The organism is Floricoccus tropicus (assembly GCF_001832905.1).
In the GTDB taxonomy this organism is placed as follows: Bacteria; Bacillota; Bacilli; order Lactobacillales; family Streptococcaceae; genus Floricoccus; species Floricoccus tropicus.
Genome location: NZ_MKIR01000024.1, coordinates 173,015 through 230,685, shown reverse-complemented (window position 1 = coordinate 230,685; position 57,671 = coordinate 173,015). Strand labels below are relative to the sequence as shown.

49 protein-coding genes (2 of these 49 running past the window's edge) are annotated in these 57,671 nt (G+C 34.2%); 4 read left to right on the top strand and 45 right to left on the bottom strand.

The window, feature by feature from the left end:
- From BG261_RS09110 to tgt, 8 genes are all read right to left on the bottom strand, one after another.
- Positions 1-3,939, bottom strand: the 5' portion of a protein-coding gene (locus BG261_RS09110) for a PolC-type DNA polymerase III (RefSeq protein ID WP_070793010.1). 462 nt of this gene lie to the left of the window's left edge; the window shows 3,939 of its 4,401 coding nt (coding positions 1-3,939); its start codon is at positions 3,937-3,939; its stop codon lies off the left edge, out of view.
- A gap of 75 nt (positions 3,940-4,014) precedes the next feature.
- Positions 4,015-5,868: a proline--tRNA ligase gene (locus BG261_RS09105; protein ID WP_075201863.1), complete on the bottom strand. Its 1,854-nt coding sequence runs from the start codon at positions 5,866-5,868 to the stop codon at positions 4,015-4,017.
- A gap of 26 nt (positions 5,869-5,894) precedes the next feature.
- A complete protein-coding gene (gene rseP / locus BG261_RS09100; protein ID WP_070793009.1) occupies positions 5,895-7,148 on the bottom strand; it encodes an RIP metalloprotease RseP in 1,254 nt (417 codons plus the stop codon).
- A gap of 27 nt (positions 7,149-7,175) precedes the next feature.
- A complete protein-coding gene (gene dxr / locus BG261_RS09095; protein ID WP_070793008.1) occupies positions 7,176-8,330 on the bottom strand; it encodes a 1-deoxy-D-xylulose-5-phosphate reductoisomerase in 1,155 nt (384 codons plus the stop codon).
- Between the two features lie 30 nt (positions 8,331-8,360).
- Positions 8,361-9,155, bottom strand: coding sequence for a phosphatidate cytidylyltransferase (locus BG261_RS09090; RefSeq protein WP_070793007.1), 795 nt, complete (start codon positions 9,153-9,155; stop codon positions 8,361-8,363).
- Entirely contained in the window at positions 9,155-9,904 is a 750-nt protein-coding gene (gene uppS / locus BG261_RS09085; RefSeq protein WP_070793006.1) for an undecaprenyl pyrophosphate synthase, read from the bottom strand. The genes BG261_RS09090 and uppS overlap by 1 nt, the downstream gene beginning before the upstream one ends.
- A 130-nt stretch (positions 9,905-10,034) precedes the next feature.
- Positions 10,035-10,472 carry a preprotein translocase subunit YajC gene (locus tag BG261_RS09080; RefSeq protein WP_070793005.1) on the bottom strand — a complete coding sequence of 146 codons (438 nt, stop codon included), beginning with the start codon at positions 10,470-10,472 and terminating at the stop codon, positions 10,035-10,037.
- 77 nt (positions 10,473-10,549) lie between these two features.
- Entirely contained in the window at positions 10,550-11,695 is a 1,146-nt protein-coding gene (tgt, locus tag BG261_RS09075; protein ID WP_070793004.1) for a tRNA guanosine(34) transglycosylase Tgt, read from the bottom strand.
- A 266-nt stretch (positions 11,696-11,961) separates the two neighbouring features.
- On the opposite strand from tgt, the gene rbsU reads away from it, so the two are divergent.
- Positions 11,962-12,846, top strand: coding sequence for a ribose/proton symporter RbsU (gene rbsU, locus BG261_RS09070; protein WP_070793003.1), 885 nt, complete (start codon positions 11,962-11,964; stop codon positions 12,844-12,846).
- Between the two features lie 72 nt (positions 12,847-12,918).
- On the opposite strand, the gene rpoC is transcribed toward rbsU, so the two are convergent.
- From rpoC to BG261_RS09055, 3 genes are all read right to left on the bottom strand, one after another.
- A complete protein-coding gene (gene rpoC / locus BG261_RS09065) occupies positions 12,919-16,533 on the bottom strand; it encodes a DNA-directed RNA polymerase subunit beta' (RefSeq protein ID WP_070793002.1) in 3,615 nt (1,204 codons plus the stop codon).
- Positions 16,534-16,634: 101 nt separating this feature from the next.
- On the bottom strand, positions 16,635-20,231 hold the full coding sequence (rpoB, locus tag BG261_RS09060; protein ID WP_070793001.1) for a DNA-directed RNA polymerase subunit beta: 3,597 nt from the start codon (positions 20,229-20,231) through the stop codon (positions 16,635-16,637).
- 371 nt (positions 20,232-20,602) lie between these two features.
- A complete protein-coding gene (locus BG261_RS09055; protein ID WP_070793000.1) occupies positions 20,603-21,577 on the bottom strand; it encodes a TDT family transporter in 975 nt (324 codons plus the stop codon).
- Positions 21,578-21,686: 109 nt separating this feature from the next.
- On the opposite strand from BG261_RS09055, the gene BG261_RS09050 reads away from it, so the two are divergent.
- The gene (locus tag BG261_RS09050; RefSeq protein ID WP_070792999.1) at positions 21,687-22,499 is read left to right on the top strand and encodes a LysR family transcriptional regulator; all 813 of its coding nucleotides are present in this window, start codon (positions 21,687-21,689) and stop codon (positions 22,497-22,499) included.
- 141 nt (positions 22,500-22,640) lie between these two features.
- Here the strand turns inward: BG261_RS09050 and pepO are convergent, their stop codons facing one another.
- The 5 genes from pepO to nrdD all read right to left on the bottom strand — a co-directional run bounded on the left by pepO (position 22,641) and on the right by nrdD (position 28,138).
- The gene (gene pepO, locus BG261_RS09045) at positions 22,641-24,521 is read right to left on the bottom strand and encodes an endopeptidase PepO (RefSeq protein WP_070792998.1); all 1,881 of its coding nucleotides are present in this window, start codon (positions 24,519-24,521) and stop codon (positions 22,641-22,643) included.
- A gap of 72 nt (positions 24,522-24,593) precedes the next feature.
- Positions 24,594-25,022 (bottom strand): NUDIX domain-containing protein, encoded by a 429-nt coding sequence (locus BG261_RS09040; RefSeq protein WP_158007198.1) that lies wholly within the window; start codon positions 25,020-25,022, stop codon positions 24,594-24,596.
- A gap of 71 nt (positions 25,023-25,093) precedes the next feature.
- Positions 25,094-25,693, bottom strand: coding sequence for an anaerobic ribonucleoside-triphosphate reductase activating protein (gene nrdG, locus BG261_RS09035; protein WP_070792996.1), 600 nt, complete (start codon positions 25,691-25,693; stop codon positions 25,094-25,096).
- Complete coding sequence (locus BG261_RS11550) at positions 25,674-25,835, bottom strand: hypothetical protein (protein ID WP_099098652.1); 162 nt, start codon at positions 25,833-25,835, stop codon at positions 25,674-25,676. The genes nrdG and BG261_RS11550 overlap by 20 nt, the downstream gene beginning before the upstream one ends.
- A 59-nt stretch (positions 25,836-25,894) precedes the next feature.
- The gene (gene nrdD, locus BG261_RS09030) at positions 25,895-28,138 is read right to left on the bottom strand and encodes an anaerobic ribonucleoside-triphosphate reductase (RefSeq protein ID WP_070792995.1); all 2,244 of its coding nucleotides are present in this window, start codon (positions 28,136-28,138) and stop codon (positions 25,895-25,897) included.
- A gap of 201 nt (positions 28,139-28,339) precedes the next feature.
- On the opposite strand from nrdD, the gene BG261_RS09025 reads away from it, so the two are divergent.
- Complete coding sequence (locus BG261_RS09025) at positions 28,340-29,419, top strand: M42 family metallopeptidase (protein WP_070792994.1); 1,080 nt, start codon at positions 28,340-28,342, stop codon at positions 29,417-29,419.
- 36 nt (positions 29,420-29,455) lie between these two features.
- Here BG261_RS09025 and BG261_RS09020 read toward each other — a convergent pair whose 3' ends face one another.
- From BG261_RS09020 to BG261_RS08940, 17 genes are all read right to left on the bottom strand, one after another.
- Positions 29,456-31,213 carry a hypothetical protein gene (locus BG261_RS09020; RefSeq protein WP_070792993.1) on the bottom strand — a complete coding sequence of 586 codons (1,758 nt, stop codon included), beginning with the start codon at positions 31,211-31,213 and terminating at the stop codon, positions 29,456-29,458.
- A 146-nt stretch (positions 31,214-31,359) separates the two neighbouring features.
- Positions 31,360-32,148 carry an SH3 domain-containing protein gene (locus BG261_RS11185; RefSeq protein ID WP_070792992.1) on the bottom strand — a complete coding sequence of 263 codons (789 nt, stop codon included), beginning with the start codon at positions 32,146-32,148 and terminating at the stop codon, positions 31,360-31,362.
- A gap of 234 nt (positions 32,149-32,382) precedes the next feature.
- Entirely contained in the window at positions 32,383-33,375 is a 993-nt protein-coding gene (gene galE / locus BG261_RS09010; RefSeq protein WP_070792991.1) for a UDP-glucose 4-epimerase GalE, read from the bottom strand.
- A gap of 116 nt (positions 33,376-33,491) precedes the next feature.
- On the bottom strand, positions 33,492-34,064 hold the full coding sequence (locus tag BG261_RS09005; RefSeq protein WP_414653953.1) for a VanZ family protein: 573 nt from the start codon (positions 34,062-34,064) through the stop codon (positions 33,492-33,494).
- Between the two features lie 110 nt (positions 34,065-34,174).
- Entirely contained in the window at positions 34,175-35,341 is a 1,167-nt protein-coding gene (locus BG261_RS09000) for a nucleotide sugar dehydrogenase (protein ID WP_070792989.1), read from the bottom strand.
- A 2-nt stretch (positions 35,342-35,343) separates the two neighbouring features.
- Positions 35,344-36,741 carry a lipopolysaccharide biosynthesis protein gene (locus BG261_RS08995; RefSeq protein ID WP_233278923.1) on the bottom strand — a complete coding sequence of 466 codons (1,398 nt, stop codon included), beginning with the start codon at positions 36,739-36,741 and terminating at the stop codon, positions 35,344-35,346.
- A gap of 26 nt (positions 36,742-36,767) precedes the next feature.
- A complete protein-coding gene (locus BG261_RS08990; protein WP_070792987.1) occupies positions 36,768-37,880 on the bottom strand; it encodes a polysaccharide pyruvyl transferase family protein in 1,113 nt (370 codons plus the stop codon).
- The gene (locus BG261_RS08985; protein ID WP_070792986.1) at positions 37,880-38,623 is read right to left on the bottom strand and encodes a glycosyltransferase family 32 protein; all 744 of its coding nucleotides are present in this window, start codon (positions 38,621-38,623) and stop codon (positions 37,880-37,882) included. Before BG261_RS08985 ends, BG261_RS08990 begins: the two co-directional genes overlap by 1 nt.
- Complete coding sequence (locus BG261_RS08980) at positions 38,613-39,638, bottom strand: hypothetical protein (RefSeq protein ID WP_143603386.1); 1,026 nt, start codon at positions 39,636-39,638, stop codon at positions 38,613-38,615. The genes BG261_RS08985 and BG261_RS08980 overlap by 11 nt, the downstream gene beginning before the upstream one ends.
- Before the next feature lie 308 nt (positions 39,639-39,946).
- Positions 39,947-41,116 carry a glycosyltransferase gene (locus BG261_RS08975; protein WP_158007197.1) on the bottom strand — a complete coding sequence of 390 codons (1,170 nt, stop codon included), beginning with the start codon at positions 41,114-41,116 and terminating at the stop codon, positions 39,947-39,949.
- A gap of 70 nt (positions 41,117-41,186) precedes the next feature.
- Positions 41,187-41,993: a glycosyltransferase family 2 protein gene (locus BG261_RS08970; RefSeq protein ID WP_206598621.1), complete on the bottom strand. Its 807-nt coding sequence runs from the start codon at positions 41,991-41,993 to the stop codon at positions 41,187-41,189.
- Position 41,994: 1 nt separating this feature from the next.
- Positions 41,995-42,687: a sugar transferase gene (locus BG261_RS08965; RefSeq protein WP_070792983.1), complete on the bottom strand. Its 693-nt coding sequence runs from the start codon at positions 42,685-42,687 to the stop codon at positions 41,995-41,997.
- An 18-nt stretch (positions 42,688-42,705) separates the two neighbouring features.
- Positions 42,706-43,485: a tyrosine-protein phosphatase gene (locus BG261_RS08960; RefSeq protein ID WP_070792982.1), complete on the bottom strand. Its 780-nt coding sequence runs from the start codon at positions 43,483-43,485 to the stop codon at positions 42,706-42,708.
- Positions 43,486-43,503: 18 nt separating this feature from the next.
- Positions 43,504-44,205: a CpsD/CapB family tyrosine-protein kinase gene (locus BG261_RS08955; protein WP_070792981.1), complete on the bottom strand. Its 702-nt coding sequence runs from the start codon at positions 44,203-44,205 to the stop codon at positions 43,504-43,506.
- A gap of 10 nt (positions 44,206-44,215) precedes the next feature.
- Entirely contained in the window at positions 44,216-45,040 is an 825-nt protein-coding gene (locus tag BG261_RS08950; RefSeq protein WP_070792980.1) for a YveK family protein, read from the bottom strand.
- Between the two features lie 18 nt (positions 45,041-45,058).
- Positions 45,059-45,973: an LCP family glycopolymer transferase gene (locus BG261_RS08945; protein ID WP_070792979.1), complete on the bottom strand. Its 915-nt coding sequence runs from the start codon at positions 45,971-45,973 to the stop codon at positions 45,059-45,061.
- A 27-nt stretch (positions 45,974-46,000) separates the two neighbouring features.
- On the bottom strand, positions 46,001-47,107 hold the full coding sequence (locus tag BG261_RS08940) for a RodZ family helix-turn-helix domain-containing protein (RefSeq protein ID WP_070792978.1): 1,107 nt from the start codon (positions 47,105-47,107) through the stop codon (positions 46,001-46,003).
- Between the two features lie 301 nt (positions 47,108-47,408).
- Between BG261_RS08940 and mscL the strand changes: the two genes are divergently transcribed.
- A complete protein-coding gene (mscL, locus tag BG261_RS08935) occupies positions 47,409-47,789 on the top strand; it encodes a large conductance mechanosensitive channel protein MscL (RefSeq protein WP_070793131.1) in 381 nt (126 codons plus the stop codon).
- A gap of 41 nt (positions 47,790-47,830) precedes the next feature.
- On the opposite strand, the gene BG261_RS08930 is transcribed toward mscL, so the two are convergent.
- From BG261_RS08930 to BG261_RS08875, 12 genes are all read right to left on the bottom strand, one after another.
- Positions 47,831-48,247, bottom strand: a complete 417-nt coding sequence (locus BG261_RS08930) for a hypothetical protein (RefSeq protein ID WP_070792977.1) — start codon at positions 48,245-48,247, stop codon at positions 47,831-47,833.
- 11 nt (positions 48,248-48,258) lie between these two features.
- The gene (gene mnmM / locus BG261_RS08925) at positions 48,259-48,801 is read right to left on the bottom strand and encodes a tRNA 5-(aminomethyl)-2-thiouridylate-methyltransferase MnmM (protein WP_070792976.1); all 543 of its coding nucleotides are present in this window, start codon (positions 48,799-48,801) and stop codon (positions 48,259-48,261) included.
- Between the two features lie 7 nt (positions 48,802-48,808).
- On the bottom strand, positions 48,809-49,732 hold the full coding sequence (gene mnmL, locus BG261_RS08920; protein WP_070792975.1) for a tRNA modification radical SAM protein MnmL/YtqA: 924 nt from the start codon (positions 49,730-49,732) through the stop codon (positions 48,809-48,811).
- Complete coding sequence (locus tag BG261_RS08915) at positions 49,729-50,328, bottom strand: phosphatase PAP2 family protein (RefSeq protein ID WP_158007196.1); 600 nt, start codon at positions 50,326-50,328, stop codon at positions 49,729-49,731. The genes mnmL and BG261_RS08915 overlap by 4 nt, the downstream gene beginning before the upstream one ends.
- Before the next feature lie 197 nt (positions 50,329-50,525).
- The gene (gene purR, locus BG261_RS08910) at positions 50,526-51,341 is read right to left on the bottom strand and encodes a pur operon repressor (protein ID WP_083318318.1); all 816 of its coding nucleotides are present in this window, start codon (positions 51,339-51,341) and stop codon (positions 50,526-50,528) included.
- Positions 51,342-51,448: 107 nt separating this feature from the next.
- A complete protein-coding gene (gene fusA / locus BG261_RS08905; protein ID WP_070788611.1) occupies positions 51,449-53,575 on the bottom strand; it encodes an elongation factor G in 2,127 nt (708 codons plus the stop codon).
- Between the two features lie 228 nt (positions 53,576-53,803).
- The gene (gene rpsG / locus BG261_RS08900; protein WP_070792972.1) at positions 53,804-54,274 is read right to left on the bottom strand and encodes a 30S ribosomal protein S7; all 471 of its coding nucleotides are present in this window, start codon (positions 54,272-54,274) and stop codon (positions 53,804-53,806) included.
- 145 nt (positions 54,275-54,419) lie between these two features.
- On the bottom strand, positions 54,420-54,833 hold the full coding sequence (gene rpsL / locus BG261_RS08895; RefSeq protein ID WP_070788613.1) for a 30S ribosomal protein S12: 414 nt from the start codon (positions 54,831-54,833) through the stop codon (positions 54,420-54,422).
- 393 nt (positions 54,834-55,226) lie between these two features.
- Positions 55,227-55,886, bottom strand: coding sequence for a CBS domain-containing protein (locus BG261_RS08890; RefSeq protein ID WP_070792971.1), 660 nt, complete (start codon positions 55,884-55,886; stop codon positions 55,227-55,229).
- Between the two features lie 92 nt (positions 55,887-55,978).
- Complete coding sequence (locus BG261_RS08885) at positions 55,979-56,683, bottom strand: ABC transporter ATP-binding protein (protein ID WP_070792970.1); 705 nt, start codon at positions 56,681-56,683, stop codon at positions 55,979-55,981.
- Positions 56,683-57,447, bottom strand: coding sequence for an ABC transporter ATP-binding protein (locus BG261_RS08880; protein ID WP_070792969.1), 765 nt, complete (start codon positions 57,445-57,447; stop codon positions 56,683-56,685). The genes BG261_RS08885 and BG261_RS08880 overlap by 1 nt, the downstream gene beginning before the upstream one ends.
- Positions 57,448-57,671, bottom strand: the final stretch of a protein-coding gene (locus BG261_RS08875; protein WP_070792968.1) for a branched-chain amino acid ABC transporter permease. 730 nt of this gene lie beyond the right edge of the window; 224 of the gene's 954 nt are visible here — the last part of the coding sequence; the start codon falls outside the window, past its right edge; its stop codon occupies positions 57,448-57,450.

Here is a 57,671-nt window from a genome sequence, read left to right as displayed (position 1 = left end):
ATAATATATTGGATAATGCACTTTGAAGTAGGCAACACGTAAAGCCATCAATACATAAGCTGCTGCATGGGCCTTGGGGAACATATATTTGATTTTGCTACAAGAATCAATATACCATTCAGGCACATTATTTTCCCTCATAGCTGCTAGGTATTTATCACGCTCTGCTTCATCCATTTTGTTCCATGCACCCTTACGCACGCGTTCCATGATATTGAAAGCCATACCTTCTTCAAGACCTGCGTGAATTAGATATACCATGATATCATCACGACAACCGATAACTTCGCTAAGATTAGCAACATTTGATTTGATTAATTCTTGAGCATTTCCAAGCCATACATCTGTCCCATGAGACAACCCTGAAATCTGTAGTAACTCCGCAAATGTTTTTGGTTTAGTTTCCTCTAACATCCCTCGAACAAAGGCTGTACCAAATTCTGGTACTCCAAATGTTCCGGTTTTTGAAAATATCTGCTCAGGTGTAACACCCAAAACCTCTGGACCTGAGAAAATCTTCATAACTTCTGGATCATCAGCAGGAATATCTTTTGGATCGATACCTGATAAGTCTTGTAACATCCTAATCATGGTTGGATCATCATGTCCAAGTATATCTAGTTTTAGGATATTATCATGGATGGCATGGAAGTCGAAATGGGTAGTTTGCCATTCAGCATTCAAATCATCAGCAGGGAATTGAACTGGACTAAAATCATAAACATCCATGTAATTTGGTATAACGATGATACCTCCTGGGTGTTGTCCAGTTGTACGTTTCACACCTGTACTTCCTTTTGAAAGTCTATCTACTTCAGCTGCGCGGTAGTATTTACCATAATCTCGCTCATACCCTTTAACAAACCCATAGGCTGTCTTATCAGCAACTGTACCGATAGTTCCTGCACGGAAGGCATAATCTTTACCAAAAATATCTCTTACGTCTAAATGGGCGTTTGGTTGATCTTCTCCTGAGAAGTTCAAATCAATATCGGGTACCTTATCTCCATAGAAACCAAGGAAGGTTTCAAAGGGAATATCTTGTCCGTCTTTATTCAAACGTGTTCCACATTCAGGACACTCTTCTTCTGGCATATCATAACCTGACCCATATGTACCATCATCATAGAATTTAGAATATTGACAGTTTGGACAAACATAATGGGGGGCTAAAGGATTAACTTCAGTTATTCCAATCATTGTCGCAACAAAACTAGAACCAACTGATCCACGACTACCAACTAGATATCCACGTTCATTAGAACGAAGTACTAGCTTTTGTGAAATCAAGTAGATTACGGCAAATCCATTACCAATAATACTATTAAGTTCCTTTTCAATACGCAAGTCTACCAAATCTGGTAGTGGATTTCCGTATATTTCATGAGCTTTTTCATAAGTAAGACGAGCAACTTCTTCTTCAGTTCCTTCGATATAAGGAGTATATAAATCTTCGCGGACCGGAGTAATGTCTTCAAATGTATCTGCAAGCTTTTGAGTATTATCAATTACAATCTCACGTGCTTTAGCTTCTCCCAGGAAGGCGAAAGCATCTAGCATCTCACTTGTTGTTCTGAAATGAGCCTCTGGAAGAGGGGCTGGCATTGCCTTTTCTCCACGACCAATCGGACGATTTATCATAGCCCCTGCTCCGAGTGAGCGGACTATAATCTCACGATAAAGTGCATCTGTTTCATCCAAATAATGAACATTTCCTGTTGCTAGGACTGGTTTACCGAGAGTCTCACCAATTTTAATAAGTTGCTCTAAAATATTTTGAAGCTCTATCTCATCTTTAATCATTTCCTTTGCAATTAAAGGACGATAAAGAGCTGGAGGCATAACTTCAATAAAATCATAGAAGTTGGCAACTTCTAAAGCATGATCAAAACTTTTAGTTGTCACTGCATCAAATAGTTCGCCTTCATCACAGGATGAACCAATGAGTAGGCCCTCCCTATGAGCCTCTAATACACTCTTAGGAATTCTTGGAACTCCTTCAAAATAGTCAACATTTGAATAAGATACAAGTTTGAAAAGGTTCTTTAAACCAGCCTGTGTTTGAGCATAGATTGTAGCATGCTTAACACGTGCTTTTTTATATGAGTTATCATCGACAACCTGAATGTTCAAATCAGATAATTTAGAAACTCCATATTTTTCTTGAGCATCTCTTAAGAAAATAAAGAGTAAACGTCCAGTAGCTTCGGCATCATAATTGGCCATATGGTGATGGTCAAGTGCTACACCAAAACGTTTTGTCAAAGGTCCTAAACCATGACGTTTATATTCTGGATAAAGATTTCTAGCAAACTCTAAAGTATCAACAACTGGTTGAGTGATTTCAGGAAGATTATTTCTTTGATAATTCATATTCATGAAACCAACGTCAAATGTTGCATTATGGGCAACTAAAACACTACCCTTACAAAACTCTTGGAACTCTTCCAAAACCTGTTTAAGAGGTTTTGATCCCCTTACATGGTCATCTGTTATACCTGTCAATTGAGTTGTAAAGTCGCTTAAATGGTGGCCTGGATCAATAAATTCATCAAACTCATCAATGACATTTCCTTTATGCATCTTACTTGCTGCTATCTGAATAAGATTATTATAAACAGCAGAAAGTCCAGTTGTTTCCACGTCAAACACAACATAAGTTGATTCAGCAAGGCTAGAATCATCTTCATTGTAAGTGATAGGTACACGGTCCTCAACTAGATTAGCTTCAACACCATATAAAATCTTTACGCCATTTCTCTTACCAGCATTATAGGCTTCAGGGAATCCTTGAACACCCGCATGATCAGTAATCGCTATAGCTTTGTGTCCCCACTTAGCAGCACGTTCTACAAGGGCACCTGCTGGTTCAATAGCATCCATAGTCGACATATTAGTATGAGCATGAAATTCGACACGTTTTTCTCCCTCAGGCATCAAATCCTGACGAGCTGGATGTTTAACCTCAACTATATCTTGGGCTTCTAGGACTAAATCGCGCGTAAAGTTATTCATAACAACATTACCACGTACTTTCACCCACATGCCAGTTTTAATGAGATCAAAGCTAAGCAAGTCAGTATCCTTACGTTCCCATCTTTGAACAACAAAACTTGAAGTGTAATCTGTCATCTTGAAGATAATTAAATTTTTACCATTTTTAGTAACTTTTCGTTCAACATCGAAAATATAACCTTCAAAAATGACACGATTTTCTTCCGTATTAATTTCTACCATTTGTGTTACTGGTTCTTTTGGACCAATCTCACGACCGAGTTCTAACTTGGTTGGTACTTCACCTGCTTTAAGTTTCACTTCCTTCTTTGGAGCAGGTTTATTATTAGCAATATTTATTGCCTGTTGTTGGATTTGTTCTACCTGCTGATTGGTAGCTTCTTCAATTTGTTTCCTATGATCTTCTGCTAATTGAGCTGAAAGTTCATGGTCAACTTTTGTAAAGATCTTAATGTCTGAAAACCCAAAATCCGAATAAATTGCTTCCATCTGAGGAATGTAATTATCTTCAAAGTAAGACATATTAGCTAGATCAGAGGTGATCAAATACTTTTTATTATCGTTCTGATCAATATAGAATTGATATTTTTCGAAGATATTAGAAAATGATGGAACGTTACAACCATCTTGCTGAAAAACCAAGTGATAGTAATCATTCAACTCTTTTTTGGTATATGATTTATCTTCTGGTAAAATCGTCAACTTAATTCTAGCTATATTCTGGAAAGCTTCCTCTAAATGACCTTTTAAAGTTTTATAATCCTCTACATCTAATATTGCAGGAAAACTCAGATAAAAATGCCATAAATTACTTACCGTATGAACTTCAACGTTAGCAATATCGGCGCCATAAAATGCTTGAGACTGACGTATTTCAAGGGGTAAGTTAATTTGATCCATCAACTTTTCAAAAAGTTCGTGCATGAATTCTCCTTTCTAGAAAAGTGAAAGAAGGGACTAAAAATAATTAATTATCCTTAGTCCTCCTCTCTATATTTTTTATTTATTTAAAATTTTGATTGTATCAATTAATTCATCTTTATTAATTTCAATTGTTTCACCAGTTGAACGAATCTTGACTTCAACAATTCCGTCTGCTGCTTTTTTACCAACTGTCACACGAACTGGTAAGCCAATCAAATCACTATCAGCAAATTTAACTCCTGCACGCTCATTTCGATCATCTGTTAATACTTCAAATCCAGCGTCCATAAGTTTCCCTTCAAGCTCATCAGTCAAGGCCAATGCTGCTTCATCTTTAACATTTACTGGAATCAAGTGAACATCAAATGGAGCAAGTCCAGCTGGGAAATTAATTGACCAGTTATATTTGAAATCACCTTTTGGAGTTTTCTCAACATACACGCGAGCAAATTGTTCAAGGATTGCACTAAGCATACGGCTCACTCCAATACCATATGAACCCATAATAATTGGAACTGCACGACCATTTTCATCAAGAACTTTAGCGTTCATTGACTCACTGTAACGAGTTCCAAGTTTGAAAATGTGTCCAATTTCAATACCACGCGCAAATTTAAGTGTTCCACGTCCATCTGGAGATACTTCCCCTTCTTTTGCAGTACGTAAATCAACAAATTCAGATACTTTATAGTCTCTGTCTAGGTTTGTATTAATGAAATGGAAGCCATCTTCATTAGCTCCTACAACTGCGTTAGCTACAGTTTCGACAACTCTGTCAGCAATAATACGAATATCATCTGAAAGACCGACTGGTCCAAGTGAACCAAAATGAGCACCGAATACCTTAACAGCATCATCTTCAGAAGCAGGCTCTAATTCATCAGCTCCTAGATAATTTTTCAGTTTAACTTCATTTACTTCATCATCACCACGAAGCAATACCACTACTGGCTCTCCATCAGATAAGAAAAGTAAAGTTTTAATAGTTGATTCAACAGGAACATTTAAAAAGTCAGAAACTTCTTCAATTGTTTTAGCATCAGGAGTAGCAACTTTTTCAAGCTCTAGAGGCTCTGTATATGAATTATTTTTCTTAAATTCACTTGTTGCCATTTCAAGGTTAGCAGCATAATCACCACCATCTGCAAATACGATTGTATCTTCACCAGCAACAAGCCATGAAGTAAGTTCTTTTTTAATATTTTCTAATACATCTTCAGGAATTTCATCAACTGATGTGATACTTTTATCTAAAATTAACCATTTATCAAGTTCAGTACGGTCAGGAGTAATAGCCATGAATTCTTGGCTATCTTTACCACCCATTGCACCACCATCACCAATGATTGCTTTAAACGTCATACCAGCACGACTAAAGATATTTTCGTATGCTGTCTTATAATCTTGATAAGTAGCATCTAAGCTATCGTAGTTAGCATGGAAACTATAACCATCTTTCATGATGAACTCACGACCACGTAATAAACCGTAACGAGGACGTTTTTCATCACGATATTTAGGTTGAATTTGATAAATGTTTAATGGTAACTTTTTATAAGATGTAATTTCATCACGAACAAGAGCTGTCATCGTTTCTTCATGAGTTGGACCCAAGATAAAGTCAGAGTTATCACGATTTTTTAGTTTATAAAGATCTTCACCGTAAGTATCGTAACGTCCACTTTCTTTCCATAAATCAGCTGTAAGTAAAGCAGGTGCAAGTAATTCTACCGCTCCAATTTCTTCAAACTCTTGACGCATGATATTTTTAAATTTTTCAAGTACTCGATTTGCAAGTGGTAGGTAAGCATAAATACCAGCAGAGATTTGACGAATATATCCCGCACGTACTAATAAGGCATGGCTAATTACCTGTGCATCACTTGGCATTTCCCTCAAAGTAGGGATTAGCATTTTCGATTGTTTCATTTTATTTATTAAATTCCTTTCGCATATTAAAATATTCTCATGAAGTCATTCCATGTTACAGCAACCATTAAGGCTAGCATAAATACCATTGCTACAACAGTAATAACCCCTTCTTTTTCTTGGCTAATTGGTTTACCACGTACTGCTTCAATTAGGACAAACAAGATTTTTCCACCATCAAGTGCTGGAATTGGTACTAGGTTAAAAATTCCTAAGTTGATTGAAAGTAGTGCCATAAGTCTTAAGACTGTTACTGTACCAGCCCGTGCAGCTTCACCACTGAGTTGATACATTGCTACTGGCCCACCTAATTTATCAATATTGGGTCTTACAATTAAGTCTCCCAAGGCTTTAATGATTTGTGTTGAGGCTTTAGCAGATTCTGTAAATCCATAAGTGATTTTATCAATAAAGCCGTCTTTAACAGCTGCATTGATACCGATTAAATACCTATCGCCTTCTTTTTTAGGAGTTAGCTTAATGTTTTCTTCCTTACCATCGCGGTTAATTACAAAATCAAGTTGCTTACCATTACTTTTCACAATATTCTCTGTTAAATCTTGCCAATTAGAAATTTTGACTCCGTCTATGCTTTCTACGGCATCACCTTTTTTCAAACCTGCTTGAGCTGCAGGTGAGTCAGGAGCAATTTGTCCCAAATGATTAGTATTAAGATTTGTTTCACCGCCACCTTGCAAGAAGGCCACAATGATAAATACTACAACTCCCAAAATGAAATTATTCATTGGTCCAGCAAAGTTTGTAATAAGTCTGCCACCAATACTTGCATTTTGATATTGGACATCGCTAGGTGCAATTCTTACTTCAGTACCGTCAGATTCAACAATTGTTGCATCATGATCAACAGGATAAGTCTGACTTTCTCCATTCACTTCTCCAGTAACCGTAAGTGCGTTATCAAAATCATAATCAGTAATAAACATGGGGAGCATATTTGAATAAGTTTGCTCATCACGCAAATTTATTTGTTTAACAACCCCGTCTTCGATTTTTAAACCAACAGGAGTACCAGTCTTAATTTCTGTATCATCGTCTCCCCAACCTGCCATTCGAACATATCCTCCTACAGGAAGAAGGCGAATACTGTAGGCTGTTCCGTCTTTACCAATATGTCCAAAAAGTTTTGGCCCCATACCGATAGAAAACTCACGGACTAAAATACCAGATTTTTTTGCAAAATAGAAATGCCCAAACTCATGAACAATCACTATCACGCTAAAAACGATGGCAAAAGTTATTATCGTTCTTATACTATCCATTTATTATATCCCCTTTACAAATTCCAACTAAAAATTTTTATCAGAAATCCAATTTTCAACTTTGTTTCTTGTTTCTGAATCAATAAAGATTAATTTTTCAAGAGATAAATCATTAACTTCAACATGATTACCTACTGCTTTTTCAATGATTTTTTCAATATCTAAGAATTCAATTTTTTCTTGTAAAAATGCAGCTACAGCAACTTCATTTGCTGCGTTAAATACTGCTGGAAAACTACCGCCCAAACGTCCAACTTTGAATGCTAAGGCAAGCATGGGAAAGCGTTCGTAATTTACTTCTTCAAAGTGAATTGTTGCAAGTTTAGCAAGTGAAAACTCTTTTTCATTAACCAGAGGTATATGGTCAGGATAAGTTAAGGCAAACTGAATAGGTTGTCTCATATCACTAGCACCGAGTTCAGCGTACATTGCTCCATCTTTTAGGGTAATTAAAGAATGAACAACACTTTCACGGTGCATAATAACATTGATATCATCATAATCTACTTGGAAAAGATGATGGGCTTCAATTACTTCAAGACCTTTATTTACCATAGTTGCTGAGTCAATTGTAATCTTCGCACCCATTGACCAATTTGGATGATTTAGCGCATCACCCACGCTCACACCAACAAGTTCTGAACGTTTCTTATCACGGAAACTACCACCACTAGCTGTGATAGTAATATCACGTAAATCAGTTTCCTTCACACCTTGTAAGACTTGAAAAATTGCTGAGTGCTCACTATCAACTGGTAATAAATTTACTCCAGCTTTTTTAGCTGCTGGCATGATAAAATCACCAGCTACTACAAGGGTTTCTTTATTAGCAATTGCTATGTCACGTCCTAATTCAATTGCAGTCATGGTAGGTATCAAACCAACACTTCCCATAACAGCATTTAGAAGTAAATTATAATCAGTTTGAACTAGCTGATTTAATCCTTCATTTCCATAAAAAACATCTATTTGCGGATATTTATTTTTTAAAGTTTCTGCTAATTCTTCAGTTTGAACTGAAACATATTTTGGGCTAAAGTCCTCAATAATTTTTTGAGCTTTTTCAATGTTTTTACCAAAACTCATAGCTACAAGTTGAAACTTATCACTATTATTTTTTATTACGTCTAAAGTGCTTGTACCGATTGAACCAGTTGCACCTAATAAACATATTTTCTTCATTTAATTTTTCCTTATCTATGCCAGACTATTCTAGAATAAACCAAATAAGTGCATGATTGGGAATACAAATAACATACTATCAAAGCGATCTAGGATTCCTCCGTGACCTGGTAAAATTTTACCAGAATCTTTAACACCATATTGACGCTTGATTGAGCTTTCTACTAAATCACCCAACTGAGCAACCATACTAAAAATAATTGTCAGAATAACCATTTGCCATAAAGGAATTGATGGTGCATATTTTGAGAACCCAACAAACATTATCAAGCTAACAACTACTGCACTTGCTATGCCACCAAGGGATCCTTCAATTGTTTTATTTGGTGATACAGATGGGATTAATTTATGTTTACCAAATTGGCGTCCAACGAAGTAAGCTCCGATATCTGTAGCCCATACGATAAATAAGGCCAAAAAGATTGTAAACAATCCATTTGTTCGTGCATTAATTAGATTTTGGAATCCTATCCCAATATAAAATGCTGTTAAAAAAGGAAAACCAATATTTTCATAGGTATACTTCCCATTTGAAAAAACCATTCCTGCCATTAAGCAAAAGACGAAGAATGTAAATAACATTAATTGACTATTAACACCTAGTTGAGGTAGATATTTATTAAGTGGCAATGCTAGTGAAAGACCTGCAAATACAGATAAGACACCTTCTATTGACATAATTTGGATATCTGCCATCTTAAAGAGTTCGCTTATGGCGATAACTACTAACAGTCCTACCAAACCTTCAAAAATCAAACCACCTTTAACAATAGCAAGTAAAAATACGCCACCTGCAACTACACCTGTGATAATTCTTTCTCTCATTACTTGAGCCCTCCGTATCTTCGGTCACGTTTTTTATAGATTTCAACTGCTTTTTCAAGTTCCGCTTCATCAAAATCAGGCCACAGAACATCTGTAAAATATAACTCACTATAGGCTGCCTGCCAAGGAAGAAAATTACTTAATCTCTCTTCTCCGCTTGTTCGAATAATAAAGTCTGGATCTTGATATTCTTTTGGTAAGATTGATGTTTCAAGATTGTCAGCAATCATTTCCTCAGTTATATCATTAACTGAAATAATACCATCATTGATAGACTGAGCAATTTTCTTAACAGCTAAGGTTATTTCGTTGCGTCCACCGTAATTGAGGGCAAAATTTAAAATCATACCAGTATTATCTTTAGTATCAATACTTGCTCGATCAATGGCATCAATTGTTGATTTTGGAACACCATCTCGCTCACCAATCATTCGAATTTGGATATTTTCCTTATTAAGGACTGGGACAAATTTCTCATAGAAATCAATCGGTAAACTCATAATAAATTTCACTTCAGCTTCGGGCCTTGACCAATTTTCAGTAGAAAAAGCATAAACGGTCATTACCTTGATGCCCATTTTTTGTCCATGGATTGCTGCTCTTTGAAGAGAGTCCATACCTGCTTTATGACCAAAAACTCGGGGTTTACCTTGTTTTTTAGCCCAACGACCATTACCATCCATTATTATCCCAACATGATTAGGAACTGGAATTTCATTTATATCTTTATTTTTAAATATATTTAACATAATTACTCCACATAGTTAATGTTCATATTTTACCATATTTTGACTAATTTTTATATAGGTAAGAAGTCTTATATAGCAAGAATTGGGACATTTTTTTCTAAACAAAAAAGCAAGTTTCCTTGCTTTAAATTTATTTTTCGTCAATAAAAGGTGACTCAGATTTAATTATACTCTCTGTATCTTCTTGTAAGTCTTCAAGAGCATGCTCGCTATCATCAGCAAGTTGATCAGTAAAGCTTTCTTCTTTATCTGAAGATTTAGCTCTATTTTCTACATGTTCAGCAAAGCCATCATTCCCGTCAGAAACTGCTGTTGAGTTTGCTGGTTTTACTGTTAGCACAGCAGAACGTTCAAAAGTTAAGAAAACACCTTCACAGTCAAGTTCAATAGTTCCTTCAGAATCATTTGTAGCTGAAAGTACACCATGGAGTCCACCACGAGTGATTATCTCACTTCCGATTTCCATATTATTAAGTAAATCTTGACGACTTGCTTGAGCCTTCTTTTGTTGTCTTTGAGTAAAGTACATCATAGCTGCGAAAAGGAGCAGCATAACTATCATTGGCATTTTTATATATTCCTCCGAATTTTTTATATATATTAGTCTATCAAAATAAACAGTTTTTAACAAACTAAAGAACCAGACTAAAAGTCTTTCGCACCTTCTTTATTATAACCGTATGCTTCACAGAAATCTTCACGAAATTCCAATAAGTTATCGTCCATAATTGCTTGACGAACATTTTTCATCAAATTAATAAGGAAATGAAGATTATGTGTTGAAGTAAGTCTCATTCCAAAAGTTTCATCACATTTTATTAAATGTCTAATGTAAGCCCTTGTGTAATTTTTACATGCATAGCAATCACAATTTTCATCTAGAGGTCTAAAGTCCTCAGCATACTGAGCGTTTTTCACGACTAAACGACCACGACTAGTCATACATGTACCGTTACGGGCAATTCGAGTTGGCAATACACAGTCAAACATATCTATTCCACGAATAACTCCATCAATAAGTGAGTCTGGCGCACCTACCCCCATAAGATAACGAGGTTTATTTGTTGGAAGCATTGGTGTGGTAAAATCAAGAACTGCATTCATTTCTTCGTGTGACTCTCCAACAGCTAGACCACCGATTGAATAACCTGGAAAATCCATACTTACTAAATCTTGTGCTGATTGACGGCGCAAATCTTCAAAACCTGCACCTTGTACGATACCAAAGAGTCCTTGACTATCCTTTTTAGCATGTGCATTAAGACCACGTTCCGCCCAACGGCTAGTACGTTCAACACTTGCCTTTACATAATCATATGGTTGATAGAATTGTGGGCATTCATCAAAGCTCATCATTATATCACTACCTAAATTGTTTTGAATTTGAATTGCTTTTTCAGGGCTTAAAAACAATGGTGCTCCGTTTAAGTGACTCTTGAAATGAACACCTTCTTCTTCAATTTTTCTTGTATCAGCAAGTGAGAACACTTGGAATCCTCCTGAATCTGTTAAGATTGGTTGATCCCAATTCATGAATTTATGCAGACCACCTGCTTTTTTCACCAGCTCATCACCAGGACGAAGCCATAGATGATAAGTGTTTGATAGTATAATCCCTGCTCCCATCTCTTTTAACTCTTCAGGGCTTTGAGTTTTCACTGTTGCAAGTGTACCTACTGGCATAAACATAGGAGTCGGAAAAGTTCCGTGTGGTGTAATAATCTCTCCTAGACGAGCACCTGTATGTTTTTCTGTTTTTATTAATCTGTATTTGATTGGTGAATCTTTCATTTTTTCCTCCTGCTTCTTGAAAATACAGTTCAAGGCAATTATTTATTAACTATAACATTCTATCAGATTTACAAAGCCTAGTAAATAAGTATTAAGCACTATAAAATTGGTATATACAATGTAATAACACAGAGTAAAGAGTTTACATCACTTTTAATGAATCTTATGTTTACAGAAAAGGGCTTTCATGAGAAAATGTAATCTGCTTGTGCTTTATAACAAGAACTTATAATACATTTTAATTTTTTAATACATAAGGAGAAAAAATGAATACAACAGCACTTTTAATTGGACTCGGTCCTGTTATTGCATGGGGATTCTATCCAACAGTGGTAACAAAAATAGGTGGACGTCCAGTAAATCAAATCTTAGGGTCAACTCTTGGAACATTTATTTTTGCTTTGGCTTTTTCACAAATAAACGGAATAGCATTTCCAAGCGGGAATGACTTATTATTTTCAATTCTATCTGGTGCAAGTTGGGCATGTGCTCAAATAATCACCTTCATAGCTTTCCCATTAGTTGGCTCTTCTCGAGTTACTCCCATATCTACTGCAATCCAATTAGTCGGTACTTCACTTTTCGGAATTATTGCATTAGGTAGTTGGCCTACTTTAAATGATAAAATCCTGGGTGGAATAGCTCTATTATTGATAATAATCGGTGCAACTATGACTGTTTGGACTGAAAAGAAATCTCATACTGAGCAAGGTAATCTTAAGAAAGCAGTAATTTTACTTCTGATTGGTGGTATTGGTTACGTTGGTTATTCAGCTTTTCCACAGGCTACTTCAATTGATGGAATGGCATCTTTTCTACCTCAGTCAATAGGTATGCTTTTAGTAGCAATAATCTATGCAATAGTTCTTGCTATTCGTGGAGAAAAGTCTGCTTTTACTGAAAGTGTATCATATAAAAACATTATCTCCGGATTCTTTTTCGGCTTTGCTGCCCTTACATACCTAATTTCTGCTCAACCAAACATGAACGGAATGACAACAGCGTTTATTCTATCTCAAACAAATGTTATTGTTGCTACTCTTTCAGGAATTTACTTATTAGGTCAAAGAAAGACTAAAAAAGAGATGTTTATTACACTAATTGGTTTATTATTAATTGTCGCAGCTGCAACAATTACTGTCTTTATATAATTCAATAGTACTGGTCAATTTTTTAAAATTTAATAAAAAAAGAGCAATCTTCCGATTGACTCTTTTTTTATATTATTCTGTAACTTCGATAGTTTCGACTACTTCTACCTCTGGTAGTTCAGCTTTAGGTTCGATGTTACGGTAACGTTGCATACCAGTACCTGCTGGAATAATTTTACCGATAATAACATTTTCCTTAAGTCCAAGTAAGTGGTCTTTTTTACCACGAATCGCTGCATCTGTAAGAACACGTGTTGTTTCTTGGAATGATGCTGCTGATAAGAATGAGTTAGTTTCAAGTGATGCTTTAGTGATACCCATAAGAACTGGACGACCTGTTGCAGGTACTGCACCTTTAACAAGAGTATCTTCATTTGCATCTGCAAAGTCTGAAACATCCATAAGTGTTCCTGGAAGTAAGTCAGTATCACCTGGATCCATGATACGAACTTTACGAAGCATTTGACGAACCATTACCTCAACGTGCTTGTCTCCAATTTCTACCCCTTGAGAACGGTATACTTTTTGCACTTCTGCAAGTAGATAAGTTTCTACTGATAAAGCATCACGAACTTCAAGTAAATGTTTAGGTTCAATTGAACCTTCTGTAAGTGGAGTACCACGGTGAATAAAGTCACCAACTTCAACCTTAGTACGAGAAGTATAAGGAATTGTGTAAGTACGTGTATCAGTTTCACCTTTTACGGTTACTTCTTTAGTACGTGTACTTGCTTCTTCCGTAATTTCTACAACTTCACCTGTAACTTCTGTGATTGTAGCTTCCCCTTTAGGATTACGTGCTTCAAAAATTTCTTGGATACGAGGAAGACCTTGAGTGATATCTTCACTTGAGGCAACCCCCCCTGTATGGAAAGTACGCATTGTAAGCTGAGTACCTGGTTCACCGATAGATTGCGCTGCAATTGTACCAACTGCTTCACCAACCTCAACAGCATCACCAGTAGCAAGGTTAACCCCATAACAATGTTTACATACGCCATGACGTGTTTTACATGTAAATACGCTACGGATCTTAACTTTCTCAATTCCAGCTGCAACAATTGCGCTAGCGATATCTTCTGTGATTAACTCATCGTTTCCAATGATTACTTCACCTGTTTCAGGATTAATAACTGTTTGAGAAGTGTAACGTCCAATTAAACGTTCTTCAAGTGGTTCAACCATTTCTTTACCATCAGTAATTGCACTGATTACAAGTCCACGGTCAGTTCCACAGTCATCTTCACGAATGATTACGTCTTGGGCAACGTCAACTAGACGACGAGTCAAGTAACCTGAATCGGCTGTCTTAAGGGCTGTATCGGTCATACCTTTACGAGCTCCGTGAGTTGAGAAGAACATTTCCAATACTGACAATCCTTCACGGAAGTTTGAGATGATTGGTAATTCCATGATACGACCATTCGGGGCAGCCATAAGTCCGCGCATACCGGCAAGTTGTGAGAAGTTTGAGATATTACCACGGGCTCCTGAGTCCATCATCATAACGATTGGATTCTTGAAATCTTGACCTTTAGCAAGTTTATCTTCAAGTTGAGCTTTTGCATCACGCCAAACATCAGTTACAGCTTGATAACGTTCATCATCAGTAATAAGACCACGACGGAATTGTTTAGTGATTACTTCCACTTTTTCATGGGCAGCATCTACAATTTCATGTTTTTCCTCAACGACTGGAATATCTGCAATACCTACAGTAAGACCAGCTTTTGTTGAATGGTGGTAACCAAGGTCTTTCAAACGGTCAAGCATTTCAGAAGTTTCTGTTGTACGGAAACGTTTGAATACTTCAGCAATGATATTACCAAGATTTTTCTTCTTGAACGGTTGTACTTCCGGAAGGTTCTTAATAGCTTCAACAACATCTCCACCTGATTGTACAAAGTAGCGATCGTTAGTTTGGCTAGTTAAGTTTTCCATAGTTGGTTCATTTAAATATGGGAATTCTGCTGGCATGATAGAGTTAAATAATATTTTACCAACTGTTGTTAATAAAATAGTATCTTTTTGGCTATCTGACCAAGGTTTATCTAGTGATTTAGTAGCTATACCCACACGAGAGTGTAAATGTACATAACCATTACGCCATGCAATTACAGCTTCTTCAGGATCAGCAAAAATCATTCCTTCACCTTCACGACCAGCTTCTTCCATAGTTAGGTAGTAGTTACCTAGTACCATATCCTGTGAAGGAGTTACTACTGGTTTACCATCTTTAGGGTTAAGGATGTGTTCAGCTGCTAACATAAGGATACGAGCTTCTGCTTGTGCTTCCTCAGAAAGTGGCACGTGAACGGCCATTTGGTCTCCATCGAAGTCGGCATTGTAGGCTTCACATACAAGTGGGTGAAGACGAATTGCACGTCCATCAATAAGAACTGGTTCAAAAGCTTGAATACCAAGTCTATGTAGAGTAGGTGCGCGGTTAAGTAGAACTGGATGTTCTTTAATTACATCTTCAAGTACATCCCAGATATCTTCATCCATACGCTCAACTTTACGTTTTGCTGCACGGATGTTCGCTGCCATCTCACGTTTAACTAATTCAGCCATTACAAATGGTTTAAATAGTTCAATAGCCATTTCTCTTGGAAGACCACATTGATACATCTTAAGAGTTGGACCAACTACGATTACTGAACGTCCTGAATAGTCAACACGTTTACCAAGTAAGTTTTGACGGAAACGACCTTGTTTACCTTTAAGCATATGGCTTAATGATTTAAGTGGACGGTTCCCTGGTCCTGTGATTGGACGACCACGACGACCATTATCAATCAAAGCATCTACTGCTTCTTGAAGCATACGTTTTTCATTTTGAACGATAATACCAGGGGCATTAAGTTCAATCAAACGCTTAAGACGGTTATTACGGTTAATTACACGACGATATAGATCATTTAAATCACTTGTTGCAAAACGTCCACCATCAAGTTGAACCATCGGACGCAAATCTGGTGGAATAACTGGGAGAACATCCATTACCATCCAATCAAGTTGATTGTCTGATTTACGGAAAGCATCTAAAATATCTAAACGACGAACAGCTTTAACACGTTTTTGACCACTTGCAGTCTTAAGTTCTTCTTTTAATTCAGCGATTTCTTTATCAAGGTCAACATCAATTAAAAGATCTTGAATTGCTTCAGCACCCATTTTTGCAACGAATGAACCATAGCCATATTCAAGCATTTTTTCACGATACTCACGTTCGCTTAAAAGACTTTTCTTCTCAAGCGGAGTTTCTTTTGGATCAATTACCACGTATGAAGCAAAATAAATTACTTCTTCAAGAGCACGAGGACTCATATCTAAGGCTAATCCCATACGTGAAGGGATTCCTTTGAAATACCAAATGTGAGTTACTGGAGCGGCAAGCTCGATATGTCCCATACGTTCACGACGTACTTTAGCACGAGTTACTTCAACACCACAGCGGTCACAAATAATACCTTTATAACGAATACGTTTATATTTACCACATGCACATTCCCAGTCTTTAGTTGGACCAAAAATTCTTTCATCGAATAGTCCTTCACGTTCTGGTTTCAATGTACGGTAGTTAATTGTTTCTGGTTTTTTTACTTCACCATATGACCAAGTACGAATTTGACGTGGTGAAGCCAGAGATATTTGCATACTCTGAAATTTATTAACATCTACCAAGATTTCTTCTCCTAGCTATATAAAACTTGACCAAGGGTGAAGCATGTCCACCCTAGTCAATGTAAGTTCTCAAAATCTGTTTATTTTCCTAAAATTAGAATTTATTTGATATCCCCAGATACTTCTCTTTCAGCTGCTTTTACTTCAGCTGCAGCAGCATTTGCTGCACGCAATTCTGATTGTTCTTTGCGAGCTTTTTCAAGAGCATCTACGTGGATCCCTTCATCGTCATCATCATCTAAATCACGAAGTTCAAGAGTATTATCCTCATCATCAAGCACCTTCATATCAAGTCCTAATGATTGTAATTCTTTTACAAGTACGCGGAATGATTCTGGTACACCTGGACGAGGAATTCTTTCACCTTTAACGATTGCTTCATATGCTTTTGTACGTCCTGTAACGTCATCTGACTTGTAAGTCAAGATTTCTTGCAGAATGTAAGCTGCACCATAAGCTTCCAGTGCCCAAACTTCCATTTCCCCAAAACGTTGTCCACCAAACTGAGCTTTACCTCCAAGTGGTTGTTGAGTAACTAGTGAGTAAGGACCTACGCTACGTGCATGAAGTTTATCATCAACCATGTGGTGAAGTTTAATCATATACATGACACCGACTGATACACGGTTATCGAAAGGTTCACCTGTACGTCCATCATAAAGAACCGTCTTAGCATCAGAGGCCATTCCAGCTTCTTTTACTGTAGACCAGATATCTTCATCACGAGCTCCATCAAAGACTGGAGTTGCAATATGGATACCTAGTTGACGTGCTGCCATTCCTAGGTGAAGCTCCATAACTTGTCCAATATTCATACGAGATGGTACCCCTAGTGGGTTAAGCATGATATCAACTGGAGTTCCGTCTGGAAGATAAGGCATATCTTCAACTGGTAAGATACGAGATACAACCCCTTTGTTTCCGTGACGTCCGGCCATTTTATCCCCAACGTGGATTTTACGTTTTTGAACGATGTAAACACGAACAAGCATATTAACACCTGTTGATAGTTCATCACCATTTTCACGACGGAAAATCTTAACATCATGGACAATACCGTCAGCTCCGTGAGGTACACGAAGTGATGTATCACGAACTTCACGAGATTTTTCACCAAAGATTGCATGTAATAGACGTTCTTCAGCAGAAAGTTCACTTACACCTTTAGGAGTAACTTTACCAACTAGAAGGTCACCTTCTTTAACTTCAGCACCGATACGGATGATACCAAATTCGTCAAGATTTTTAAGAGCATCTTCACCAACATTTGGTACTTCACGAGTAATTTCTTCAGGTCCAAGCTTTGTATCACGTGTTTCTGATTCATATTCTTCAATTGCAATTGAAGTGTAAACGTCATCTTTCACAAGACGTTCACTCATGATAACGGCATCCTCAAAGTTGTAACCTTCCCAAGTCATGAAGGCAACTAGTGGATTTTGTCCAAGAGCCATTTCTCCATTTTCCATTGAAGGCCCATCAGCAATGATTTCACCTTTGTCAACTTTATCGCCTGATTTAACAAGAGTACGTTGGTTATATGATGTACCAGAGTTAGAACGACGGAATTTAGTTACTTTGTAAATATCAAGTTCACCAGATTCACGACGGATACGAATTTCAGCTGCATCCGCAAATTCAACTGTCCCAGCTTCTTTCGCTACTAGTGCAGCTCCTGAGTCATGTGCTGCTTGATGTTCCATACCTGTACCAACAAAAGGTGCATGTGGATCAATAAGTGGCACTGCTTGACGCTGCATGTTTGCTCCCATTAGGGCACGGTTTGAGTCATCATTTTCCAAGAAAGGAATACAAGCTGTGGCAACCGCAACTACCTGTTTAGGAGATACGTCCATGTAATCAACCAATGAAGTAGATACTTCAATATTGTTACCAGTATGACGAGCCATTACAGTATCATTAGTGAAAATACCATCATCATTAAGTGGTGAGTTTGCTTGAGCAACTGTGTAATTATCTTCTTCATCCGCTGTTAGCCAATGAATATCGCTTGTTACAATACCTGTTGCACGATCAACTTTACGGTATGGACTCTGGATAAATCCATATTTATTAATTTTTCCGTAACTTGATAAGTTATTGATTAACCCGATATTTGGTCCTTCAGGAGTTTCAATCGGACACATACGACCATAGTGAGTATAATGTACGTCACGTACTTCATATCCCGCACGGTCACGTGTTAAACCACCAGGCCCAAGGGCTGATAAACGACGTTTATGTGAAAGTTCTGAAAGTGGATTATGTTGGTCCATGAACTGTGACAATTGAGAAGAACCAAAGAATTCTTTGATTGCTGCTACAACTGGACGAATATTAAGTAAACCTTGAGGAGTCATATTTTCATTATCTTGACTCGACATACGTTCACGAATAACACGTTCCATACGACTTAAACCAATACGAACTTGGTTTTGTAAAAGTTCACCTACTGAACGAATACGACGGTTACCCAAGTGATCAATATCATCGACTTTACCAACACCATCATTTAAACCTAACCAGTAGTTAATGCTTGCAATGATATCAGCAGGTGTAACTGTACGAACAGTTGGATCAATTTGTCCATTAGAAATAACATTTACAACACGTTCTGGATCATTTGGTGAATATACTTTAACAACTTGAATATTGATTGGATCATTTAATACTGCATCATCAGATGGGTAATAAACTTCTGTATTCAATCCATTATCAAGAGCTTCTGTAATATCATCAAGAACTTCACGTGTGATTTCTGTATCCGCAGGCACTAAGATTTCACCAGTATCACCATCAACCAATGGTTCAGCAAGTTTCAATCCTAGAAGGCGGTTTTTAAGAGCTAGTTTCTTGTTGATTTTGTAACGTCCAACAGGAGCTAGATCATAACGACGTGGGTCAAAGAAACGAGCTACTAATAAATTACGTGAAGAATCCGCTGTTTTAGGTTCACCAGGACGGATACGATCATAAATATCTTTCAGTGCTTCCTCAACACGAGTGTCGTTTGTATTTTTGTGAATATCTTTTTCGATTGTGTTTCTTAAAATTTCGCTATCGCCAAGAATATCAAAAATCTCAGCATCAGAACCAAATCCAAGAGCACGCATCATTACTGTAAATGGTAATTTACGAGTACGGTCAATACGAGCATAACCGATGTCTTTTGCATCAGTATCTAATTCAAACCATGCTCCACGGTTAGGAATTGTAGTATGACCATAACCAACTTTACCATTCTTGTCTACTTTATCATGGAAGTAAACACCTGGGCTACGTACCAACTGACTTACGATAATACGTTCAGCTCCGTTGATTACGAAAGTACCCATTTCAGTCATAAGTGGGAAATCTCCAAAGAACACTTCTTGTGTCTTAATTTCCCCTGTTTCCTTATTAATAAGGCGGAAAGTAACGAAAATTGGTGCTGAATAATTAGCATCATGTGCACGAGCTTCTTCAATAGTATATTTAGGCTCACGCATTTCGTACCCAACAAATTCTAGCTCCATTGTATCCGCAAAGTTATTTATCGGAAGCATTTCTTGGAATACATCCTTAAATCCTTCGTCAAGAAATTGCTGGTAGCTATCTGTTTGGATTTCAATTAAGTTTGGCAAATCAAGAACTTCTTTGATTCGCGAAAAACTGCGTCTTGTACGGTGTTTACCGTAGGCAACATCATGTCCTGCCAATGTAGTTTCTCCTCTTTCCTATTTTATAGTCTTCTGAAGTATAAATAACATTTACTTTCAAAAGCCTATGTCCTTTGTTCCAAATAGTTATTTAAAGTAGTCTGAACATTTAGAAACATTAAATTTCAATTACATCAATTGAAATCGGTGGTCTAAAACGGCAAAAAAAGCAACGGTCAATCTCTTCACCGCTGCCTTACTACGCCTAGTATGGACAATATTTCACACCAAACGTACCGACAAACTATTTCTCTCTATTATACCTTATTCCTGTAAAAAATCAAGGAATGTGCTTATTTTAAAAGCATTTATAAAACCTAAAAAATATAAATTTTCATCATCTAATCTGGTAAATAAATTTCTTTTCACAACTATTTATTTAACACATGAATTCGGTTTTTAATAACTAGTTGCTGCCTCAAAAACACTAAATATTTATATAGCACATAAAGTACAATAAGAATTGCAATAACTACTTCAAATACACTAAGGTAATTGAGTATCATATATAGAAATTCCTTATCAGTAAATAATGATTTAACTCTTGTTATGGCTGTTGCAGTAATAACCATCGGGAAAGTAAAGGCTGCATAACTCGGGTAAAACTGCTTTTGAAGAAGCTTAGAGAAATTGGCAACGACTAGGAAATATATTAGCTGAGATAGGACTAGCAAGAAAACTACTAGCGGCATACATGGGTGTGTTGTGACTGACAGATATCCCGCTAAACAGAGCGAACCTGGGGCTGTCATGATGGTAACAAGAGGCATTGCTGAGTCTGGCATATTCGACATAAAAACTACCCTCTTTATAAGAATCGGAAGGAGTAGTAAATAGAGGATTAAGGCTAGCCAAATAGTAATTTGTCCCAGTTCTTGAATAAATAAATTTGATGTATTGGGTATTACTCCCATTCCAACAAATGTTATAAACCAACTAGGGTAGATGTTTTCTAGGCTTAACTTTTCAGGAAAAACGTGAACGGCAACAAAAAAAACCATAAGAGCAAAGTGAAGAATAACCGCAAATAGCCAGATTACTTGAACAAGTGGACTTAATGGAAGCACACGTGTCAAGAATGCTGCAATAACCATAAGCGCCATCGTAAAAGTCGGTGATACCGAAGCAACTATTGGATCCTTCATAGCTTTCAGCGTATGGTCCATGGTGAAAATAATTTTCAGTACTACTAAAACCATTAAAAGGCATCCTAGAATGCAAAATATATTCCCTAATATATGGTAGTTAATTGAATATAATAAATTTCCAAGGGATACTGTACCTAGAATTAAGCCACAAATAGGTATTGGTATCCTCTTTAAAAATTCTTTAAATGAATGTATCATTTTTTCTCCTTTAGTTTTTTTATCTTTATTTATGATAGTTAAGAATTTTGCATTTGTAAAATAAATATTTATAATAGTTATTATTAATAAAGTAAATAAAGGAGTCAACATGCTTGATTGGATTAAAACATTTATTGCCGTCTATGAAACAAAAAATTTTTCTTTTGCTGCTGAAAAACTTTATATTTCACAACCAACAGTATCTCTTCAAATTAAGAAGTTAGAGCAAAATTACGGAATACAACTATTCCATCGAAATGGAAAGCAAAATGTCGTTCCAACAAAAGAAGCCGATTTTCTCTATCCAAAACTATTAGCTATAATCGAAAATCTTTCTAATTCTTTTGAGCAAGTCATGCAAAAAGAAAACTTTAAAGAGGAATGTATAATCGTTTGTTCAAATACTGTAGCCAATCATATATTACCTAAATTAATGACTGATGTTCTTAAAACATTTCCAAATGTTAACTTCACCATTAAAATGATGAATTCAAAAAAGGCTTTGGAACAAATTCAAAACAATCATGCCCATATAGCAATTATAGAAAAACCAATCGAGACTCCTAATCTAAAAAAAGAAGTCATATACGAAGATGAGTTAGTTCTTGCCGGAAACGCAGATTCTAAATATTGGCTAATGCGTGAGAAAGAATCTGGAACTAGATTCTTTAATGAAATTTTTATGAATGAAAATAATATTCAACTCCCCATTATTAATATTGATAGCAATGAACTACTAGAAAAATTAATAGAGGAAGGAATTGGTCAGTCAATTATTTCAGGATTAGCTGCTACCGATAAGATTAAGATTCAGAAAAAAGTTAATAGCAGAAAGATTTTTCTCATTCCAAATCCCTACAACTCTAGTATCGAAATTTCAAAAATATCTGAATTGATTAAAAATCTTATGAAAGATTTTTAATATATAAATAAAGCATCTAGAGATTAATACTCCAGATGCTTTTTAATTAACACTTTTATTTCAAAATAGCTATTGTTTAAATATCAAGAAGTCTGAGCCACTAAAGTGACTAGTCTCAATCACAACTCCGATGGGATCGGCTTACCAAATTCTAACTCGGTCTTCTGGTGCACGCCACATTTCATCTCCTTCTTTGACATCAAATGTTTCAAAGAATTCATCAAGGTTAGTTGGTTGAACATTTGCACGAAGTTTACCAGGCGCGTGAACATCTGCACTTAAGAGCATTTGTTGATACTCTTTATGAGCTTTCATACGCCAGATTGTTGCCCATTGGGTAAACAATTCCTCAAGGTTTGCATCTTCTTCAAGAAGTGCTGCTGTCATTGCTGCTGTAAGACCACCAGCATCTGCAATATTTTCAGACACCACAAGGGTACCATTAACTTTTCCACCAGCAATTTCAAGACCATCAAACTCATCAACCATTAGCTTTTGTTTATCTTCGAAAGCTTTAAAGTCTTCCTCTGTCCACCAATTTTCCATGTTACCATACTTATCAAAAAGTGCTCCATTATTATCGAAAGCATGTGAGATTTCATGGGCAATAACAGCACCGATACCACCATAATTTTGACTCTTAGTTTGTTCAAGACTATAGAATGGTGCTTGTAGGATAGCTGCCGGGAAGACGATAGTATTACTATCTGGACTGAAATAAGCATTTACCATATGTGCCGGCATATGCCACTCAGTCTTATCTACATTTTCAGAGAACTTGCCATAGTGACGACGAATTAACGCACGACCAATACTGAAGGAATCCTCGTAGATACTTCCACTTCCAACCTTAAATTCAGTGTAGACTTTAGGAAGTTTATCTGGATATCCGACAAAGACTGTCATTGCATCAAGCTTTTCAATAGCTTTTTCTATCGTTTCCTTAGATAACCAGTCATTATGGCGGAGACGTTCTTGGTAAACTTGAATCATTTGAGCTGTCATATATTTAACATCATTTTTTGCATCTTCACCAAAGTATTTTTTACCATAATAAAGACCAACAGCTTGAGAGAAGATTCCAGTTGCTAGATCATAAGCTGCTTTTTCAGGACTACGCGCCTCAGCAGTACCACTTAAAGCACGGCCAAATACTCCACCTAAAACTCTTAATTCTTCAGAAAGGTAAGGTGTTGCAGTACGTACTTCCGCAGCTAAAATATATGATTTAATTAACTCGAAATTTTCTGGATTTACTATCTCATTAAAGTTTTCATAAAATCTTTTTTCATAAACTAAAACTTTCTCTGGCATAGTCTTGATTAAATCAGTGATTAATTTTCCTGAGTTGAAAGTTTTGATATGAGAAACAAATTCAGATATATCTACTGGATTATAAAGACCTGCATATTGAGCCCACTCTTCACTTGTATTTACATAAGGAACTAAAAGGGCATCAAATTTCAAAGTATTATCTACTGTTTTTTCAGCAAATTCCTTGTCATAACCGAATTTTTCCATGATTTCGACAGTGTTTTCTCTATATACATTAAGAAGTTCTTCCTTACGTGGATGCTCTTCAGCATAATACGTAGTATCAGGCAAGATTAAACCAGGGCTCGAGAAATAAAGCGCATGATGGATTGCATCTTTCATATCCGGAGATACTGAAAGATCAAATGGAAGCGATCCATAATTTTCAAATACCATTTCTGTAAATTTTGAAGTTAAGTCATCAAAATCCTTAATTGCTTCGATTTTAGCTAAATTAGACTTTACAGGTTCTGCACCTTGCTTATTACGAGTATCATAGTCTTGTGCTTTCTTGTAGAAAAGCAAAAATTGGTCCATAACTGGATCATCAAACTTAGGGAAACCAGAAAAGTCTTCCATTAATGTTTTTTCATTATTAATAACAAGCTCATCAAATCCACCAATTCTTGGTCTGTCGCCTGGAATTTCTGCCTTGCTCAACCAATCGGCATTGACTGCTTCGTATAAATCATCTTGAATTCTAACCATATTGTCCTCCTTATAATTAAATCTATTGTATCAAATTTTCAGAAAAATTTCTTACATCTAAAGTTTGATATCTTACAAAATCTTTCTCAACAATCTTATGAGAAATTTTTCCTTGATCGTGACTTCTTTATTTTCATTTTTGTCTTGAAAATCTTTTATTTGCCGTCTTCTATTAGGCACCATAAACAAGGGAAGATAATTAAGATTAAAATATCTGAGTTCCTTTGTTTCAGGTCCAGATTTTATTAACTCTCCACTTTCAATATTACTTTTATATACAAACTGTGTATCATCAAGTTCTTCAATAACATATTTTCCAATTAAATATTCAGGTTTGACGATGAGACCTGTTTCTTCATAAGCTTCCCGAATTGCACATTCAAATTCACTCTCCTCTGAGTCCAGATGACCTCCTGGTAAATCCCATATTGGTAAATCCCTTCTTTTAACTAAAATAACTTGTTCATCTTGAACTATGATATTAAAAACACCTTTTGACATCGACATACTCCATTAATTTACTATTAATAATTATAACAAAATGAAAACAATCCAAGTAAATGAATTGTTCTTTATATCATGTTTTCTTTGTGAAGTTGTTCAAATTCTTGATTGCCATCATTTAGCTTATCCCAGATAACTACCTGACCACTTGAAAGTGATTTTTTGACATCGATTATTCTTTGGTTGCTGGACCCGCGAAATTGCAAAAGCAGATTCTTCTTTGATATATCGAAACGACCATCAACTAAGATATCAATATTAGCAAGCAACTCAAGTTTATCATCGCTCTCTTCTTGTAATTCTTCCCAGGTATAGCCTGACCAAGACCAAATATCTTTCTCTGGTAGTTCCTCATGTATTCTTTTAACCAAAGGAAGTACGACACCAGTATTGAGAAAGGGTTCACCACCAAGAAGAGTAAGTCCTTGAACGTAAGGTTGAGCCATATCCGTCACGATACGGTCTTCTAGTTCCTGTGTATATGGTCTCCCATAGCGAAAGTTTTGGGCAGCCACATTATAGCAACCCTCACAAGCAAAGGGACAGCCAGAAACATAGAGGCTATTACGCACCCCTTCTCCGTCCACAAAATTGAAGGGTTTATAGTCGGCAATATAATTCTGACTAAGGTCTGAGGCAAGCCATTCCTTAGGCTTTGGATTTTTCATTCTTGCCACCGTTTTTCTTTTTCAAAAATTGGGCACGTAGCTCTGCTACTTTGTCTTGTTTGCTAGGTTTGTCAGTTGAATTTTTCTCATGATACTTTTCAACAGAAGCCTGTCCTTTATTATCTAATTGGTATTTTCCCATAAAATATCTCCTTTCTTAAAATATGGAAAGTCTGAGTTCCCCCAGACTTATATTAATTTTTATTTGGCAAAAAATTTACTTCTTTCATCGTGTGCTAGATTATCAATGTCATCGCCATTACTTAGATGACCAATTGAGCCGTTCATGTGTTTTACACGGTTTGAAATTTCCTTATGGCGACCATTAACCATTGGACGAGCTTGTGGGTTGCCAAGATAGCCACAAGTTCTTTTCACAACATCAACTGTTGCTGGATTAGTGTTGCCACAATTTGGGCATTTGAAGCCGCGTTCAGTTGGTGTGAAATCACCTTCGAAATTACACTCATAGCATTTATCAATTGGCGTATTAGTTCCCAGATAGCCTACACGATCATAGGCATAGTCCCATACTGCTTCAAGCGCCTTCGGATTTTGTTGTAACATTGGGTATTCACAATAATGAATGAATCCACCAGATGCGTAAACTGGATAATCTTTTTCAAAATCAAGTTTTTCAAACGGAGTTGGGTTCTTACGCACATCATAATGAAAAGAATTTGTGTAATATTCCTTATCAGTGATGTCCTCTATAATACCATATTTTTCAGTATCGAGTCTGCAAAAACGATCAGTTAGCGACTCTGAAGGAGTAGAGTAAATTGAAAAATGATAATCATACTCATCTGACCATGCTTCAGCAGCACCCTTCATTTGACGAAGTATTTCTAAAGTGAATTCCTTAGCCTCAGGATTATTTTCCCACTGACCACCATAAAAGACAGTAGCAACTTCATAGAGACCAATGTATCCCATTGAAACTGTAGCGCGACGATTCTTAAATAATTCGTCCACATTATCAGTTTTCTTAAGACGACCGCCAAAAGCTCCATTTTGATAAAGAATAGGGGCATTAGCTGGTGTTGCTTCCTTAACTCGCTCAATACGATAGACAAGCGCATCACGCAAGATATCCATCTTCTCACCCAAAATTGACCAGAACTTATCCTTATCACCCTTAGATTCAAGCGCAATTCTAGGCAGATTGAGGGTCACAACTCCAAGATTCATACGACCATCAACAACATCTTGGCCGTTTTCGTCCTTCCATCCTTGCAAGAAAGAGCGGCATCCCATCGGAACCTTAAAAGAACCAGTCAAATCAACAATCTTATCATAACTCAAAACATCTGGATACATACGTTTAGTAGCACATTCCAAAGCCAGCTGCTTGATATCATAGTTAGGCGTACCCATCTCAAGATTCAAACCACGCTTAAGCGTAAAGATTAGTTTAGGGAAAATAGCTGTCCTTCCCTCGTGACCAAGTCCTTTAATTCTGATTTTTAGAATTGCCTTTTGAATTTCACGCGCAAACCAATCTTCTCCAAGGCCAAATCCAAGTGAAGTAAATGGAGTTTGCCCATTTGAAGTAAATAAAGTATTTATTTCATACTCCAAAGATTGCATTGCGTCATAGATATCTTTTTTTGTCTTGGCATATGCGTATGCCTCCTGTTTTTCAGGAGCTACCCACTCACGCGCATCAGCTAAGTGCTTATCAAAATTCAATTTAGCATATGGTGCCAAAAGTTCATCAACTCGGTTTGCTGAACATCCTCCATATTGACTTGATGCTACATTAGCAATAATCTGACTCATTTGAGCAGTCGCTGTCTGAATTGATTTTGGTGAAACAACCTCTGCATTACCAATCTTAAAACCCTTAGCAAGCATACCTTTAAAGTCAATTAAGCAACAATTAGTCATTGGAGTATATGGATGATAATCAAGGTCATGATAATGAATATCTCCTTTTTGGTGAGCATTAGCCACGTGAGGTGGTAACATCTTAAGACCTATTGATTTGCCAACAATCCCTGCTGTCAAATCACGCTGAGTATTGAATACATCACTATCCTTATTTGCATTCTCATTAACCACTGTTTGGTCCTTATTTATGAGCTTATCAATAGTGAAATTAATATCTGTTGCCTGGCTGCGAGCAAAGTCACGATTTGTGCGATAGTTTATATACTTTTGAGCAAGTTCATATTCGTTGGCACTCAAAAGGACATGTTCTACGATATTTTGAATTTCATAAATTTTGATATTCTTATCAAAGCGCGCAAAAATTTCTGCAACAACCTTATCAACTAAAACTTCTAATTTCGCCTCTTGAACAGGTGTTATTGGAGAAATTTCATTACTAGCCTTTTCTAAAGCTACGTAAATTTTTTCTGATTCAAATGGAAGTTTCCTTCCGTCCCTTTTAATTACTTTCATATTCGTTGTCTGAGTTTCTAATTCTTCAAATAAAATCATAATTATCTCCTTAATCTGATTTAAATTTTAACAAATTCCCAAACAAAGTTCAATAGATAACAATACTATATGTTGTGTTATTCTTGTATATTTTTATGAAAACACACAATATATAGTTATGCGAATTTATGAAAGCACGTCCTTATTTAATCTAAGTCCAACTTATGATAAAATAAGATTAACTTTTTAAAAGGAGAAAAAATGGACACTAAAGAAGAACAATTTCTATACAATTTAAGTAATGTTGATGGTATTGCAGGTCACGAACAAGAAGTGCGTGAAATTTTCAAGGAAGAAGCTAAAAAATATACTTCTGATATTGAATTTGACGGGCTTGGAAGTGTTGTTGCTCGCTACGGTGAAAAAGGACCTAAAGTTTTAATGGCTAGCCATATGGACGAAGTTGGTTTCATGGTAACTAATATCACTGACAAAGGATTCATTGAATTCCAAACTGTTGGAGGTTGGTGGGCTCAAGTTATGCTTGCGCAACAAGTTACTATCACTACTCGTAAAGGTGACAAGGTTCAAGGTGTGACTGGTTCTAAACCACCGCATGTACTAACTGCTGAAGTTCGTAATAAGGTATATGATATCAAGGATATGTTTATCGATCTTGGTATGTCTTCTAAAGAAGAGGTTGAAGCTCTTGGTATTCGCCCTGGTGACATGATTACCCCTCGCATTGAAGCTACTCGCTTAAATGGTGGTAAATTCCTTCTTGGTAAAGCTTGGGATAACCGTATCGGTACTGCTATCGTTCTTAAAGTTCTTGAAAACTTAGCTCAAGAAAATCCAGTTGAAAATCAACTATATCTAGGTGCAAACGTTCAAGAAGAAGTCGGTCTTCGTGGTGCTCAAACTCTCACTCACAAGGTAAATCCTGCTATTGCATTTGCTGTTGATACTGGTACTGCTGGTGATACCCCTGGAATGACTCCAAAAGAAGCTGACAGTGTTCTTGGTAAAGGACCTCAAATCCTAATATTTGATGCTACGATGATTCCGCATCAAAAACTTATCAACTTTGTAACTGATATTGCTGATGAATTAAACATTCCTTACCAATATACAGTAATTGCAGGTGGAGGAACTGATGCTGGTCGTATGCACCTTAGCCATGATGGTATTCCAAGTCTTGCAGTAACTGTACCTGTACGTTATCTACACAGTCATACTTCAATGATTCACGAAGATGATTACCTAAACACTGTAAAATTACTGACAGAAGTTGCTCGTCGCCTTGATGATGAAGCTGTCAAAGAAATTTTAAGCTATTAATTATATAGAAAAATGGATGCTTCTAAGCATCCATTTTTATTGTCCATAGTATTGTCGGTTAGGATCAAAATTATTATATTGTTGATCTGGAATAAAATCTGGTACAGGTTGAAGCTCTTCGCTACTGTTGCTATCTAGTTTTTCACTAGAATTTGATAGAGATTTTGTTTTTTCTTTAGACGATTTTTTCTCTTTGTCACTCTCTTTATCATCAAGTAATGACTCATCGCTTTTAATTCGATTATATACTTCAAAGTTATTTGATTTAAATTTCTTATTCAAAGAATAGAAAGAAGCAATCTCATTCTTTACAGTCTTAGTTCCAACACCATTATAGTCATCTTCCAAAATAATAAATTTTGATTCTGTTTTAGGGAGGAGCTCCTCAAAACGTAACTTATATTTTTCTGGATAACTTGGTAAAGGTATAGGCAACATCGCTAGGCGTTTTGAATTGACATAAATATTATAATCATCAGATAGAACAATCGCCCTATCCTTCTTACTAGTTTCTTGTTTTAAATAACTAGCAACTCTTTTTTCATCTTCAAATATTGATTTATTCTCAATCTTTGAATTTATACAAAGCGCAAGTACTGCAAAAATGCCTATTATAGGAAGTGATAAATGCTTCATTACAGTTAAAAAAGAAAACTTTTTATCTACCATGTTCTCATTTCTCAAAATGGGAACGATTAAAAGTGGTAGAAGAATAACCATATCTCCTATAACATACATTGGATTTAGAATAGTAAATATGAAATATACAAGTAATGAACAAATTATATATTTGTAAAAAATATTATCCTTATTTACACCCCTTAGTTCTTTTAAAATGCTTATAAGTTGTTTTCCAAAAATTAATATTAAAACAACAAGCGTAACAACCACATTCAATATCAAAGATGAATCAAAGACAATCGATTGAAAAGGTAAAATAAACATCTGCTCAACAGCAGTAGATAAAAACTGATTAATTAATCCATAATAAATTATCAAATAAAATATTATTAGAAAACCAAATATGTAGGATAGTAAATTATAAATAAATTTGTAAGTTTTTTGCTTATCAAAAGGTTTATCCTTAAAAAATTTAATAAAGAAAAATACAAAGAATAATATATTAACTAATAAGACTCCTGGAACAATAAATATTGTTATTGCTTGAAATAAGCCAAATAAAATAAAGTTCCTATCACTATCAACTTCACTATTAAATATTTTTTCAATAAATTCAATAGACCAAAGCATAGGATAAATTGCAAAGCCTGAAGCGAGATTACCACCATTTAATGTAACAGTAATTCCTATAATGCTTAAAATACTAATCAAAATCGCATAAGATACTGATAAGTTTCTTTTACGAGCCAGTTTATAAATGAAGCTCGAAATAAGAAGAAGATTCAATACCTCAAATCCCCATAAAATCCATGTATTCCCAAGAATATTCCCAAGCTCATTAATTAAAAAGAAAATTGGACCATCATTTGAATAAAAATTATTATAAGGAACTTGACCATTATTCATGGCAAATCCCGAGTAAGTATTTATTGATTCCTTCAATCCAGTATAAAAAACATTAAAAAGTGGAAACGAACGAAAACTTAAAGATAATAAAATAGATATTTGTGCAAGTAAAACAAAAATAAGAACTTTTTTTTCTTTTTTTGAAGTTTCATCTAGGTTCAAAACGTTTTCTTTTTGAACTTCTTCAACGTCACTGTCTTCTTCAGCGAGAGATATTTTATGATTTTTTTTAAAACGTCTCGAGTATAATTTTTTTTCTTTAGTCATTTTTACCTCTAAGTATAAATATTAACATAATGATAGCAAAATTTTGACTATTCTACAAACTCAAAAACAATATAATATTCACATTACAATACAAAAAGGTAGCTAATAATGCTACCTTTTTGTGTATACTCATATATATAAATTATTTAATTAATTGCTACATATCTGCGTGTTCCTGAAGCAGACTTATATGAAATCCATGTTTTCCCATCATAGTTCACTTTGTAATCATAATATATTTTCTCACCTTTGATATAAGTAGCTAAAACTCTGCTTGTTTTCTTAGGTTCATTACGCACATAACGATTTGAAGGCACAACATAAACACCTCTGCTTGCTACAAGTTTCCATGGCGTAGTTGGTGTTGTTGGTTTAGGTGCTATTGGTTTAGGTGTTGTTGGTTTAGGTGCTGGCGTAGATGGTTTACTAGATGAAGATAAATCTTTAAAGTGTATATATCCTGATACTGAATTTTTTGAAATCCAACGTTTATGATATGCTCCACTGTTATTCCAATTATATTCCTCAATGAGTACTTGATTTCCATTAACTTCTGCAACCCATGCAACATGCATCCCAGTCCACCATGCAACAGCTCCAACTGCTGGATTCATATCCACACGATAGCCTTGTTTTTTAGCATTACTACCCCACATGTTAGCATTCCAACTATATCCACTGCGATTAATATTAAATTTATTTACCCTACTTAAACGGTTTGCTACAAACGAAGTACAGTATCTTGTAGCCATTCCCCAAGAATCATACGTAGCTCCTAAAGGACGATTTTTCCACGTTGAAGGATAATCATCACCAATTACTGCTGCTTCTGAAACAATAGCATGTGTTGCATTCGGTAAAAATGTTGGTACAAAACCAGTTAAAGTCGTTGAAAGTACGCATACTGCTCCTATTTTAAACAAGCCCTTTTTCATATACTAAAGTCCACTCCTTATTTATAATTTCTTAGTGACTAAAGTATATCATGTATAGACCATTTAAATCATCAACATATTTTACTTGAAATATATATTTAATCTAAATATATTTAATATAACAATAATATTTCAGTTTAATAACTCTGATAATAATCATTCAATATAGAAAAAAAGTACAACATACGATTATTTAAACCATATATTACACTTCTAATTTATATTTGATATTAATTAATTCTCATAACCTTTAGGATGTTTTGAATGCCAAGTCCAAGCAGTAGCAATTATATCATCAATATTCTTGTAAGTTGGTTCCCATCCAAGAATTAATTTTGCCTTTTCACTACTAGTGTAAAGTGAATCGGGATCACCAGGACGGCGATCAGAAAGAACAGCAGGAATTTCATGACCTGTGACACGACGAGCCGACTCTAAAACTTGAAGATTTGAAAATCCTTCTTGACTACCAAGATTAAAAAAGTCAGATTGTCCACCAGCTTTTAGATACTCTAATGCTCTAACATGAGCATCAATTAAATCTTCTACTTGAACATAATCTCGGACATTTGTTCCATCAGGGGTATTATAATCATCTCCATAAATTTGAATGCTTTCTCTTTGTCCAAGAGCAACTTGCATTAAAATTGGAATAAGATGAGTCTCACAAGTATGAGCTTCCCCAATTGAACCATCTGATTTAGCACCAGCAACATTGAAGTAGCGAAGTGCAACATAGGTCATATCCGTTGCTTGACTTTGCCATTTCATAATCTGTTCCATCATCAATTTACTTTGACCATAAGGATTGATTGGATTTGTTGGTGTTTCTTCAGTAATAGGCATAACATCTACTTTTCCAAAAGTTGCCGCAGTGGAAGAAAAAACAACATGTTTTACATCAAATTTCTGCATTACTTCCAACAAAGAAACAGCACCGTATGTATTATTATCAAAATATTTAAGTGGCTTTTCCATAGATTCACCAACAAGTGAGAATGCACAAAAATGCATGATACCCTCAATATCTTTTACTTCTGAAAATACTTTTGTTAAAAATTCTTTGTCACGAATATCACCTTCGTAGAAGGGAACTTCGCTTGGAACTGCTTGTCTATGCCCAGTAGAAAAATTATCAACAACCGCCACATCATATCCTTTAGATAAAAGTTGATCTACAGCATGGCTACCTATATAACCAGCACCACCTAAAACTAAAACCGTCATTTCTTTTTCTCCTTATTTATACAAATTCCATCAATATTATATATTGAAATACCTATTATCAATATGTATTATACACTAATTACTGTGCATTATTAAATACCCTACTATTATTTACCTTAAGAAAAATGGGGCTCTGACTTTTTACACATATAATATCCTATTGTTGTTCCAATAAAATTCAACATAATATCACTAAGTCCAAAAGTACCTAAATAAAAAACATATTGAATTGTTTCAATCCCTAAAATTGTTAATAATGAAATGAAGACAAATTCTAACCTAGATGCTCTGAAACCATAAATTATTCCCAGAGGTATAAAATACAGCACATTAAGCAGCGCCTCCCGAATGTCCTTTTCATTAAGTTTTAAAAAATCAAATAAATCTAAACTCAGAGCATGATAAGATTCTGCTTTGGTAAAAAGAACTACAAAAAGTAAGAATAAATATACTGTACAAGCTAAATATATATAAACTATTGATATTTTTCTTAAATCCCATTGGATATACGCTAAGAATAAACCCATCGCTAAAAATAGAATTAAAGTTTCCTTAGTATAAGGAAATCGACCCATCGTCCTCTCCAATCTAGGATAAGATAATAGTGTAGGATAAGCTAAATACCCAACAACTACATAACTAGTTACAAAAGATAAAATTAGACTTATTAAATATTTTATTGACTTCATTATTACCTCAAATCTATATATAAAAAGTAGTCATAAAATGACTACCCTAACATTTATTATATTATATACTTAGTTTTGATAGATGCAAAGTCAAAACATATGAGCATTTACTAATCAGTCCCAAAGATATCGCGTGTATAAACTTTTTCAGCAACATCTTTTAATGCTTTTTCTATACGATTTGATACTATAACATCTGAAATTTCTTTAAATTCATCAAAGTTTTTTACAACACGAGAATTAAAGAAAGTTTCATCTTCAAGAGTAGGTTCGTAAATAACTACCTCAATACCTTTTGCTTTAATACGTTTCATAACACCTTGAATAGAAGAGTATCTAAAGTTATCAGAGTTAGCCTTCATAGTAAGTCTGTAAATTCCTACTACTTTTGGTTCTTTTTCAATAATCTGATCTGCAATAAAATCTTTTCTTGTAGTATTCGAATCTACTATTGCTCCAATAATATTACTTGGTACATCTTCATAGTTTGCTCGAAGTTGCTTTGTATCCTTAGGCAGACAATATCCACCATAACCAAATGAAGGATTGTTGTAATGTGAACCGATTCTAGGATCTAATCCTACGCCTTCAATTATCTGCTTAGAATCCAATCCGCGCATTGCAGCATATGTATCCAGCTCATTAAAGTAAGCAACTCTTAATGCAAGATATGTATTCGAAAACAACTTAATTGCTTCAGCTTCAGTTGGATTTGTTAATAGAACGTCAACATTTTCCTTATGAGTATTCTCATTAAACATCTGAGCAATTTCTTGGCCTCGCTTAGAATTTTCTCCAACTACAATTCTTGAAGGATATAAGTTGTCATAAAGTGCTTTGCCTTCTCTTAAAAATTCAGGTGAAAAAATAATATTTTTAGTACCAAATTTTTCCTGTGTCTCTATCGTGTAACCAACTGGTACTGTAGATTTTATTATAAATGTTGCATCTGGACGAATTTCTAACGCTCGAGTAATTACATCTTCGACAGTTGAAGTATTGAAATAATTTTTTTTCTCATCATAGTCAGTTGGAGTAGCTATGATTAAATAATCAGCAAATCTGACTGCATCTTCAAAATCAGTAGTAAACTCAACTTTCAGATCATCTCGTTCTAAAAATTCAACAATCTCTTTATCAACTAAAGGTGATTTTCCATTTCTTAACATTTCAATTTTTTCTTCAACAATATCATATGCTTTTACATCTTCATTTTGTCCTAAAAGCAATGCATTTGCTAAACCAACATACCCTAAACCAAAAACTGATACTTTCATAATTACATCCTTACTTTTCTAATTTTTAAATATCTAGTTAAAATACTTAGTAAGTGTCTATTTACAACACAAATAAGTAATAAATGAATAATAATACTAATATACATCGCTTTTCCTTTTAATAGATACATAGACATTATTTGAGAAAAAATAAGTATATTGTTTAAAATAAACATTTTATTATCTATTTTCATATTTGAAAACTTTTTATTATCTTTCATACGAACTAACCAAATTACAAAGAAAGCAATCGTTGAGCTTATCCCAGCTCCAATAGCCCCCATAGTTGGTACTAAAATAAAATTCCCTAAGATGTTAACAACTGCACCAAATATTGTCGTAACAAGCACTCCTACTGTTTTTTTTGCTGCCACATAGTTTTGCCCCAAAAATCCTGATAAACTAGAATATATTACTGTTGTCAATAAAAATGGAACATATTCCCATGCAAGATAAAATTTAGGTGACACCAAAACACTCATCAACGGTTGTATCATTGCTAATATGACTGCACTACCTAAAAATAGGACTTGACAATACACATTAAAAGTATTTGAATATATTTCATCTTTATCTTCTGATTCAAACTCTTCGATAGCCGTCATCTGCCAAGCTTGAAAAAAAATACTATTGACCACTGATAGCAACGTAGGTATTTTATTTGCAACTGCAAATAATCCATTCACTGATGCACCAAGGAAATATAGAATGAAATACCTACTTATAGTATTAGATGTCCACCAAGCAATACTATTGGGAACTAATGGGACACTAAATTTAAGCATCCGAAATATAGTATCCCTATTAATCTTTCTAAAGTCTACATATTTATATAACCTACCAACAACAACCATAAAGATAATCGATAGTAAGTTACTAGCCACAATTGACCATAAGTATCCAAAAACTCCAAATTCAAATACAATCAAAAATAGTACGTTAGTTAAAGCCGTAGCAAAAGATAAAACAATACCATTTACTGCAAACAATTTAACTTTTCCTATTGCTTTACAGAACTGTGAAGTTAAATTTTGAAAAGATTGTACTGTAAGTAACATAAAGAAAAAAATTGAAAACGGAATATTTAGAGAAAACATTACCAAAGTTACTATAAGTGAAATAAAAACACCAATAATACTGACTAAAATACCGGAAGAAAATATATCACTTTTTTCTTCTTTTTCATCCATTGCAAATCTCAGTACAGCATCATAGATACTTAAGGAAACTATTGGTAACAATAACATGACAGTAGTTTGTATTACATCCGTAGTTCCATACTCTGAAGTGGATAATTTATATGTATATAAAGGTAACATTATGAAAGTAATAAATTTACTCCCAAGATTACCAATTGCAAAAATTAGAGAATTACCAACCAATTTTTTATAAGTATTCACGAGTTGACTCTCCCTCATTTTTTATATTATTTAAAAAATTCAATTTGACTGTATAAATTTTGTAAGCACTGCTCTCGTAAATTAAAATATAAATCATCATCTGAAGCATTATCATAACTACTTTCAAATAATTTTTTCACCATTTTCTCAATATCCTTATCTGTATAATTGAATACATTGTCAGATTTATCTATCATATTAAAAAAACTGTTAACCTTATTATCCCACGATAGTGCTATTGTAGGTATTCTTAAAGAATAAGAAATTATATGACTATGTAATCTAAAAGACATAATCCTTTCAAAAGAAGAAATAAGGTTAACTAAATCAATTGGATATACTGGTCTATCTTTTAGATATTTATCTGTAACCGGAAATCCAAGCTCTTCTAATATTTCAATTGCAAATTCATAATCCTTTTCAGCTCCATTTACAAAGAAGGACCATTCCTTATTTTCTCTATTTAAAATTTCAATCACATTTTTCCAGTACTCTTTTAATATTTCTCTCTTACCTTCAATATACATAATTCCCAATCCAATTTGATGGGAATTTGTATCTTTATCTACTCCATAACAATCTGCAGAGAAAATAGCCGAATCTGGTGAAACAAAAATTTCTTTTCTAGTTAATTTTTCGAACTCTTTTTTATGGTCTCTAACACTTATATATTTAATATTATCCTTATTTAAATACTTACTGATAAATTTTCTAGAAAAATAATTATCAAGTTTTCCATATCCAACACTATTTAAGGTTGTCTTAATATTCTTTCTATGCAATGCTCTAAAAGAAACAATCAACGGACAGAAAAAATACCAAAGAAACAGTTGACCACCTGCTAAAATTACACCATCATAATCCTCTAAATTAATATTATTAAACTTGGGATACTGACCTTTTATATACATAATAATTGAGTTCAAATAAATATTTTTTTTAATTAATTTCTTTAAACTAAATTTATCAACCTTATTTAATTCAATTTTTTGGGTTGAAAATTCTTCTCTACCAGAAAAATCAAGGATATCAACATTATTATTTTTTATTTTTTTGGATAATATATAAGATGTTGATTCGCAAATTACTGCATCTCCAAGATTTGAGGAGTAAAATTCACCTATTACTAATATTTTCATTAACTTTTACCTTTCACAAGAAAATAAAATTTCTTATAATTATCTACTCCAAAAATATTTATTAATATTTTTTTTACTTTTTTCTTTATCTTTTTATTTTTTGTAGACCATGAGCCGTTGAAATTATGAATACAAACAGTATTATTTGTCTCTGTTATTTCAAAAAATCTAAAATCATAAGCACTAAAATAATCCTCTGGATATATCCTTGCATTCTGTATTTCTTGATAGGTATTATCTAACTTTAATCCTAAATTTGAAAAATACTCAGCAAATAAGTAAGTATTCGGAGTACTGTCATACTGAACCTTTCCTTCATTAACGATCATAAAAGATTTAGCATCATAATCAGTCAGTAATTTTCCTATGTGTTCATTAGATTTCTCAGAAGCAATAAAAGCTGTCGAGATCTGACAACCTCCATTTTCAAAACCGAGCACTAGAGAATCAGTTGACTTGATGACCGAATCTGGTCTCCTTTTAAGAATAACATCTGTATCCATATATATACCACCAAAGGAGTATAAGGCATCAAGTCTAGCAACATCACTCACAAAAGCATATTTTTTTTCTTCATAAGCTTCTTTTACAAATTTATTTTTTTGAATATTGAATGATAATTCGTTCCACTCCATAAATTCGTAATCGGGTAATTTTTCTTTCCAAACTTTTATATATTCTTGCACCTGAATACTTTTTTCATTATCCCCAAACCAGCAATAATGTATAATTTTAGGAATCATTTTTTCCTCCAAAAATAAATATTAATTTTTTATTATCTTCTTGCAAATTAATTAAATAGAAATAAACAAATAATGTCACATTTGCTCCAACCAGTATTGTCTGTCCAGTACTCAAAAATAGTAAAACTAATATGAAAAATAAGCCTAACATATTTTTTGTAGATAAGGATATAGTAATAAACTTTATAAATAAAATACCCACTAATACTATAGCAATCAAACCACCATGGTGAAGTAATACAAGATATGCATTATCTGCTATAGGCTCACCTTTTATACTAGCTGGACCGACACCAATAAACAAATTATCTTTTACAACATCAAGAAGTTGACCAATATATCCTCCATCACCTAATCGAGTAGAAAAAATTGAACTAGGGTTTCTTAAAAACTCCAGATAATATGTAACATTAGGTTTAATTCTAACAATAAAATCTAAGATTTTCGGACCACATAAAAATAACATTACAAAAATAAATGCTATTGATAAAAGCTTCCATAGTTTATTGTATGTCAACTTTGTAGAGAAGACATACAAAACAATCATAATAACACACATAAGTGGAAGCCCAATTAAGTACGTTTTTGTAGTAGATAGTATTCCTAATACTAATGATGCCAACAAAAATAGTAAGTTCTTAAAGATTTTATCCTGTGAAAATAAAATAAAATATATGAAGAAAACAGTAGCAAAAAGTGAAAAACACCCAAGTAACATTGGACTATCAAAAAGCCCAAAGTATCTAGTGAAAGAGCCCTTCACGAAACCTCCTGTGTTCCCTTGGGCATCAGCACTAATATAATAAGTAGCAGTATTTGAGCTATAAAGTTCTGAAAATAACTTATATGCATTTAAAGGCGAAACAATTTGATAAGCAGTGGCTAATATGTTAATTAAAAGACCTACGATAAAAAATTCTTTTAAAAGTATCTTTATATCTATATTTAATATTTCAAATATAGTCTGAACAACTGCTAAAATTATTAAAAACTTAATCATACCAGCTAATGTCATGATTACTGAAATTGGAGCTAATCTTGATTTTATAATCCAGGAAAAGAAAAATAAGAGCATAAGTGCTACATATATATTAAAAGTGAATCTATAAAGATTAGAAACAATAAGTTTTTTCAAGTATAATACACTTAACATTAATAGTATGACAACATATAAATATAGTGAATCAAATTTCATTGATTTAAGTGCAATATTAGGAGCACTTATTGTAAATAATAAAATAGTAATAACAAGATTTATATATTTTTTATTTTCAAATAAGTATACTGTATAAATACTAACTATTAATAATATTAAATATGCTATCATAATTTTTTGGTGTCCAATTCGTTTTTAACTTTTAAATAGAAGTCAGAATAGTTAGTGTACGAATTGAAATTATTCTCCCACTTATTTCTCACCTCTTTTCTTAATTCCAAATAATTAGAAAATGTTTTTTTATAATTTATCATTTCCTCAATTTTATTTGATAATTCTATAGGTTGAAATTCCTTGTCTATTAGATATTTGTCATTAATAATTATTTCTGAAGTTCCACCAACATTCGTAGCAATAACTGGGATCCCGAAACTTGATGCCTCCATTATTGCAACTGGAATTCCCTCACTTGATGAAGCGTTTAAGAATAATGAAACATCATTTTCCTTATAAAACTTCAATATATCATCATTTTGTACCGCACCTTTAAAATCAAATTTTATCCCTTTTAATTTTTTTTGTGCTAAATCTTTAACAATTTTTTCTTCAGAACCTGAACCAAAGTGAACCCACTTTATATCTGGAATATCGTCTATTAAAGCAAGTGATTCAACAATTTTATCAATTCTCTTAACCGCTTCGATCCTTGATACACTAACTATTAAAAACTCTTTTTTTTCTACCATTGTAGAATATCCATGATCAATCGTTCCCAAGTAAGAAGTGATAATCTTATCATAATACTTTGGAAAATCTTTTCTTAATACCGAAGTACCATTTTTTGAAACTGGAAATATATAGTCAATATTTTTTAACAAGTATTCTCTCAAAGGTAAATACTTTAATTTATTCTCTTCTTCATATAGATCATATCGATGGGCTCTACTTATAAGTAATTTATTATTTGACGGGAATTTTTCACTCACATTTACCATAATAAGAGCTGTAACGAAAAACCAATAACTATAATAAACAATCTCAGAAGATTTTGATATAAATTTATTTATTTCATCGTCTTCTAATATATCTTTTAATATACTAGAAGATTTTGATATGAAATATTTCAAAAAAAGTTTTTTATATAGAGAATCAGCTCTTGAATCAAAATAATTATTATTTGTATTTTTAGAAATTAATAACTTTACTTTATTGAAAGTATTGAAATTTCTATCAATTTTTTTTACTTTTACATTAGCTGGTATTTTTCTAATTTCATTTTTTATTGATAATGGTACCTCACAAGCAACTATCATTATAGAGTCAAATTTTTTTGACATCACTTCTAATTCGTTTGCTATGAAAGCTTCTTCTTTACCGTAAGGAAAGTTTTTTGTAAATAGTATTAGATTACTCATTTTTACCTCTTGAAATATATATCCTCTTCCATATTGCTAATAGTGCATACCTACAAAATATATAAGCTGAGAATAAAAATGGTAATTTTTCTACTTCTCTATACAAGTACCAAACCCCTTTAACAGCTTTTATTTTGTTACTTGATAGTGAATTAGATACACGACGATAGTATGCTAGACTTTCATCAACACCATAACAGTCATAACCATTCCTTAAAATTTGTAGCCAAGTAGCAGCATCTTGTCTTCTTCTCAAATCCGGCATCATTAATAAATTTTTGGGCACAATATCTAAATCCACCATTATTCCGACAGTTTGTAATAAATTGTTTGTCAAAAATCCTTTGTAGTCAACCCTCGGAAGCATCGTAATTTTTTTATTTAATAATTCTCCATTTTCATTAATAACATCATAACTAGTACAAGTAAATGGATAATTGTTATCTATCATTATTTTAGTCTGTAATTCCAACTTATTATTTTTCCACAAATCATCAGCATCTAAATATGAGATGAATCTCCCAGATGATTTTGATAGTGCAAAATTTCTTGCTTTTGCAGCACCACTATTTTTTTCCAACTGGAAAACTTTTACTCTGTCATCTACTTTTTTTAAATTTTTAGCAATTTCAAATGAATTGTCTGTTGATAAATCATCAACGATCAACAACTCAAAATTATCATATGTTTGATTTAAAACTGAGTTTACAGTATCAACTAAAAATTTTTCACTATTATACAGTGGCATCAATATAGATACCTTATCTTGAAAAATCATTTTTTTTTCTTCAATACCCATATTAGTATGCACCATTTGGTTTTAAAATCACTCCAACAGTTTTAAGAATAATTTTAGAATCATTTGTTAGACTTAAATTGTTAATATAATGCAAGTCCAATTCCACCATTTCATCAAATCCCATCTCATTTCGTCCACTTACTTGCCACAAACCTGTACAACCTGGTTTGACTAGTAATCTTTGCTTATCATATGTTGTGTACTTTTCAACTTCTCTTGGTAAAGGCGGTCTAGGTCCAACAAGTGACATGTCCCCTTTTAGCACATTCCACAACTGAGGTAGTTCATCAATACTTGTTTTACGGATAAACCTTCCAACTTTTGTGACTCTGGGATCTTCTTTCATTTTAAACATAGCACCATCAACTTCATTTTGCTTTAATAGATATTCCAATTTATCTTCAGCATCAACACACATTGAACGCACTTTGAAAATTTTAAATTCGTTCTCATTTTCTCCTACACGTGTCTGTGAAAAGAAAATAGGACCCTTTGGTTCTTCTAGTTTCATAGCAATAGCAGTGACAGTAATAATCGGTGCTGCAACTATTAAGCCAATAGTACTTAGACCAATATCCATCACTCTCTTTGCTAGTTTAGTATTTCTTTTTGAATCTAATTCATTTTTGTTAATTTTAATGTTTTTTCCAATTTTATCTATATCTTTGCCCTTAATAGCTACACTTTCTTCCATTTCCGGTACTCCTTGTTTTTAAAATATTCCAAACCTTTTCTTCTTGCTACCTACTTCAGAATAATCTGGCATTTTTATCTTATCCCCATTCAAGAGATCTTTTGCAACTTGTTTCATGAATTCAGCCTTATCTTTTCCAAAATCTTTTTCAATTTGTTGAAAAGCCTCTTTGAGATAAAAATCACGATGTTTTAAATTATGAGCATCCGATGCCACCATCTGAACCAAATTATTTTCTACCATTTGTTTAGCAGTTTTTTGAATAGATTTTCCAAAAATCCCTACATAACTCGGCGCAGTTAATTGTGCTAAAACACCCATATCTAAAAACTTAATTAAAAGATTTGGGTCTTCCCTAAATTTAGCATTTCTTTCCGGATGAACTATAACAGGTGTATGTCCCTTAAGCAAAAGCTCTACAAAAAGTTGTTCTGTATAGCTTGGTACATCTATTGTTGGAAACTCTATAAGTATATATGTATTATCTAAGTCAGTAAAAAGAATTTCATCACGATTGATATCATCAATCAAAGTACCAGTAATCCTAACTTCTTGCCCCTCAAGGACTGTTAATGGAATTTGTCGATTATCCAATTCTTCCTGAAGATCAGCAACACGTGGAATTACTTTATTAGCTGGATTATGATATTTTCCATTATTATGATGTGGAGTACATAAAATATGACTGATACCTTGACTAACAGCTTTTTTAGCCATTTCCAAACTATCCTCAATAGTCTGTGCTCCATCGTCTACACCAGGCAGAATATGGCAATGCAAATCAATTAAATCACTCATATTTTCTCCTCACACTTTCTATGCTCCGTAGTAGTAGTAGCCTTGATCTGCCACATTCTTGGCACCATTGTATACTACTCCAAGTACGTTTGCATTAACCATTTGTAATAAATTTTTTGCCTTTAGTAAAGCATCTTTTCTAGATACATTTTCACGCACAACTACCAATGTTCCGTCAACTTTTGATGCCATAATTTGCGCATCAGTAACTGCTACAACAGGTGGCATGTCAAAAATTACAAAATCATAATTATCCCTAGCTTCTTGTAAGATCTCATTCATTCTTACTGATCCCAATAACTCTGACGGATTTGGTGGCTTTGGTCCACTTGTAAGGACATAGAGATTATCAATACCACTATACTGTGCAATATCAGTAACATGCTGTGGAGTTGTAAGAAGAGTGCTAAGTCCTCCAACATTTGGTAAAGCAAAAGTTTTAGCCACAGTTGGTTTACGTAAATCTGCATCAACAATTAGAACTTTTTGACCAGAATTAGCAAAGACAACTGCTAGATTTGCTGCTGTAGTTGATTTTCCTTCTGAAGGTCCTGATGAAGTAATAACCATTGTCTTAATCTCGTTATTAACGGTTGAGGCAAATTGAATATTAGTACGAATAGTACGGTATTGTTCTGATACCGGTGAAGATTTATCTGCTAGAGTAATCAGACTGACTGCTTGTGTAGTCTCTTTTTTTCTATTATTTTTCTTAAACATTATGTACTCCTTATACCCTTGATCTTCTTCTACGTTTATTTGTGTCACTAGATGCTGTTTCTTCAGAATTTTTTGAAATTTGAGTATCTTCTTTTTCTATTGAATGAGACTCTCTTTCAATCTGAACTCCTCTATTTGTATCAGCAATTTCCTTTGATGACATTTCAGGTACAGTACCCAATAGTGTAAATGCAAGATTGTCCGTAATAAATTTTGAATCTTTAATAGTTCTATCAAACTGTTCAAATAACAATGCAAGTCCAACACCAACTATCATCCCTGCAACTAACCCAATAACTAGATTCTTCTTTGGATCTGGTGAAACTGGATTCATATTTGCAGTTGCTTTCGAGATAATTGAAATTTTATCAACATTCATGACATCTTTTGCATTTTCCTGAAATACTTCTGCTGTAAGATTAGCAATCTCTTCCGATTTTGATGCATTGTCAGTAGTCGCATTTATCGCAAACATTAAGGAATTTTGAGTCTGGTTTACTTTTATAGCCTTACGCAACTCATCTTGAGTCATATTAATTCCATAATCTGAAGCCATACGGTCCTTGACTTGATTAATTACTAAATCTCCCGTAATCAATGATTTATATGTATTGATCATTTGCAAGTTACCATTAACATCATTCGCATTGTTTGATTGTCTATCATCTTGAGGTAAAGTAACAATCAATTGTGATTCTGAACTATATTTAGGAGTCATAACAAAGAAAGTTAAAAAACCCGCTACTCCTAATCCAATGAGCATACTAATAATAATTAAATATGCTCTTTTTTTCAATATTTGAAAAATATCATTTACACTAACCGTTTCTTCCATTTCACACTCTTCCTTTTCCTATTTATCAATTTCTAATTGCTTTTTTAAAATTGTTTGAATTCGGTCTAATTCTGCAGTTGGAATATCTTGATAAGACACACCATCTCGCATAACTCCTTCACCCTTCATTTGTTCATCAACTACATTGTCAAAAGCCGGAGAATAATCTAATACTATCGTCTTTATTTGATCAAAAGTTAAATCGGTTCTAACATTATCTTCCATAGACTTCAAAATTGTTTGATATTTTGAAGCAGTTGATACTGATGCAAGTTTTTTTCCAATTGCTGTTATAACTTTACGTTGTCTTTCTTGACGACCGTAATCACCATTTGGATCATCATATCTCATTCGAGTATATGCAAGAGCACGCTTACCATCTAACTCTAATGTACCCTCTGGGAAATTATTTCCGTCATAATTAAATTGTAGGGTATTGTTTACTTCAACACCCCCAACTGCATCAACAAGTTCTTCTAAACCTTTCATGTTAATTGAAATATAATGATCTATTGGAATATCTAACAATTTTTGCACCGTATCCATAGACATAGATACACCACCAAAAGCATAAGCATGGTTTATCTTATCCATGGTTCCTCTACCAACAATCTCAGTGTATGTATCCCGAGGAATACTTACAATAGTTGTTTGTTTTTGGTTTGGATTAACTGTACCAACCATCATAGAGTCAGAGCGTCCTTGTTCTATGCGCCCTAGCTCACCCGTATCAATACCCATTAATAACATAGAAAATGGTTGTTTCTTTTTCAAGTTTACATCGCGTGTGTCTTTTCTCTCCACTTTAGCAAATGTCTTGTCCACTGACTTCTCTACATCAGTATACATCTTCACTGAGATGGCCGCTACAAATACAAGAATCACACCAACTATAGATAAAAGTGTAATAATAATTTTTTTAGTTTTTGACATTATATTTCAACTTACCTTTCAACTTTATCAATTAGAGCCGCTTCCACTTGGTGTATTTCCTTGATTTGGAACTTGAGGATTTGTTTGTGGTGTTTGATTATTATCATTCGGTACTGTTGTAGTATCTTGGTTTGTATTTGATTGAGTACTATTTCCAGTCGGAACTTCTTGACTTGGTGTCTCAACTTGTTGACCTTGTGGCACTGTATTATTATTTTGTTGCTGAGGGGTTACAGTAGGTTCTTGAGCCACTGGCGGTGTTTCTACAGCTACAGTTGATTCTGCTGTTTCTTGTTCCTCACTTGGACTTTCAACTGGTGTTTCACTATCATCTGATTCAACAGGAGTTGCTTCAACATTAGAGGTCATTTGACTGTTGATATTAGTTGCTTGATCCATATATTTGCTCTTTAGTTTATCATTTTTTATATTATCAATTTTAGACGTAAGGAGAGCATAATTATCTGTTGTGGCATCTTTGGTAATTTTCCCATCCTTGATCATCTTAGAAATCAAAGTTTCTATATCAGTTAATTGATCAACTTGTACATTTGCAATGTTTAAATATTGACTAGCTATTTTATTCCATGTACCACCTTTAGTATTTATAGGCTCTTTAAGCTTATTAACTGTCTCTTTCTTTACACCGTCTTTTATTGCTAATTTTGCAGAAACGTCAGATGTTGGTTCTTTTTGCCAATCTTTAATTCCGCCTTCAAATAAATCACTTATTTTCGATTGTATATTCAATTTATCTTGAACATCATTAATAAGTTTAAGGACATCATCCTTCTCATTACCTAGTTCTTTAACATCTGATGTTAAATATTTTTCAGGCACACCAAAATCTTGAGCTGAAATCTTTATAGAGCTTAGCTTATCATATTCTTTTTTTACATTTTCTTTTGATACATTATTTAACAATGTATCGTGTGAAGAATTAACATAGAATTTTTCAACTCTAGTTTTTATTGCTTTTATATTAGCACTTTCCTTCTTTGCAGTTTGCTGAGCATATTCAATTTTTTGCTTTCTAACTGAGTCTGATTTGGCCTTATATCCAAAGAAACAAACAGCTAAAGCAGCTCCACCTACTATTAATAATAGTAGTGTCTTTGACAACGTATTTTTCATTTTCTCCATCCTTATACAATAAATCTTTACTATTATACACTAAACAGTATTACTATTAAAGACCTTATTAATTACAATTTTTTTACTTTTTTCTTATATCCTATTAAATAAAGGTCTCAATTGATTTATAACTTCTTGTTACAGTTAATTCCTTTATATAAGAAATTCTATTCAATATTATTTATTAAATAACAGGCCTATAATTATATTAAATATCTTTTTGCTTTTTTTGCAAGATGAAATATGATAATATTAGTATATTATTGGAATAATTTGGAGGAAATTTTTTATGTTTAAAAAGATGGCGCAGGAATTTAAAGAATTCATCATGCAAGGTAATGTTCTTGATTTGGCAGTTGGGGTTATTATTGGTGGAGCATTTACAGCAATTGTAAATTCATTGACTGAAAATATCTTAACACCTATATTAGGAATCTTCTCTTCTGGGGACCTACCATTCAAAGATTTTGTACTCAAAATAGGTGGTGCTAAATTTGGGATTGGTGCATTTGTTAATAGTGTCGTTACTTTCTTGATTACAGCGTTTGTAATTTTCATAATTGTTAAGGCCGTTAACAAAATTATGGGTCCTAAAAATGTTGAAGAAGAACAGGCAGAAGAACTTGATGAGCAAACTATCCTTCTTACTGAAATTCGTGATTTGTTAAAAAATCAAAAATAATTGGTTTAAAAAATGACTTATCAATTTGATAAGTCATTTTTTTATTTATCTAATAATCTATCTGCGACTTCGATTCCATGTTCTGGCAAAAAGTCGATAAGTAAAGGTGCTACATTCATATCTTCACACTCAACACCGTAAACATTTCCGTTTTTAAAGATAATTTTTAGTCCTAAATTATTAGGTACTCCTTGATTACCAATTACTACTCCAAAGCTTTTAGGAACTGACAAAAATTCAATTCTTTTAATATCTGGATAAGTCCATCCACCAAATGCTTGTCCTTTTTTGTTTGTAATTGGATTAATGTCATTTAATTCAATTGCTTCTTTTGAAAAATTTAAGCATGCATATGGAGTTTGTTTTTCAAAAAGTAAGGGAAAAACTTGGTCCTTAAATTCAATCATTACAGGTAATGCTTGTTGACTTGCTTTTTCTTCGAATTTTTCTTTGTTCATTTTACACCTCTTTATTTTAGTTTTTCAATCATTATTAGAAAAGGGGGAGTATTCTTTTGGTTCATAGCCCCATATTTCATAACTTGATATTCTTTTTGTTCTAAGTTTTCCACAAAGTTTTCCACAGATGTCTTTTCTTCGCTTCCACCAACATGTCCATAGTATACCATAATTGCTAAGCGTGAGCCCTTTTTCATCATTGCAAGAATCTTTCTCAGTGCTGCAAGGGTTGTAGGGGCCTTAGTAATTATTGATTTATCACTTTTAGGTAGATAACCAAGATTAAATATCGCTGCTTTAACATTTTTATCCACATACTTATCCACATTTTCATGTCCATCAAGGATAAGTTGAGCTTCTAATTTATTTTCCACAAGTTTTTCTTGTGTAGAAACTATTGCAGCCTCCTGAACATCAAAAGAATAAACTTTTTTAGTTAACTGAGCTAAGAAGATCGTATCAAAACCATTTCCCATAGTAGCATCAATAACTATATCATCAGGCTCGATTATCTCCTTAAGCCAATAATGCGCCATATTTAGCGGGCTTAACATAAAATTACTACCTCCTAATTTTGCATCCTTGCACACTTCCTCGACGCTCCATCTCAGAATCAATTGCATTTAATACTTCCCATTTTTTCAAGCTCCACATTGGTCCGATTAACGAATCCCTTGGTGCATCTCCTGTTAATCTGTGGATAACTATATCTTTTGGAATAATTTCTAGCTGATCACATATAATATCCACATATTCTTCCTGTGATAAAAGCTGTAAACGTCCTTCATGATAGTCTCTTTGCATTCGGGTGTTTCTCATCAGATGAAGCAAATGTAACTTAATTCCCTGTATATCACTATCCTCAACTGTCCGCCTTACATTCTCAATCATCATTTCCTTCGTTTCACCTGGTAAACCATTTATCAAATGGGTACATACAAGGATACCTCTAGCACGTAAATTTTTTACAGCATCTAGATAGGTTTGATAGTCATGAGCACGGTTTATAAGGTCGCTAGTCTCTTGATAGGTAGTTTGAAGGCCCAGTTCAACCCAAACGGTCATTCGCTCATTTAGCTCCGCAAGGTAGTCAATTGTTTCTGGTGGCAAACAATCAGGACGTGTACCAATGTTTATTCCTACCACATCTGGCATACTGACAGCCTGTTCAAAACGCTCACGTAACACCTCTACTGGCGCATGAGTGTTAGTAAAATTTTGGAAGTATACGATATACTTTTTTACACCCTTCCACTTTTTATGGAGAAATTCAACTTCTTTCTCAAATTGTACGGGTATAGGTTGTTCTGGCGCCACGATCATGTCTCCCGAACCAGATACCGAACAGAATGTACAGCCTCCTGAAGCAACAGTACCATCTCGGTTAGGACAGTCGAATCCTGCATCAATCGGTACTTTAAATATCTTTTGACCAAAATTAGCGCGCAAGTATTCATTCCAAGTAGTATAAGACTTTTGGGTCATTTTTGTTCTCCCTTAAATCGTAGTTGGAAGCGCCAAGCGTCATAATAGGGATAGGCATAGAGCACACATCCACTTGCCAACAAATACCCACCGATAATATCTGTAGGATAATGTACTCCCAGATAAATTCGTGAGAAGCCAACGATTAATATCATTAGTCCTAAAATTATTGCAAGTATTGTTTTTAAACTTCTTGTTTTTAATCTAGCAGAGAAGATAAAAAACAAAGATAGAAATACTACCATTGAAGTTGCCGCGTGCCCACTCGGAAACGAAAGTGTTGTTTCATGCACTAAATGCACTCCATCTGGTCTACTTCGATTATATACATATTTTAAAATCGGATTTAAAATTCCTGATACTAAAATAAAATTACCAGCTAGAAAAACTGCTTCGCTATACCATTTACGCCAGATAAACAATAATATTAAGACAATCATTATAATAATAATTGAAATTGGATTGATGATCCCAGTAAAGAATTTAAGAAAACTTGTCATTGAATCACTGCGTAATGAAAATGCCCAATTTTGAATAGCACTATCGAAAGGTTTAACTGTATCTGGATAAAATTTTATTGTGTAACCTAAAAACATAAGAACCAGCAAAAGGACGCTAGCTGTAAATCGATAATATAATTTATTTTTCATATGGATTATTATAACATTTTGGAGTTAGCTTACAAGATTTTTAAAATATAGTATTTCATATTATTAACATGTGGATAAGTTTTATATAGATATTTGGTTCTATAAAAAAACTGACATCACTTGTTAATAATGTCAGTTGATTTCTATTTTTTATTATAAATATTTCCTAGGCTAACTTGAATTTCACCTGATTGAATATCTAATTTTTCTACTTTTAAAATTGACTTATAATCCTCAACTTGGCGGTCTCCATTGAAGACCCCTTCAGCAAGAACTGCAATACCTGCAAGTTGACAGTCAAACTCAGAAACGAGACTACGCATTCCGTCAAAAGTTCCTCCACCTTTCATGAAGTCGTCAACAAGAAGAACATTACTTCCTGATTTAAGACTACGCTTAGAAAGAGTCATTTTTTCTACGCGAGCACTTGATCCTGACATATAGTTGACACTGACTGTTGCCCCTTCAGTGATTTTAGGATCACGTCTTGCAATAACAAAAGGTACTCCTAAAATTTCTGCAACTGATTGAGCAATAGGCACACCTTTAGTGGCAATTGTCATTATTGCATCAATATTTGAATCTCTAAACTCGTGAGCAATAATTTTTCCAATATTCTTAAGAACTCTCGGATCACCTAAAAGGTCAGAAAGGTAGATGTATCCCCCAGGTAAGATACGGTTATCCTTTAGTAATTCATCTAGTAGTTCTTTTGCAAGTACTAGACTAAAATCATTACTGATACCTGGTGTAAAAACAACACCCCCACTTACCCCAGCATAAGTTGTGATAATACCAACTTCACTTTCTTCAAAAATCTTTTTAATAATTAGTAAATCTTCTGAGATTGAAGATTTAGCAGCATTGTAACGATTACTAAAAAAAGTTAGTGATGTTAATTGATTGGGATTATTTAAAAGATAGTTTGTAAAATCTACCAATCGTTCGCTTCTTTTCATAAATATATCCTTCCTGAATTTATATTATCTCTATTTTACACAAAAAAACACGAATATTCAATGGAATATTCGTGTTTTTATTATGTTATTCAGAACGATTAAATATATTAAGCGTTCCCACCATTTTTCTTAATGATTTCTTCTTGTACAGATTTTGGAACATCTTCATAGTGGTCAAATACCATCATGAATGTACCACGTCCTTGAGTTGCAGAACGTAGAGTTGTTGCATATCCAAACATTTCAGCAAGTGGAACAAATGCATTAACGATTTGGCTGTTACCATGTGCTTCCATGCCATCAACACGTCCACGACGAGCAGTAACGTGTCCCATGATATCTCCCAAGTTATCTTCAGGAACTGTGATTGTAACTTTCATCATTGGTTCAAGAATTGTTGGGTTAGCTTTCTTAGCTGCTGCTTTAAGCGCGTATGAAGCTGCAACACGGAATGCTGTTTCATTTGAATCGACATCATGGTATGAACCATCATAAAGTTTAGCTTTAACGTCTACGATTGGGTATCCAGCAAGAACACCGTTTTGCATAGATTCTTCAAGTCCTTTTTCAACTGCTGGGATGTATTCACGAGGAACCACACCACCGACAATAGCGTTTTCGAACTCAAATCCTTTACCTTCTTCGTTTGGAGTGAATTCAATCCATACGTGTCCGTATTGTCCTTTACCACCTGATTGACGTACGAATTTACCTTCTGCTTGAGTAGGAGCACGGAAAGTTTCACGATATGATACTTGAGGAGCACCAACGTTAGCTTCAACTTTAAATTCACGTCTCATACGGTCAACAAGAACGTCAAGGTGAAGTTCACCCATACCAGAGATAACTGTTTCACCAGTTTCAACGTTTGTTTCAACGCGGAAAGTTGGATCTTCTTCAGCAAGTTTTTGAAGGGCAACACCCATTTTATCTTGGTCTGCTTTAGATTTAGGTTCAACAGAAAGTTGGATAACTGGTTCTGGAATTTCGATTGACTCAAGAATTACTTTATGTTTTTCATCTGCTAATGTATCACCAGTTGTAGTATCTTTAAGACCTACGGCAGCTGCGATATCACCTGAGTAAACAACATCGATTTCTTTACGAGTGTTAGCGTGCATTTGTAGGATACGTCCGATACGTTCACGTTTACCTTTAGAAGTATTCAAAGTATATGAACCTGATTCAAGGATACCTGAGTATACACGGAAGAAAGTAAGACGTCCAACGAATGGGTCAGTCATAATCTTAAATGCAAGAGCTGCAAATGGTTCTTCATCAGAAGCTGGACGAGTTTCTTCTTCGTCAGTATCTGGGTTGATACCTTTGATTGCAGGGATATCTAGTGGTGAAGGTAGGTAATCAATAACTGCATCAAGCATCATTTGAACACCTTTGTTTTTGAAGGCAGAACCAGCAAGCATTGGGTAAAATTCTACTTTGATAGTAGCGTTACGAATACCGTCTTTAAGTTCAGCTTCAGTGATTTCTTCACCTTCTAGGTATTTCATCATAAGCTCTTCATCAGTTTCAGCAACAGCTTCAACTAATTTTTCACGCCATTCATTAGCAAGAGCTTCATATTCTTCAGGATCGAAGTTTAATGATTTTAATTCTTCTTTAAATTCATCTGAACCTACAACAGTTTCTTTAATATCAGTACCAAGATCGTTAGTATAGATTTCAGATGTCATAGTTACAAGGTCGATAATACCGATGAAATCATCTTCCGCTCCAATTGGAATTTGGATTGGATGAGCATTAGCATTCAAACGATCATGTAAAGTTGATAGAGAGTAGTAGAAATCAGCACCGATTTTATCCATTTTGTTAGCAAATACGATACGAGGTACTTTATATTCAGTTGCTTGACGCCAAACTGTTTCTGTTTGAGGTTCTACACCTGATTGTGCATCAAGTACTGTTACAGCTCCATCAAGTACGCGAAGTGAACGTTGTACTTCAATTGTGAAGTCTACGTGTCCTGGTGTATCGATGATGTTTACGCGGTTACCTTTCCATTCTGCAGTTGTTGCAGCTGAAGTGATTGTGATACCACGTTCTTGTTCTTGCTCCATCCAGTCCATTTGTGATGCACCTTCGTGAGTTTCACCGATTTTGTGAATTTTACCAGTATAGTAAAGTACACGTTCTGTTGTTGTTGTTTTACCAGCATCGACGTGAGCCATGATACCGATATTACGAGTGTTTTCTAACGAAAATTCGCGTGCCATTAGGTTGTTCTCCTTAATTAATTTAATAAATTTATTCTAACACATTTAATACCAAAACAAAACTGGAAGGGCAGTAGCCCACCCAGTCATGTCTTGTATGTTTATCTATAAATATTTTTTGTCTAGTTATCTAGACGGTAATAACTTTGTCTCGGCGTCAGTTCTTATAAAGAATAGACTGCAAAGTTTTTTGCCAATGAAGGCTTTCGAATATAATATTCGAAAATCTTACCAGCGGAAGTGTGCAAATGCACGGTTAGCTTCTGCCATTTTGTGAGTATCTTCACGTTTTTTAACAGATCCACCAGTATTGTTAGCTGCATCCATGATTTCTTTAGCAAGACGATCTTGCATAGTGTGTTCACCACGTTTACGAGCAATTGTTACTAACCAACGAAGTCCAAGTGTAGTACGACGTTCTGGACGTACTTCAACTGGTACTTGGTAGTTTGATCCACCAACACGACGAGCGCGAACTTCAAGAATAGGCATAATGTTTTCCATAGCAGCTTCGAAAACTTCTAATGGTTCATTTCCTGTTGTTTCTTTAATTTGTTCAAACGCACCATAAACGATGCTAGCTGCAGTACCACGTTTACCATCTAACATAAGGCGGTTGATAAGACGTGTAACGACTTTAGAATTATATAACGGATCTGGCAAAACTTCACGTTTTGGAGCTTGTCCTTTACGACTCATTTCGAGTTATCTCCTTCTTATTTTTATTAATCTTTTAAACCTGTAATCTACTTACGGTTAATGTATCTTATTCAAAATTTATGTAATTTTTACTGTTTTTTGTTGCCAGTAAATTCTGGAACAATACTCAATACAATTTGCTAAATTAAGCTTTAGGTTTTTTAGTTCCGTATTTAGAACGGCTTTGTCTACGATCTGTAACACCTGCAGTATCAAGTGCTCCACGAACGATATGGTAACGTACCCCTGGAAGGTCTTTTACACGTCCACCACGAATAAGTACAACACTATGTTCTTGAAGGTTGTGTCCGATACCTGGAATGTAGGCAGTTACTTCAATAAGGTTTGATAAACGTACACGAGCGTATTTACGAAGTGCAGAGTTTGGTTTCTTAGGTGTCATAGTACCAACACGAGTTGCTACTCCACGTTTTTGTGGTGATGAAAGCTTAGTTTGAACTTTTTTACGGCTATTGTACCCGATGTTCAATGCTGGTGAGTCTGATTTTTCTACTTTTGATTTACGCGGTTTGCGAACCAATTGGTTAATAGTAGGCATTTAATTAACTTACTCCTTATTTTTATAATTTGTGTTTTGTAGTCTTTAGATAACCAAGGGTGACTTGATTACCAACGCGGTCACGCAGACAACGGTTGTGTGTACCTTGCAACTTGTCAGCACGTCTCTGTACACTTTCGAGAGACCAAATGTAAAAAGTACCGTTAGTAATAATATCACTTAAAGTCATTAGTGTCAATAAGATTTACTTAGAAAATAAGCATTTAAAGGATTTTACTAACATTTCAATAAATATATTCACAAATTTTGTCTTCTGTGATTAATAATTTATATATTTCCTAAAAAATTTTTTTCATTTCACCCTAGTAACTCTTAAATATTTTGGTAATTATTCATCAAGTACATACTGACAAAAAAATCGCTCACGCGATTTTAATTTGCTGTTGCTTCAGTCTGTTCAACATCTTCAACAGTGAAACCAGCTTCTGTAAACTTATCTTTTATTTCTTTTGCTGATAATTTACCTTCAATCAAGATTTCAAGAATTGTTGTCTTATCCTCTTTATTGTTTAACTGAATTATACTAGAAACATTGAATCCATTTTCAGTTACTAAATCCGAAATTCTCTCAAGAACTCCTATTTCATTTTTCATAACCAAACGTAAACGAATTCCTGGTTCTCCGTATCCAGCAATCTTTAAAAATGCATCGAATACATCTTTATCTGTAATTATTCCTTCAACTTGTCCATTATCAACTACTGGCAATACGCTAACATTGTTTTCACGCATCAAATAGACTGCATCCTCAAGTGATGCAAATTGAGAAACAGTGATAACATTTTTTATCATGATTGCCTTAACTGTTGTCTTATTCAACAAATAATTCATTTCATAAACTGATAGACTTGTTGCTTTACTTGGACTTGCCTCCGCAATCGTACCTTCTGTTACCAAACCAACTAGCTTATCTCCATCAAGTACTGGTAAACGATGAATACCTTTTTCACGCATCAAATCCGTAGCTTTTGCAACTTTTGTATCAGGAGTAACGCTAATTACTTCTGTTGTCATAAAATCCTTAACTGCCATCTTTTCTCCTTATTATTTTTGATTTTTATAATTCAAACTCACTACTACTTAGCATATTGTCTGTTCCCTTTGATTGTTTGATAAGCTTTTATCTAACCACCTAGGTATGCTTTACGTACTTCATCGCTAGCAAGCAGTTCTTGCCCAGTGCCTGCAAGGACAATTTGTCCTGTCTCAAGTACATAACCTCTATCAGCAATAGAAAGTGCCATATTAGCATTTTGTTCGATTAAAAGCACTGTAGTTCCTTGCTTCTGTATATCTTGAATTATATCAAAAATTTCTTGAATAAAGATAGGTGCAAGCCCCATTGAAGGTTCATCAAGTAATAATAGCTTAGGTGTACCCATTAAAGCTCTACCCATGGCAAGCATTTGCTGTTCACCACCAGATAAAGTAGCTGCGTCTTGATTTTTGCGTTCTTCTAACCTAGGAAAACGATCAAAAACCTTTTTTAAGTTTCTTTGATTTTCTTCACGGTCTTTCTTTAAAAAAGCTCCCATCTCAAGATTTTCCATTACTGTCATTCCTGGAAAAACATGACGTCCCTCTGGAACCTGACAAAGTCCTGAAGAGACTATTTTTTGCGGTGCAGTTTTTTGAATTTCCTGTCCTTCAAAGGTAATAATTCCTTCTTTAGGACGAACTAGACCTGAAATTGTATGAAGAATTGTAGTTTTACCAGCACCATTTGCACCGATAAGTGATACAACTTCCCCTTCATTAACTTCGAAATTTACATCTTTTACAGCTTGGATGACACCATAATAGACTGATAAATTTTCAACTTTTAACATTATGCCTCACCTCCAAGATATGCTTCAATAACTCGTTTATTATTTTTAATCTCCTCTGGAGTACCATGAGCGATCATACGACCATATTCAAGAACATAAATACGCTCACAAACATTCATTACAAGTCCCATGTCATGTTCAATCAAAAGTACAGTAATGTCAAACTTTTCTTGAATTTCTTTAATCAAGATGGTAAGTTCTGCAGTTTCTTGTGGATTCATACCTGCTGCTGGTTCATCAAGAAATAATATTTTTGGATTTGTAGCAAGTGCCCTAACAATTTCAAGTTTTCTTTGTTGACCATAAGGTAAATTTTTAGCCAGAGTTTCCGTTTTATCCTCTAAATTAAATATTTTCAGTAATTCTACTGCATTTTTTCTAAGATCCTCATCCTGATTATAAAATGCTGGTAAGCGAAGAAATGTTGCAAGAAAGTGCTTCTTCTTTTTAGCACCCATTGCAATTAAAACATTATCCATTACTGATAGATCTTTAAACAGTCTAATATTCTGGAAAGTTCTGCCTAGACCAGATTGAGCAAATTTGTAAGGTGGAAGACCATTTAATTTTTCCCCATCAAGAACAATAGTCCCTTCAGTAGGCTCATAAACACCTGTCAACAAATTAAACAGAGTAGTTTTACCAGCTCCATTAGGTCCAATAAGTCCTACTAACTCAGACTTTTCTAATTCCATGCTTACATCACTAACTGCTGTAAGTCCACCAAAGTTTTTTGTTAAATTTTTTACTTCAAGAAGTGCCATTTATCTGCCCTCCTTTGTTTTTTTATTAAATAAAGTTGATAATTTGAATTCTTTTGTACCAAGTAGGCCTCCTGGTCGGAAAATCATAACCATAATCAAAGCAAGTGAATATATTATCATACGTAAGCTTCCAAAGTCTTGTAAAAATACATTTAGGAAACCTAGGGCAATAGCAGCAATTATTGTACCTGTAATTGAGCCTAGGCCTCCAAATACGACAATAA

Excerpts from the sequence above, each read along its gene's own strand:
- BG261_RS09105 (WP_075201863.1), bottom strand. The coding sequence starts at position 5,868 with ATGAAACAATCGAAAATGCTAATCCCTACTTTGAGGGAAATGCCAAGT.
- rseP (WP_070793009.1), bottom strand. The coding sequence starts at position 7,148 with ATGGATAGTATAAGAACGATAATAACTTTTGCCATCGTTTTTAGCGTG.
- dxr (WP_070793008.1), bottom strand. The coding sequence starts at position 8,330 with ATGAAGAAAATATGTTTATTAGGTGCAACTGGTTCAATCGGTACAAGC.
- BG261_RS09090 (WP_070793007.1), bottom strand. The coding sequence starts at position 9,155 with ATGAGAGAAAGAATTATCACAGGTGTAGTTGCAGGTGGCGTATTTTTA.
- uppS (WP_070793006.1), bottom strand. The coding sequence starts at position 9,904 with ATGTTAAATATATTTAAAAATAAAGATATAAATGAAATTCCAGTTCCT.
- BG261_RS09080 (WP_070793005.1), bottom strand. The coding sequence starts at position 10,472 with ATGCCAATGATAGTTATGCTGCTCCTTTTCGCAGCTATGATGTACTTT.
- tgt (WP_070793004.1), bottom strand. The coding sequence starts at position 11,695 with ATGAAAGATTCACCAATCAAATACAGATTAATAAAAACAGAAAAACAT.
- rbsU (WP_070793003.1), top strand. The coding sequence starts at position 11,962 with ATGAATACAACAGCACTTTTAATTGGACTCGGTCCTGTTATTGCATGG.
- BG261_RS09055 (WP_070793000.1), bottom strand. The coding sequence starts at position 21,577 with ATGATACATTCATTTAAAGAATTTTTAAAGAGGATACCAATACCTATT.
- BG261_RS09050 (WP_070792999.1), top strand. The coding sequence starts at position 21,687 with ATGCTTGATTGGATTAAAACATTTATTGCCGTCTATGAAACAAAAAAT.
- pepO (WP_070792998.1), bottom strand. The coding sequence starts at position 24,521 with ATGGTTAGAATTCAAGATGATTTATACGAAGCAGTCAATGCCGATTGG.
- BG261_RS09040 (WP_158007198.1), bottom strand. The coding sequence starts at position 25,022 with ATGTCAAAAGGTGTTTTTAATATCATAGTTCAAGATGAACAAGTTATT.
- nrdG (WP_070792996.1), bottom strand. The coding sequence starts at position 25,693 with ATGAAAAATCCAAAGCCTAAGGAATGGCTTGCCTCAGACCTTAGTCAG.
- BG261_RS11550 (WP_099098652.1), bottom strand. The coding sequence starts at position 25,835 with ATGGGAAAATACCAATTAGATAATAAAGGACAGGCTTCTGTTGAAAAG.
- nrdD (WP_070792995.1), bottom strand. The coding sequence starts at position 28,138 with ATGATTTTATTTGAAGAATTAGAAACTCAGACAACGAATATGAAAGTA.
- BG261_RS09025 (WP_070792994.1), top strand. The coding sequence starts at position 28,340 with ATGGACACTAAAGAAGAACAATTTCTATACAATTTAAGTAATGTTGAT.
- BG261_RS09020 (WP_070792993.1), bottom strand. The coding sequence starts at position 31,213 with ATGACTAAAGAAAAAAAATTATACTCGAGACGTTTTAAAAAAAATCAT.
- BG261_RS11185 (WP_070792992.1), bottom strand. The coding sequence starts at position 32,148 with ATGAAAAAGGGCTTGTTTAAAATAGGAGCAGTATGCGTACTTTCAACG.
- galE (WP_070792991.1), bottom strand. The coding sequence starts at position 33,375 with ATGACGGTTTTAGTTTTAGGTGGTGCTGGTTATATAGGTAGCCATGCT.
- BG261_RS09005 (WP_414653953.1), bottom strand. The coding sequence starts at position 34,064 with ATGAAGTCAATAAAATATTTAATAAGTCTAATTTTATCTTTTGTAACT.
- BG261_RS09000 (WP_070792989.1), bottom strand. The coding sequence starts at position 35,341 with ATGAAAGTATCAGTTTTTGGTTTAGGGTATGTTGGTTTAGCAAATGCA.
- BG261_RS08990 (WP_070792987.1), bottom strand. The coding sequence starts at position 37,880 with ATGAAAATATTAGTAATAGGTGAATTTTACTCCTCAAATCTTGGAGAT.
- BG261_RS08985 (WP_070792986.1), bottom strand. The coding sequence starts at position 38,623 with ATGATTCCTAAAATTATACATTATTGCTGGTTTGGGGATAATGAAAAA.
- BG261_RS08980 (WP_143603386.1), bottom strand. The coding sequence starts at position 39,638 with ATGACATTAGCTGGTATGATTAAGTTTTTAATAATTTTAGCAGTTGTT.
- BG261_RS08975 (WP_158007197.1), bottom strand. The coding sequence starts at position 41,116 with ATGTCAAAAAAATTTGACTCTATAATGATAGTTGCTTGTGAGGTACCA.
- BG261_RS08970 (WP_206598621.1), bottom strand. The coding sequence starts at position 41,993 with ATGGGTATTGAAGAAAAAAAAATGATTTTTCAAGATAAGGTATCTATA.
- BG261_RS08965 (WP_070792983.1), bottom strand. The coding sequence starts at position 42,687 with ATGGAAGAAAGTGTAGCTATTAAGGGCAAAGATATAGATAAAATTGGA.
- BG261_RS08960 (WP_070792982.1), bottom strand. The coding sequence starts at position 43,485 with ATGAGTGATTTAATTGATTTGCATTGCCATATTCTGCCTGGTGTAGAC.
- BG261_RS08955 (WP_070792981.1), bottom strand. The coding sequence starts at position 44,205 with ATGTTTAAGAAAAATAATAGAAAAAAAGAGACTACACAAGCAGTCAGT.
- BG261_RS08950 (WP_070792980.1), bottom strand. The coding sequence starts at position 45,040 with ATGGAAGAAACGGTTAGTGTAAATGATATTTTTCAAATATTGAAAAAA.
- BG261_RS08945 (WP_070792979.1), bottom strand. The coding sequence starts at position 45,973 with ATGTCAAAAACTAAAAAAATTATTATTACACTTTTATCTATAGTTGGT.
- BG261_RS08940 (WP_070792978.1), bottom strand. The coding sequence starts at position 47,107 with ATGAAAAATACGTTGTCAAAGACACTACTATTATTAATAGTAGGTGGA.
- mscL (WP_070793131.1), top strand. The coding sequence starts at position 47,409 with ATGGCGCAGGAATTTAAAGAATTCATCATGCAAGGTAATGTTCTTGAT.
- BG261_RS08930 (WP_070792977.1), bottom strand. The coding sequence starts at position 48,247 with ATGAACAAAGAAAAATTCGAAGAAAAAGCAAGTCAACAAGCATTACCT.
- mnmM (WP_070792976.1), bottom strand. The coding sequence starts at position 48,801 with ATGTTAAGCCCGCTAAATATGGCGCATTATTGGCTTAAGGAGATAATC.
- mnmL (WP_070792975.1), bottom strand. The coding sequence starts at position 49,732 with ATGACCCAAAAGTCTTATACTACTTGGAATGAATACTTGCGCGCTAAT.
- BG261_RS08915 (WP_158007196.1), bottom strand. The coding sequence starts at position 50,328 with ATGTTTTTAGGTTACACAATAAAATTTTATCCAGATACAGTTAAACCT.
- purR (WP_083318318.1), bottom strand. The coding sequence starts at position 51,341 with ATGAAAAGAAGCGAACGATTGGTAGATTTTACAAACTATCTTTTAAAT.
- fusA (WP_070788611.1), bottom strand. The coding sequence starts at position 53,575 with ATGGCACGCGAATTTTCGTTAGAAAACACTCGTAATATCGGTATCATG.
- rpsG (WP_070792972.1), bottom strand. The coding sequence starts at position 54,274 with ATGAGTCGTAAAGGACAAGCTCCAAAACGTGAAGTTTTGCCAGATCCG.
- rpsL (WP_070788613.1), bottom strand. The coding sequence starts at position 54,833 with ATGCCTACTATTAACCAATTGGTTCGCAAACCGCGTAAATCAAAAGTA.
- BG261_RS08890 (WP_070792971.1), bottom strand. The coding sequence starts at position 55,886 with ATGGCAGTTAAGGATTTTATGACAACAGAAGTAATTAGCGTTACTCCT.
- BG261_RS08885 (WP_070792970.1), bottom strand. The coding sequence starts at position 56,683 with ATGTTAAAAGTTGAAAATTTATCAGTCTATTATGGTGTCATCCAAGCT.
- BG261_RS08880 (WP_070792969.1), bottom strand. The coding sequence starts at position 57,447 with ATGGCACTTCTTGAAGTAAAAAATTTAACAAAAAACTTTGGTGGACTT.